The 56,538-nt window shown below is 69.0% G+C and carries 54 protein-coding genes, 1 tRNA gene and 2 riboswitches (2 of these 57 only partly in view); of the genes, 38 read left to right on the forward strand and 17 right to left on the reverse strand.

Features of this window, described 5'->3' with window-relative positions; translation table 11 throughout:
* The 10 genes from ACRSBM_RS06140 to ACRSBM_RS06185 form a co-directional block, all read left to right on the forward strand.
* Window positions 1-441, forward strand: the 3' portion of a protein-coding gene (locus ACRSBM_RS06140; protein WP_434440543.1) for a helix-turn-helix domain-containing protein. It extends 408 nt beyond the left edge of the window; 441 of the gene's 849 nt are visible here — the last part of the coding sequence; its start codon lies off the left edge, out of view; the stop codon is at window positions 439-441.
* A 21-nt stretch (window positions 442-462) separates the two neighbouring features.
* Window positions 463-654, forward strand: a complete 192-nt coding sequence (locus ACRSBM_RS06145) for a DUF397 domain-containing protein (protein WP_434440544.1) — start codon at window positions 463-465, stop codon at window positions 652-654.
* Window positions 655-978: 324 nt separating this feature from the next.
* On the forward strand, window positions 979-3,813 hold the full coding sequence (locus ACRSBM_RS06150; protein WP_434440546.1) for an AfsR/SARP family transcriptional regulator: 2,835 nt from the start codon (window positions 979-981) through the stop codon (window positions 3,811-3,813).
* A gap of 282 nt (window positions 3,814-4,095) precedes the next feature.
* Entirely contained in the window at window positions 4,096-7,080 is a 2,985-nt protein-coding gene (locus ACRSBM_RS06155; RefSeq protein ID WP_434440547.1) for a helix-turn-helix transcriptional regulator, read from the forward strand.
* A 119-nt stretch (window positions 7,081-7,199) separates the two neighbouring features.
* Window positions 7,200-7,952, forward strand: a complete 753-nt coding sequence (locus tag ACRSBM_RS06160) for an ABC transporter ATP-binding protein (protein WP_434440549.1) — start codon at window positions 7,200-7,202, stop codon at window positions 7,950-7,952.
* 5 nt (window positions 7,953-7,957) lie between these two features.
* Entirely contained in the window at window positions 7,958-10,477 is a 2,520-nt protein-coding gene (locus ACRSBM_RS06165) for an ABC transporter permease (RefSeq protein WP_434440550.1), read from the forward strand.
* Window positions 10,478-10,938: 461 nt separating this feature from the next.
* Window positions 10,939-12,201, forward strand: coding sequence for an ABC transporter substrate-binding protein (locus ACRSBM_RS06170; protein WP_434440551.1), 1,263 nt, complete (start codon window positions 10,939-10,941; stop codon window positions 12,199-12,201).
* A 74-nt stretch (window positions 12,202-12,275) separates the two neighbouring features.
* Complete coding sequence (locus ACRSBM_RS06175; RefSeq protein WP_434452986.1) at window positions 12,276-13,175, forward strand: carbohydrate ABC transporter permease; 900 nt, start codon at window positions 12,276-12,278, stop codon at window positions 13,173-13,175.
* A 2-nt stretch (window positions 13,176-13,177) separates the two neighbouring features.
* Window positions 13,178-14,002 carry a carbohydrate ABC transporter permease gene (locus ACRSBM_RS06180; protein WP_434440553.1) on the forward strand — a complete coding sequence of 275 codons (825 nt, stop codon included), beginning with the start codon at window positions 13,178-13,180 and terminating at the stop codon, window positions 14,000-14,002.
* Between the two features lie 36 nt (window positions 14,003-14,038).
* Window positions 14,039-15,460 carry a GH1 family beta-glucosidase gene (locus tag ACRSBM_RS06185; RefSeq protein WP_434440554.1) on the forward strand — a complete coding sequence of 474 codons (1,422 nt, stop codon included), beginning with the start codon at window positions 14,039-14,041 and terminating at the stop codon, window positions 15,458-15,460.
* 78 nt (window positions 15,461-15,538) lie between these two features.
* On the opposite strand, the gene ACRSBM_RS06190 is transcribed toward ACRSBM_RS06185, so the two are convergent.
* Window positions 15,539-16,738, reverse strand: coding sequence for an esterase-like activity of phytase family protein (locus ACRSBM_RS06190; RefSeq protein ID WP_434440556.1), 1,200 nt, complete (start codon window positions 16,736-16,738; stop codon window positions 15,539-15,541).
* Window positions 16,739-16,809: 71 nt separating this feature from the next.
* Here ACRSBM_RS06190 and ACRSBM_RS06195 point away from each other — a divergent pair, with 71 nt between their 5' ends.
* Both ACRSBM_RS06195 and ACRSBM_RS06200 read left to right on the forward strand, forming a co-directional pair.
* Window positions 16,810-17,832 carry a GNAT family N-acetyltransferase gene (locus ACRSBM_RS06195; RefSeq protein ID WP_434440557.1) on the forward strand — a complete coding sequence of 341 codons (1,023 nt, stop codon included), beginning with the start codon at window positions 16,810-16,812 and terminating at the stop codon, window positions 17,830-17,832.
* Window positions 17,833-17,907: 75 nt separating this feature from the next.
* A complete protein-coding gene (locus ACRSBM_RS06200) occupies window positions 17,908-18,936 on the forward strand; it encodes a LacI family DNA-binding transcriptional regulator (RefSeq protein WP_434440558.1) in 1,029 nt (342 codons plus the stop codon).
* On the opposite strand, the gene ACRSBM_RS06205 is transcribed toward ACRSBM_RS06200, so the two are convergent.
* A complete protein-coding gene (locus ACRSBM_RS06205) occupies window positions 18,881-19,750 on the reverse strand; it encodes a helix-turn-helix domain-containing protein (protein WP_434440560.1) in 870 nt (289 codons plus the stop codon). The genes ACRSBM_RS06200 and ACRSBM_RS06205 overlap by 56 nt on opposite strands.
* Before the next feature lie 134 nt (window positions 19,751-19,884).
* Here ACRSBM_RS06205 and ACRSBM_RS06210 point away from each other — a divergent pair, with 134 nt between their 5' ends.
* Together ACRSBM_RS06210 and ACRSBM_RS06215 are read left to right on the forward strand one after the other, a co-directional pair.
* Window positions 19,885-20,913 (forward strand): NADP-dependent oxidoreductase, encoded by a 1,029-nt coding sequence (locus tag ACRSBM_RS06210; RefSeq protein ID WP_434440561.1) that lies wholly within the window; start codon window positions 19,885-19,887, stop codon window positions 20,911-20,913.
* Window positions 20,914-20,937: 24 nt separating this feature from the next.
* Entirely contained in the window at window positions 20,938-21,129 is a 192-nt protein-coding gene (locus ACRSBM_RS06215) for a hypothetical protein (protein ID WP_434440563.1), read from the forward strand.
* Window positions 21,130-21,444: 315 nt separating this feature from the next.
* Here the strand turns inward: ACRSBM_RS06215 and ACRSBM_RS06220 are convergent, their stop codons facing one another.
* Window positions 21,445-21,795 carry a hypothetical protein gene (locus ACRSBM_RS06220; protein ID WP_434440565.1) on the reverse strand — a complete coding sequence of 117 codons (351 nt, stop codon included), beginning with the start codon at window positions 21,793-21,795 and terminating at the stop codon, window positions 21,445-21,447.
* A gap of 60 nt (window positions 21,796-21,855) precedes the next feature.
* Between ACRSBM_RS06220 and ACRSBM_RS06225 the strand changes: the two genes are divergently transcribed.
* Complete coding sequence (locus tag ACRSBM_RS06225; protein WP_434440566.1) at window positions 21,856-22,389, forward strand: DM13 domain-containing protein; 534 nt, start codon at window positions 21,856-21,858, stop codon at window positions 22,387-22,389.
* A gap of 216 nt (window positions 22,390-22,605) precedes the next feature.
* Complete coding sequence (locus ACRSBM_RS06230) at window positions 22,606-23,556, forward strand: AraC family transcriptional regulator (RefSeq protein ID WP_434440568.1); 951 nt, start codon at window positions 22,606-22,608, stop codon at window positions 23,554-23,556.
* On the opposite strand, the gene ACRSBM_RS06235 is transcribed toward ACRSBM_RS06230, so the two are convergent.
* From ACRSBM_RS06235 to ACRSBM_RS06250, 4 genes are read right to left on the reverse strand one after another with little or no spacing between them, the layout of a single operon-like run.
* Window positions 23,553-25,580 (reverse strand): 3-hydroxyacyl-CoA dehydrogenase NAD-binding domain-containing protein, encoded by a 2,028-nt coding sequence (locus tag ACRSBM_RS06235; RefSeq protein WP_434440569.1) that lies wholly within the window; start codon window positions 25,578-25,580, stop codon window positions 23,553-23,555. The two genes, ACRSBM_RS06230 and ACRSBM_RS06235, sit on opposite strands and share 4 nt — an antisense overlap.
* Window positions 25,581-25,583: 3 nt before the next feature.
* Window positions 25,584-26,786 (reverse strand): acetyl-CoA C-acetyltransferase, encoded by a 1,203-nt coding sequence (locus tag ACRSBM_RS06240; RefSeq protein WP_382434615.1) that lies wholly within the window; start codon window positions 26,784-26,786, stop codon window positions 25,584-25,586.
* A gap of 55 nt (window positions 26,787-26,841) precedes the next feature.
* A complete protein-coding gene (locus ACRSBM_RS06245; protein WP_434452988.1) occupies window positions 26,842-27,123 on the reverse strand; it encodes a GNAT family N-acetyltransferase in 282 nt (93 codons plus the stop codon).
* A 12-nt stretch (window positions 27,124-27,135) separates the two neighbouring features.
* The gene (locus tag ACRSBM_RS06250) at window positions 27,136-27,276 is read right to left on the reverse strand and encodes a hypothetical protein (RefSeq protein ID WP_434440571.1); all 141 of its coding nucleotides are present in this window, start codon (window positions 27,274-27,276) and stop codon (window positions 27,136-27,138) included.
* Window positions 27,277-27,383: 107 nt separating this feature from the next.
* Between ACRSBM_RS06250 and ACRSBM_RS06255 the strand changes: the two genes are divergently transcribed.
* The 8 genes from ACRSBM_RS06255 to glyA all read left to right on the forward strand — a co-directional run bounded on the left by ACRSBM_RS06255 (window position 27,384) and on the right by glyA (window position 34,401).
* Window positions 27,384-28,520, forward strand: a complete 1,137-nt coding sequence (locus ACRSBM_RS06255) for an acyl-CoA dehydrogenase family protein (RefSeq protein WP_434440572.1) — start codon at window positions 27,384-27,386, stop codon at window positions 28,518-28,520.
* Entirely contained in the window at window positions 28,517-29,656 is a 1,140-nt protein-coding gene (locus tag ACRSBM_RS06260; protein WP_434440574.1) for a CaiB/BaiF CoA transferase family protein, read from the forward strand. Before ACRSBM_RS06255 ends, ACRSBM_RS06260 begins: the two co-directional genes overlap by 4 nt.
* 337 nt (window positions 29,657-29,993) lie before the next feature.
* Window positions 29,994-30,173: a hypothetical protein gene (locus ACRSBM_RS06265; protein WP_434440576.1), complete on the forward strand. Its 180-nt coding sequence runs from the start codon at window positions 29,994-29,996 to the stop codon at window positions 30,171-30,173.
* A 164-nt stretch (window positions 30,174-30,337) separates the two neighbouring features.
* Complete coding sequence (locus tag ACRSBM_RS06270) at window positions 30,338-30,832, forward strand: helix-turn-helix transcriptional regulator (RefSeq protein ID WP_434440577.1); 495 nt, start codon at window positions 30,338-30,340, stop codon at window positions 30,830-30,832.
* Between the two features lie 173 nt (window positions 30,833-31,005).
* Window positions 31,006-31,386 (forward strand): hypothetical protein, encoded by a 381-nt coding sequence (locus ACRSBM_RS06275; protein ID WP_434440578.1) that lies wholly within the window; start codon window positions 31,006-31,008, stop codon window positions 31,384-31,386.
* Window positions 31,387-31,400: 14 nt separating this feature from the next.
* Entirely contained in the window at window positions 31,401-31,703 is a 303-nt protein-coding gene (locus ACRSBM_RS06280; protein ID WP_382434604.1) for a DUF3817 domain-containing protein, read from the forward strand.
* Window positions 31,704-31,748: 45 nt separating this feature from the next.
* Window positions 31,749-31,839, forward strand: a riboswitch (glycine riboswitch).
* 1 nt (window position 31,840) lies between these two features.
* A riboswitch (glycine riboswitch) is annotated at window positions 31,841-31,928 on the forward strand.
* A 99-nt stretch (window positions 31,929-32,027) separates the two neighbouring features.
* Window positions 32,028-33,122 carry a glycine cleavage system aminomethyltransferase GcvT gene (gene gcvT, locus ACRSBM_RS06285; RefSeq protein ID WP_434440580.1) on the forward strand — a complete coding sequence of 365 codons (1,095 nt, stop codon included), beginning with the start codon at window positions 32,028-32,030 and terminating at the stop codon, window positions 33,120-33,122.
* Between the two features lie 13 nt (window positions 33,123-33,135).
* Window positions 33,136-34,401 carry a serine hydroxymethyltransferase gene (gene glyA / locus ACRSBM_RS06290; protein ID WP_434440581.1) on the forward strand — a complete coding sequence of 422 codons (1,266 nt, stop codon included), beginning with the start codon at window positions 33,136-33,138 and terminating at the stop codon, window positions 34,399-34,401.
* 317 nt (window positions 34,402-34,718) lie between these two features.
* Here glyA and ACRSBM_RS06295 read toward each other — a convergent pair whose 3' ends face one another.
* Entirely contained in the window at window positions 34,719-35,396 is a 678-nt protein-coding gene (locus ACRSBM_RS06295; protein ID WP_434440583.1) for a COG4315 family predicted lipoprotein, read from the reverse strand.
* 154 nt (window positions 35,397-35,550) lie between these two features.
* On the opposite strand from ACRSBM_RS06295, the gene ACRSBM_RS06300 reads away from it, so the two are divergent.
* The 5 genes from ACRSBM_RS06300 to ACRSBM_RS06320 all read left to right on the forward strand — a co-directional run bounded on the left by ACRSBM_RS06300 (window position 35,551) and on the right by ACRSBM_RS06320 (window position 40,642).
* Window positions 35,551-36,777, forward strand: coding sequence for a class I SAM-dependent methyltransferase (locus ACRSBM_RS06300; protein ID WP_434452990.1), 1,227 nt, complete (start codon window positions 35,551-35,553; stop codon window positions 36,775-36,777).
* Window positions 36,774-37,544, forward strand: coding sequence for a DUF1295 domain-containing protein (locus tag ACRSBM_RS06305; RefSeq protein ID WP_434440585.1), 771 nt, complete (start codon window positions 36,774-36,776; stop codon window positions 37,542-37,544). Before ACRSBM_RS06300 ends, ACRSBM_RS06305 begins: the two co-directional genes overlap by 4 nt.
* 387 nt (window positions 37,545-37,931) lie before the next feature.
* Entirely contained in the window at window positions 37,932-39,983 is a 2,052-nt protein-coding gene (locus ACRSBM_RS06310) for a prolyl oligopeptidase family serine peptidase (protein ID WP_434440586.1), read from the forward strand.
* Between the two features lie 153 nt (window positions 39,984-40,136).
* A complete protein-coding gene (locus tag ACRSBM_RS06315) occupies window positions 40,137-40,382 on the forward strand; it encodes a hypothetical protein (protein ID WP_434440587.1) in 246 nt (81 codons plus the stop codon).
* Window positions 40,379-40,642: a hypothetical protein gene (locus ACRSBM_RS06320; protein WP_434440588.1), complete on the forward strand. Its 264-nt coding sequence runs from the start codon at window positions 40,379-40,381 to the stop codon at window positions 40,640-40,642. Before ACRSBM_RS06315 ends, ACRSBM_RS06320 begins: the two co-directional genes overlap by 4 nt.
* Window positions 40,643-40,742: 100 nt before the next feature.
* Here the strand turns inward: ACRSBM_RS06320 and ACRSBM_RS06325 are convergent, their stop codons facing one another.
* From ACRSBM_RS06325 to ACRSBM_RS06340, 4 genes are all read right to left on the reverse strand, one after another.
* The gene (locus ACRSBM_RS06325; protein WP_434452992.1) at window positions 40,743-41,558 is read right to left on the reverse strand and encodes a spermidine synthase; all 816 of its coding nucleotides are present in this window, start codon (window positions 41,556-41,558) and stop codon (window positions 40,743-40,745) included.
* A gap of 29 nt (window positions 41,559-41,587) precedes the next feature.
* Window positions 41,588-41,983: an adenosylmethionine decarboxylase gene (gene speD / locus ACRSBM_RS06330; RefSeq protein WP_030466682.1), complete on the reverse strand. Its 396-nt coding sequence runs from the start codon at window positions 41,981-41,983 to the stop codon at window positions 41,588-41,590.
* 33 nt (window positions 41,984-42,016) lie between these two features.
* On the reverse strand, window positions 42,017-43,183 hold the full coding sequence (locus ACRSBM_RS06335) for a type III PLP-dependent enzyme (RefSeq protein WP_434440589.1): 1,167 nt from the start codon (window positions 43,181-43,183) through the stop codon (window positions 42,017-42,019).
* 108 nt (window positions 43,184-43,291) lie between these two features.
* Complete coding sequence (locus tag ACRSBM_RS06340) at window positions 43,292-44,476, reverse strand: metallophosphoesterase (protein WP_434440591.1); 1,185 nt, start codon at window positions 44,474-44,476, stop codon at window positions 43,292-43,294.
* Between the two features lie 231 nt (window positions 44,477-44,707).
* Between ACRSBM_RS06340 and pabB the strand changes: the two genes are divergently transcribed.
* Complete coding sequence (pabB, locus tag ACRSBM_RS06345) at window positions 44,708-46,693, forward strand: aminodeoxychorismate synthase component I (protein ID WP_434440593.1); 1,986 nt, start codon at window positions 44,708-44,710, stop codon at window positions 46,691-46,693.
* A 110-nt stretch (window positions 46,694-46,803) separates the two neighbouring features.
* On the opposite strand, the gene ACRSBM_RS06350 is transcribed toward pabB, so the two are convergent.
* The gene (locus ACRSBM_RS06350) at window positions 46,804-47,145 is read right to left on the reverse strand and encodes a histone-like nucleoid-structuring protein Lsr2 (RefSeq protein ID WP_434440595.1); all 342 of its coding nucleotides are present in this window, start codon (window positions 47,143-47,145) and stop codon (window positions 46,804-46,806) included.
* Window positions 47,146-47,469: 324 nt separating this feature from the next.
* Here ACRSBM_RS06350 and ACRSBM_RS06355 point away from each other — a divergent pair, with 324 nt between their 5' ends.
* The 5 genes from ACRSBM_RS06355 (at window position 47,470) to ACRSBM_RS06375 (ending at window position 50,390) form a co-directional block, all read left to right on the forward strand.
* The gene (locus ACRSBM_RS06355; RefSeq protein WP_030466675.1) at window positions 47,470-47,751 is read left to right on the forward strand and encodes a metal-sensitive transcriptional regulator; all 282 of its coding nucleotides are present in this window, start codon (window positions 47,470-47,472) and stop codon (window positions 47,749-47,751) included.
* Between the two features lie 52 nt (window positions 47,752-47,803).
* Window positions 47,804-47,877: transfer RNA gene (locus ACRSBM_RS06360), tRNA-Leu, on the forward strand.
* Window positions 47,878-48,240: 363 nt separating this feature from the next.
* A complete protein-coding gene (locus ACRSBM_RS06365) occupies window positions 48,241-49,071 on the forward strand; it encodes a cellulose binding domain-containing protein (protein WP_434440597.1) in 831 nt (276 codons plus the stop codon).
* 117 nt (window positions 49,072-49,188) lie between these two features.
* Window positions 49,189-49,803: a ClpP family protease gene (locus ACRSBM_RS06370; protein WP_434440599.1), complete on the forward strand. Its 615-nt coding sequence runs from the start codon at window positions 49,189-49,191 to the stop codon at window positions 49,801-49,803.
* Window positions 49,800-50,390, forward strand: coding sequence for a ClpP family protease (locus tag ACRSBM_RS06375; protein ID WP_434440600.1), 591 nt, complete (start codon window positions 49,800-49,802; stop codon window positions 50,388-50,390). The genes ACRSBM_RS06370 and ACRSBM_RS06375 overlap by 4 nt, the downstream gene beginning before the upstream one ends.
* On the opposite strand, the gene ACRSBM_RS06380 is transcribed toward ACRSBM_RS06375, so the two are convergent.
* The 4 genes from ACRSBM_RS06380 to ACRSBM_RS06395 all read right to left on the reverse strand — a co-directional run bounded on the left by ACRSBM_RS06380 (window position 50,387) and on the right by ACRSBM_RS06395 (window position 53,792).
* The gene (locus ACRSBM_RS06380; RefSeq protein WP_434440602.1) at window positions 50,387-50,755 is read right to left on the reverse strand and encodes a helix-turn-helix domain-containing protein; all 369 of its coding nucleotides are present in this window, start codon (window positions 50,753-50,755) and stop codon (window positions 50,387-50,389) included. The two genes, ACRSBM_RS06375 and ACRSBM_RS06380, sit on opposite strands and share 4 nt — an antisense overlap.
* 85 nt (window positions 50,756-50,840) lie before the next feature.
* On the reverse strand, window positions 50,841-52,337 hold the full coding sequence (locus ACRSBM_RS06385; protein WP_434440603.1) for a tripartite tricarboxylate transporter permease: 1,497 nt from the start codon (window positions 52,335-52,337) through the stop codon (window positions 50,841-50,843).
* Window positions 52,330-52,821: a tripartite tricarboxylate transporter TctB family protein gene (locus tag ACRSBM_RS06390; protein WP_434440605.1), complete on the reverse strand. Its 492-nt coding sequence runs from the start codon at window positions 52,819-52,821 to the stop codon at window positions 52,330-52,332. Before ACRSBM_RS06390 ends, ACRSBM_RS06385 begins: the two co-directional genes overlap by 8 nt.
* Window positions 52,818-53,792, reverse strand: a complete 975-nt coding sequence (locus ACRSBM_RS06395) for a Bug family tripartite tricarboxylate transporter substrate binding protein (RefSeq protein WP_434440607.1) — start codon at window positions 53,790-53,792, stop codon at window positions 52,818-52,820. Before ACRSBM_RS06395 ends, ACRSBM_RS06390 begins: the two co-directional genes overlap by 4 nt.
* Before the next feature lie 173 nt (window positions 53,793-53,965).
* Between ACRSBM_RS06395 and ACRSBM_RS06400 the strand changes: the two genes are divergently transcribed.
* The 3 genes from ACRSBM_RS06400 to ACRSBM_RS06410 all read left to right on the forward strand — a co-directional run.
* On the forward strand, window positions 53,966-55,507 hold the full coding sequence (locus ACRSBM_RS06400; protein ID WP_434440609.1) for an ATP-binding protein: 1,542 nt from the start codon (window positions 53,966-53,968) through the stop codon (window positions 55,505-55,507).
* Window positions 55,504-56,175, forward strand: coding sequence for a response regulator (locus ACRSBM_RS06405; protein WP_434440611.1), 672 nt, complete (start codon window positions 55,504-55,506; stop codon window positions 56,173-56,175). Before ACRSBM_RS06400 ends, ACRSBM_RS06405 begins: the two co-directional genes overlap by 4 nt.
* 123 nt (window positions 56,176-56,298) lie before the next feature.
* Window positions 56,299-56,538: the 5' end (the start) of a LysE family translocator gene (locus ACRSBM_RS06410; RefSeq protein ID WP_434440613.1), read on the forward strand. The gene runs 369 nt beyond the window's last position; the window shows 240 of its 609 coding nt (coding positions 1-240); its start codon is at window positions 56,299-56,301; its stop codon lies off the right edge, out of view.

Below are 56,538 nucleotides of genomic sequence, written 5' to 3' on the forward strand. Positions count from 1 at the left end.
GACGCGAGCACCGCCGAGATCGACCGGCGCGTCCGGTTGCGCAAGGCCAGGCAGGCCTTGTTGACCGAAGACGACCCGTTGCGACTGCACGTCGTGATCGACGAGGCCGCCCTGCGCCGGCTCGTCGGCGGCGCCGGGGTGATGCGCGTGCAGATGGCGCGTCTTCTCGAAGTCGGTGCATTGCCGAACGTCACGATGCAGGTCGTGCCGTTCAGCGCCGGTGGTCATGCTGCGATGGACGGCCCGTTCGTCATCCTGAGCTTTCCTGAGCAGCTCGACTCCGACGTGGTCTATATCGAAAGCACCAGAAGCGGCGTCTACCTGGAACAGCAGTCAGACGTCAATTCCTACGCCGAGATGTTCGAGCGTCTCGTGAAGTCCGCTCTGAGTCAGCGGGAATCAGCAACCCTGATCACCGGGATCGCTCGCACTCTCGCGTGACGCGACCGGGAGTGAAGAGAAGTGGAAAGCTTGCGTTGGCGCAAGAGCAGCCGATCGTCGGCCGGTGGGCCCGAGTGCGTGGAGATCGCGCTCGTCACATCCGGCGCCGCTGTCCGTGACAGCAAGAACGCGGACGGAGCGCGGCTGAAGTTCGGCGACGCGGGATGGGTCACCTTCCTCACCGCCGCGAAGACCGGCTCCTTCGTCAACTGATCGGAAGGCAATGCGGAAGGCCTCGGCTGGATGATCCAGCCGAGGCCTTCTGTCGTCGTAAGGGGGACGTGGGCCGGCCGGCGTTCCGCCGCCGCGGGCTGGATGCCCCTTGCACGCCGGCCGACCCACGTCGATCATGGGGAGCAGCGGGTGTTCCGCTGTCCGGCCCAACCTGTTCCGACTCCGCGATTTCCGGTTTCCGTTGATCTCGCGGTCTGTGGTTGGTTGGACACGCTAAGCGTAAGAATGCCTTCTACAGCACGACTGGAGCCCGACTGAAGTGATCTTCAAGCTCCAGGTGGCCACCAGGCGAAGGACACATCGGTGACGCACGGCGAGGAACCCCTTCGGTTCGAGGTTCTCGGCCTTCTCCGAGTCGTTCGCGCAGGTCAAGAGGTTGATCTCGGTGCGGCCAAGCAACGTGCCGTCCTCGCGGTCCTGCTGCTGGCGCGCAACACCCCGGTCAGCCGCGGGCAGATCATCGAGGCCGTCTGGGGCGACAACGTGCCGTCGAGCGCGGTGAACCTGGTGCAGACCTACGTCGCCGGACTGCGCCGGGCGCTGGAGCCGGCTCGTGCGCGCAGGGCTCCCGCCGAGCTGCTGACGTCGGTCGGCGACGGCTACCTGATGCGCGTCGAGCCCGGTGCGCTCGACCTCGACGTGTTCGAACGTCAGGTCCTGCTCGCGAACCGCCTGCGCGCCGCCGGTGACCTCGCCGGAGCCGCGGTCGAGCTGGACGACGCACTGGCGTTGTTCCGCGCCGAGCCGCTGGGCGGTGTTTCCGGCCTGCACGCCGACGTCGAACGCGGTCGTCTGGTGGAACGCCGGCTGGCGGTGCTGGAGGAACGCGCTGAGCTCGGACTGGGAATCGGGCAGGGACCGGAGCTGGTCTCGCAGCTGAGCACGATGGTCGTCGAGCACCCGTTGCGCGAACGCGGCCACGGGCTGCTCATGCGGGCGCTGGTCCAGGCAGGACGTCAGGCCGAGGCGCTGGCCGCGTACCGGGAAGCTCGCCGCGTACTGATCGACGAGCTCGGCGTCGAGCCGGGTCCGGAACTGCGCCGCGTGCACCAGGCCGTGCTGGCGGGGGACAGCCCCGAGCCGGAACGCGCGCCGGTCCGCGTGCCGCCGCAGCAGGCCGCCGCGGAACCGGCGCCGGTGACGGTTCCCGCGCAGCTCCCGCGCGCGCCGGTCGCGTTGATCGGCAGGGACGCCGAGCTCGGTCGGATGGACGCGCTGCTGCGCGGCCACGACGGCCCGGTGGTGCTGGTGACCGGTCCGGCGGGCGTGGGCAAGACCGCGCTGGCCCTGCACTGGGCGCACCGGGTTCGCGACGAGTTCCCGGACGGCCAGCTCTACGTCGACGTGCACGGCTACGACCCGAACCGGGAACCGCTGGAGATCGGCGAGGTGCTCAACCGGTTCCTGCGCGCACTGGGCGTCCCGGCCGGCGACACCCCTGTCTCGGTCGACGAACGCTCGGCGCTGCTGCGGACGCGGCTGGCCGACCGCCGCATGCTCGTGATGCTCGACAACGTCCGTGGCTCGGCCGACCTGCTGCCGCTGCTGCCGGGCGCGCCCTCGTGCGTCGTGGTGACCTCGCGCCGCCGGCTCGTCGGGCTGGTCGCCCAGGTCGAGGCGAAGCTGATCGAGCTGGACATGCTCGACGCGGACGCCGCCGTCGACGTGCTGGGCCGCATCGCCGGCCGGTCGGACGCCGAGGCGGACGCCCTGCGCCAGCTCGCGGAGCTGTGCGACGGTCTGCCACTGGCGTTGCGCATCGCCGCCGCCCGTCTCGCCGTGTCGCCCAGGCTGCGGGTCGCCGAACTGGTCGAGGAACTGCAGGACGAGCAGGGCCGGCTGGCCGCGCTGGGACTCGAGGACGGTGAGGGCACCGTGAGAGCCGCCCTGGACGCCTCACGCCGTGCGCTGCCATCGTTGCCGTCGCGGTTGCTGGCGATCATCGGCCTGCACCCCGGCGCGGACCTGACCCCGCACGCGGTCGCCGCGATGGGCGACGTCGGGCTGGTGGAGGCCCAACGCGCGCTGGACGCGTTGACCACCGCGAACCTGCTCTCGGTCAGCGAACCCGGCCGGCACGTCGCCCACGACATCGTCCGCGTCTACACCAAGACGCTGGCCGGTGAGCTGTCCGAGCCGGAACGCCGTGCCGCCACCGGCCGGATGCTCGACTACTACCTGCACTGCGCGGACCTGGCCGACGGGCTGCTCCCGATCAACCGCGGCAGCGTCCTGGTGGCGCCGGAGCACCGTCCCACCCACGTCCCGGCGATCTCCGGCGCAGCTGACGCGATGGCCTGGTTCGACGCCGAACGCGCGAACCTGATCGCCGCCGCCGAGCTCGCCTCCGGTTCCGGCTGGCACGTCCACGCCTGGCAGCTGCCGTACACCCTGTCGCGGTACCTGTGGCTGCGGACCGAGCGCGAGACTTCCCTGCGCATCACCGAAGCCGCGTTGCAGGCCGCCATCGCCCTCAACGACGACGACGCGCGGTTCGTGATGCAGTTCAACCTGGGCGTGGCCCTGCTACAGGTCGAGCGCTACGACGAGGCCCTGCACGCCCAGCGCGGCGCCTTGGACGTGGCCCGGCGCAAGTCCGACGTGCACCAGCAGGCCCGCGCCCTCACCACGATCGCCGGCACGCTGCAGGACATGGGCCGCGCCGCCGAGGCCGAGGCGCACTACCGCGAGGCTATGGAGATCTCCCGCATCGCGGGGTCGAAGTGGGCCGAGGCCAACGCCCACCACCACCTGGGACTGCTCTACCTGAGCACCCAGCGCTTCGCCGACGCGATGCCGTGGCTGCGCGTGGCGCTGCGGATGTACCACGAGGTCGGCGAGCAGTGCGGTGAAGCGGCCTGCCACACCGACATCTCCACGGCCCTGCTGGAAACCGGCGACACGGAAGGCGCGCTGACGTCGGCCCGAACGGCGCTGGCAGTGGCGTGCGACGCCGTCTCGCCGTACCACCAGGCACTGGCCCACGACAAGCTGGCGGCGGTCTTCGACCGGCTGGGCGCGGCGGGCGCGGCGGCGCACTGGCAGCGCGCCCTGGCGTTGTTCACGGAGCTGGGCGCGGCCGAGGCGGACGGGATCCGGGCGCGGCTGGCCCGCGCCCGCGCGGTGACCGTGGGGTAAGGGCTTCGGCGCGCAGGACTGCGCGATCGCCCGATACCTGAGGCGAGGCCTCAGGACCAACCTGAGGGCCATGACCGAATGGGACTGTGTTTATTTACGAGTAACCAGAACAGCGCGGGCTTGCACCAGGTGCGCCGGGGCGCCGACTGGGGGATCACGTCTGCTGCTACGTCCACCGGGGCGCGCGGGACAGCCGACCTGATGAACACAGTCGGCGCCCCGGCGCACCTGGTTCAGCCTCGCGATGATCTGGTTACTCGTGAACAAACACAGTGTGCCAACATGCCCCTTGTGGCGCGCCTTGGTTCCGGAATTCCGTTGGTCGCGCGTGACCGAGAGCTGGACCGGTTGCGCGCCGCATTGGCGCAGGCAGGCGAAGGCACCGCGGGCGCGGTGCTCCTGGCCGGAGACGCCGGCGTGGGCAAGACGCGGCTGATCGGTGAGCTGGCGGCCAGCGCCGACGACACGCTCGTCCTGCTGGGACGGTGCCTCGACGTCGGCGAGACCGGGCTGCCGTACCTGCCGTTCGCGGAGGCGCTCGGTGCGTTGAAGGGTGACGTGGCGAACCGGCCCGCGCTCGCGATGTTGCTGCCGCAGCTGGCTCTGCCCGCCGCACGTGAACCCGGCACCGAGGGCATGATCGCGCCGAGTCTCATCCCCGGGCGCAGGCCGGAGCAGGACGTCGGGCAGCTCCAGCTCTTCGACGCCGTGCTCGGGCTGCTCAGTGATCTCTCCGAACGGCAGCGTGTGCTGCTGGTCGTCGAGGATCTGCACTGGGCGGACGCGTCCACGCGCTACCTGCTGTCGTTCCTGTTGGCGCGCCTGCGTTCCCAGCGTCTGCTGGTCGTCGGCACGTACCGGGCGGACGACCTGCATCGCAGCCATCCGTTGCGTCCCTTGCTGTCCGAGCTGGTCCGGCTGCCGGCCGTCGACCGCCTGGACCTCACGCCGTTCAACGCGGCGGACGCCCGACGGTTCGTCGAGGCGCTGTCCGACGACCTGCCGGAGGACGTCGTCCGGCAGGTCGCGGAACGGTCCGAGGGCAACGCCTTCTTCGCCGAGGAACTGATCGCGGTGGCCACGTGTGACGACGCCAGGTCGTTGCCGTCCGCGCTCGCCGACGTTCTGCTCAGCCGGGTCGAGAGCCTCAGCCCTGAAGCGCAGCACGTCGTCCGTGTCGCGTCGGTGCGGGGGCGCCGGGTGCGGCACAACCGGCTGCGGGAGGTCGCTGCCATGACGGACATCGAGTTCGACACGGCCTTGCGCGAACTGGTCCAGCACCACCTGCTCGTCGTCGAGGACGACGAGGTCTACGCGTTCCGCCACGCGCTCGTCCGGGAAGCCGTCTACGGCGACCTGCTGCCGGGTGAGCGGGTGCGGTTGCACGCCGGCTACGCCCGTCATCTGGCCCAGCACCTCGACGAGCGCGGTGCGTCGGCCGCACTGGCCCACCACGCCTTCGAGAGTCACGACCTGGCGCAGGCGCTCACCGCCTCGATCGCGGCGGCCAGGGAGTCCGAACGGGCCGGTGCGCCCGCGGAGGCGTTGCGCTACCTGGAAAAGGCGCTCAACCTCTGGAACGCTGTCCCTGCGGCGGATCGTCCGTCCGATGTGGACGAGTCGGTGCTGCTGCGGCGGGCGTCCTGGGTCGCGGGCACGGCCGGGCAGCCGGAACGGGCCGTGGCTTTCGCCCGCAGTGCCACCCAGTCCGTCAGCGCCGAGCAGACGCCGGAGGAGGCCGCCGAGATCTGGCTGCGGCTCTCGCAGGCGCTCTCGATCCTCGACGGCAACGAGGAGGAGCACTTCCAGGCCATGGGCAAGGCGCTCGACCTCGTGCGCGACCGCGAGCCCAGCCCCACGCGCGCCCGTGTGTTCGCGGGCAAGGCGTCCTCGCTGCGTCAGCAGCGCAAGGACGCCGCCGCAAGGGAAGCCGCCGAGCTCGCGATCGCGGACGGCCGGACGGCGAACGCGCCCGGTGCCGTCGCGGACGGGCTGGGCACCCTCGCGATCCTCGACGACCACGCGAACCGGCTGGAGGACGCGAAGGTCAGCTTCGAGCGTGCGATCGAATGCGCGCGCGAGGTCGGCGCGTTCAACAACGAGCTGAGGGCTTGGTACTACTACGGCCTGATGCACTACGACCACGGTGATCTGGCCGAGGCCGCGCGCGTCTTCAACCTGGCGGGCGAGCGGGCCAAGGAGACCGGCCTGACGTGGAGCATGTTCGGGCTGGAGATCCGCATCCTGCAGGTGCTCGTGCACTACTACATCGGCGACTGGGACTACGCGGCTTGGGCCAGCGAGCCGCCCGGCATGTCGGTGTCGTCGACGGTGCTGGCGCGGCTGGCGTCGGCGAGCACGCACCTCACGGTCTCGCGCGGTGACCTGGCCGAGTCCGAGCGGATGATCACCAAGCTGCGCAGCGACTGGCACCGCGACATCCAGATCGCGCTGATCAACGGCGGTACGGGCGCGGAGCTCGCGTTGTGGCGCGGCCGTCCGGAGCTGGCGGTCGAGCGCGTGACGGACGCGTTGGCGTGGGCGCGCAAGCTCGGTGGCCCGTGGATGCTCGCGGGCATCAGGATCGGCGCGGTCGGCATCGCGGCGTACGCGGAGATCGCCGCGAAGGCACGCCGCAAACGGGACACCGAGGCTGAGCGGCACGCGGTCGAGGAAGGACACAAGCTCGCCGAGCACGTGCGGCTGACCGCGCGGAACGGCAAGCCGCGGGCGGGGGTCCTCGGCCCGGAAGGCCGTGCCTGGCTGGCCCGCGCGCTCGCCGAGGAGTCGAGGCTCGACGGCCCGGGCGACCTCGGTCTCTGGCGTGCCGCGGTCGACGAGTTCGGCTACGGGGTCGTGTTCGAGCAGGCGCTGTGCCGGTGGCGGCTCGCGGAGGCGTTGCTCGGCGCGGACCCCAAGGAGAACCACCGTGACGAGGCCGCCGCGCAGCTGCGCCTGGCGGACGAGGTGGCGACGCGGCTCAAGGCCGTTCCGCTCGCGGAGGCCGTGGCGTCGTGCGCCAAGCGGGCCCGCATCAGCCTCAGGGCTGACGAGCCGGTGCGCGAGCAGATCGACCTCTTCACCCCGCGGGAACGTGACGTGCTCGGCCTGGTGGCCGCGGGACGGACGAACCGCGAGGTCGGCGAGGAGCTCTACATCAGCGAGAAGACCGTTTCCGTGCACCTTTCCCGGATCATGGCCAAGCTGGGCGCGTCACGGCGCGCGGAGGCCGTGGCCATCGCGTACGACCGAGGTCTGCTGGAGTAGCCCCGGTTGTCATACCTCAGGCTGATGCGTGACGCGTCGCGGAGTTGATGACCGCGCACTCAGGGAACTCATAGCTTCTTCCTCATCAAGGAACGTCCCCTGTGAGGAAGGCAAGCGACATGTCTGCACTGGTGTCCGAGGTCGGCACCCGGACCGCCGCGGCGGCCCACAACCTGGTGAAGGTCTACGGCAAGGGTGACACCGCGGTGCGGGCGCTCGACGGCATCAACGTCGCGTTCGAGGCCGGCCGCTTCACCGCGATCATGGGCCCGTCCGGCTCCGGCAAGTCCACGCTGATGCACTGCCTCGCGGGACTGGACACGGTGGACAGCGGCTCGATCCACATCGGACAGACCGACATCACGAAGCTCAACGACAAGGACCTGACCAAGCTGCGCCGCGACCGCGTCGGCTTCGTGTTCCAGGCCTTCAACCTGCTGCCGACGCTGACCGCCGAGCAGAACATCCTGCTGGGCCTCGAGCTCGCCGGCCGCAAGCCCGACAAGCAGTGGTTCGACACGATCGTCGACGTGCTGGGCCTGCGTGACCGCCTCACCCACCGCCCGACCGAGCTGTCCGGTGGCCAGCAGCAGCGCGTGGCGTGTGCCCGTGCGCTCGTGGCCCGTCCCGAGGTCATCTTCGCCGACGAGCCGACCGGCAACCTGGACTCCCGCAGCGGTGCCGAGGTCCTCGACTTCCTGCGCATGTCGGTCCGCAAGATGAGCCAGACCGTGATCATGGTGACGCACGACCCGGTGGCCGCGAGCTACGCGGACCGCGTGGTGCTGCTCGCCGACGGCCGGCTCGCCGGTGAGATCCACCAGCCCACCACCGAGTCCGTCGTCAACGCCCTCACGCACCTGGGGGCGTGAGGTAGATGCTGAAGACGATCCTTGCGGGCCTTCGTGCCCGCACGGCGCGGCTGGTGCTGTCCAGCATCGCCATCGCGCTCGGCGTCGCGTTCGTGACGGGAACCCTGGTTCTCGGTGACGCCGTCGAGGCTCAGAGCAGGGACAACTTCGCCCGCAGTGCGCGCAACGTCGACGCCGCGGTGCACATGACCGAAAACACCCCGGACCGCGAGAACGGCATTCCCGCGGACCTCGTGCAGAAGATCCGCGCGACGCGGGGCGTGGCCGGCGCGGACGCACGCGAGTACGGCAGCGCGGCACTGCTCGGCAGTGACAACAAGGCGCGCAACGCGTTGGTGCAGCCGTTGCCCACCACGGAGAAGCTGCGCGACTTCAACCTCAAGGACGGCAAGTTCCCGGCCAGGGCCGACGAGGCCGCGATCGACGTGAAGACCGCGCAGATCGCGAAGCTCAAGGTCGGTGACAAGCTCAAGCTGCTCGACGAGGAGAACGCGGAGCACTCGTTCACGATCGTCGGCACCTACCAGCAGGGCGCGAGCAGCATGTCGATGTCCGGCAGCGACCACGTCGTGTTGTCGCCGGAAGGCCTGCGCACGGTCATCCCGAAGCAGCGCGTCTACGAGATCGTGGCCGTCGCCAAGGACGGCGTGACCCAGCAGCAGCTCGTGGACGACATCAAGGCCACCATCGGTGCGAACTACGACGTGCAGACCGGTGAGCAGCTGACCAAGGCCACGCTGGAGCAGGTCGGTGACGCCGCCGGTGAGATCAGGACGGTCCTGCTCGGCTTCGCCGCGATCTCGCTCGTCGTCGCGGGCATGGTCATCTACAACACCTTCACCATCCTCGTCGCCCAGCGCACGAAGGAACTGGCGTTGCTGCGCTGCGTCGGTGCGGAACGCGGGCAGGTGTTCCGCAGCGTGCTGGCCGAAGCGCTCTTCATGGGCCTCGTGGCGTCGATCCTGGGCATCCTCGGAGGACTCGGCGTGTCGGCCGGCCTGCAGGCCGTCATCGGCTCGTTCGGCGGCCTCACCGGCGAGGACGCCCCGATCCGCCTGCCGATCTCGTGGGTGACGATCGCCGCGGGCTTCGGCGTCGGTGTGGTCGTGACGGTGCTGTCGGCCGTGCTGCCGGCCCGCCGCGCCACGAAGGTCGCCCCGGTGGCCGCCCTGCGCTCGCAGCCGGACAGCCACGACGACGTCGCCCGCACCGGCAAGGTCCGGATCATCGTCGCCACGCTGATCATCCTGATCGGCGGCGCGGCCGGCTACTTCGGACTGCAGCAGGAGAAGGAAGAGCCCGCGATGTTCATCACGGGCGGCGCCACGATGGTGTTGCTGCTCGCGGTGCTCCTCCTCGGCCCTCTCTACGTGCCGCTGGTGAACCGCCTGTTCGGCAAGGCGCTGCGCGGTGTCCCGGCCAAGCTGGCCTCGGCCAACGCGGGCCGCAACCCCAAGCGCACGGCCGCCACCACGGCGGCGTTGATGATCGGCGTGACCATCGTCGCCATGGTGACCGTCGTGGCCGGCAGCGGCCGCGAGACGATGAACCAGAAGGTCGACGAGCGGTTCCCCGCCGACTACGAGATCAGCTCGAACGTCTACAGCCAGCCGCTCTCGCAGAAGTTCACCGACGAGATCGCGAAGGTGCGCAACGTAGCGCAGGTCGCGCCGGAACTCGCCGCGTCCCTCGAGTCGCCACAGGTCCGGTACGGCGCCTACGTGTCGGGTTACCCGGCCGACGCGATCGGCTCGGTGGTCCGCGCGGAGACGACCAACGGTCCGCTGAGGCCGTTGAAGGACGACGAGATCGCGATGCGGGAGAAGGAGGCCAAGGAGGCGGGTCTCTCGGTCGGCTCCTCGCTCAAGCTCGGCGACAAGGACTTCAAGGTCGTCGCGCTGATCAAGGACAACACCTACGGCACCGGCATCGTGACGCTGCCGGCCCTCCAGGGCCTTCTGGAGGAAGCTCCCAAGGGTTACGGGAAGCTGCTGGTCAAGCTGGCGCCGGGCACCGACATCACCGTCGCCCGCGCCGACCTGGAACGCGTCATCGCCACGTCGCCGGTCGCGGTGCTGAACTCCGCGGCGGAGACCAAGGCGGAGCTGAACTCGCAGATCGACCAGATCCTGATGTTCATCTGGGCCCTCGTCGGGCTCGCGCTGATCATCGCCCTGTTCGGCATCGCGAACACGCTGACGCTCTCGGTGCTGGAACGGACCCGCGAGTCGGCCCTGCTGCGGGCGCTCGGCCTCACCAGGGGCCAGCTGAGGCAGATGCTGGTGGTCGAGTCGATCCTGATGGCGCTGATCGGCGCGGTCGTGGGCGTCGTGCTCGGAGCCGGGTTCGGGTGGCTGCTGGTCGAGGCGATCTCCAACTCGGAGTTCCAGATCAGCTACTCCATCCCGTTCGGTCAGATCGGCATCATGCTCGGCCTGGCCGTGGTGGCCGCCGTGATCGCCGCCGCTCTACCCGCGCGGCGGGCCGCTCGGAACTCCGTGGTCGCCGGGATGGCGGAGGCGTAGGACACCCCGCCTGACCTCCCGGTAGTCGTCGGGGGCGCTGGGGGCCAGGCGGGTTCGGGCGTGCGGAAACAGGGGCCGCACGGCCGGGGGATCGGTGGAGGTCCGGTGCTGTCGGGGCGCCGGGCCTCCACTGCATTTCCGCATCGCGGAAGTCCTCGCGCGGCTCCGCGTCAGGGGCGCGAGAAAAGTTTGAGGGCGCGCGTCACTTTTGCCTCAGAAAGCCCTCTACCTGGGGTGAGGGACGACCGGAGCGAGGGCCCGGTCGTCCCTCTTCGTCGTCCGCGGCAGGCCGCTGGGCGGGTCCATCCGGGACACTCGGCGTTTCGGCCCAGCTTTTTGTTGCTCGTCTCCACAAAGTTACGGAACGATGTCGACCGCTTGACACCCGCGCCTCGCCAGTTGAGTGTGAGAGCGCTCTCATCACAGTTAAGCGCCGCTCACGGCGTCGTCGAGGAGGACGGATGAGCAGAAGGCTGGTCGGCAGCGTCGCTGCGACCCTCGTGATGGTTCTGGCCGCTGGATGCGGCGGGAGTTCCGAGGCCGACGGCAAGATCGAGCTGTCACTGGGCCTCTTCTCCGACTTCGGGTACGACAAGCTCATCGAGGAGTACATGGCCTCGCACCCGAACATCAAGATCGAGCAGCGCAAGGTCAAGATGGAGCAGCACAACACGCAGCTCGCGACTCAGCTCGCGGGTGGCCGGGGTGCCGCCGACATCGTCGCCCTCGAGGAGGGCGTGATCAGTCAGTTCCGCGCCTCCAAGGACAAGTTCGTGAACCTCGCGGAGTACGGGGCGAAGGACCTCAAGGACCAGTGGGCCGGGTGGAAGTGGAACCAGGGCACCGCTGACAACGGCGAGTTCGTGCTGGGCCTCGGCACGGACATGGGCAGCCTCGGGCTGTGCTACCGCAGCGACCTGTTCGCGGCGGCGGGCCTGCCGACGGACCGGACCGAGGTCGCGAAGCTGTGGCCGACGTGGGCCGACTACGCGAAGGTCGCCGACCAGTTCACGGCCAAGACGCCGAACGTGAAGTTCGTCGACACCGGCCGCAACGTCTACAAGGCGATCCTCGACCAGACCGAGGAGGGCTACTTCGCGAAGGACGACTCGTACATCGCGGAGTCCAACGACAAGGTCAAGGCCGCGTTCGACATGGCGGCGTCGCTCGGCACCAAGCAGCAGACCGGTGCCCTCGAGCCGTTCAGCCAGGACTGGAACGTCGCCCTGAAGCAGGGTTCGTTCGCCACCACCACGTGCCCGGCCTGGGCGCTCGCGCTCATCAAGGCGGGTGCCGGTGACGCGGCGGCCGGGAAGTGGGACGTGACGACGGCGCCCGGTGGCGGCGGCAACTGGGGTGGCTCGTTCCTCGCGATCCCGAAGCAGGGCAAGCACCCCAAGGAGGCCTACGAGCTGGCCAAGTGGCTGACGGCGCCCGAGCAGCAGAAGCGGATCTTCAAGGAGACCGGTAACCTGCCCAGCCAGCCGAAGGTCTACCAGGACGCCGAGGTGCAGGCCACGGTCAACGACTACTTCAGCAAGGCTCCGGTGGGTCAGATCTTCGCCTCGTCGGCCGAGTCGCTGAAGCCCACCTACCGCGGCACGAAGGACTCGAAGGTCGGACCGGTGTTCGGCACGGCGCTGACCCGCGTCGAGCAGGGCAAGCAGTCCGCAGCCGAGGCCTGGACCCAGGCGCTCAAGGAAGCGACGGACGCCGCCAAGTGACGGTGACGCGTCAGGAGACCGAGGTGGCCACGGCCACCTCGGTTCCGTCTTCTCCGGAACCGAAGCGCTTCAGGCTGAGCAGCTGGGACGCCAAGTACACGCCGTACCTGATCATCGCGCCGTTCTTCCTGGTGTTCGGGATCTTCGGGCTCTACCCGCTGGTGTACACGGCGTGGGTGTCGCTGCACGACTGGCAGCTGATCGACGGCAACCTGGGTTTCGTCGGTCTCGACAACTACACCGAGCTGTTCGGTGACGCCAACTTCTGGAACGCGCTGTTCAACACGCTGAGCCTGTTCGTGCTCTCGACGGTGCCCCAGCTGCTGTTCGCGCTGGGGCTCGCGGCGCTGCTGGACCGTGGTCTGCGCGGGAGCGCGTTCTGGCGGGCGGGTGTGCTGCTGCCCAACGTCATCTCGGTCGCCGCGGTGGCACTGGTGTTCGCGCAGTTCTTCGGCCGCGACTTCGGCATCGTGAACTTCCTGCTCGGCTTCGTCGGCATCGACCCGATCGACTGGCGCGCCGAGACGTGGGCCTCGCACCTCGCGGTGTCCACAATGGTCATGTGGCGCTGGACCGGCTACAACGCGCTGCTTTACCTGGCGGCCATGCAGTCGGTGCCCAAGGACATGTACGAGTCGGCCACTCTGGACGGTGCGTCGCGCTGGCGGATGTTCTGGTCGATCACCGTGCCGTCGATCCGCCCGACGATCCTGTTCACCGTCGTCACCTCGACGATCGGCGGTCTGCAGCTGTTCGCCGAACCCGCGCTGTTCGACCCCGGGTTCGCCGCCAACAACTCGACCGGTGGCTCCGACCGGCAGTTCCAGACGCTGGTGCTGTACATGTACGAGAAGGGCTTCCGGTTGTTCGACGCCGGGTACGCGGCCACTGTCGCGTGGATGCTGTTCGTGGTCGTCCTGCTGGTCGCGATCGTCAACTTCACGCTGACGCGCCGCATCGCGGGCAAGGAGTGATCATGAAGAACGCGAAGGCAGGACCACTGCTGTACGGGTTCCTGGTCGCCGTGCTCGCGGCGTCGGTGTTCCCGCTGTACTACTCGTTCATCGTGGCGTCGAAGGACAACTCGGTCCTCGGCGAGAAGGTCCCGCCGCTGATCCCCGGTGGCAACCTGGTCGAGAACATCACGCGGGTCTTCGACACCGTCGACTTCTGGCTCGCCATGCAGAACTCGTTCATCGTGGCGGCGACCGTGGCGATCTCGAACGTCGTGCTGGGCACGCTCGCCGGGTTCGCGTTCTCGCGACTGCGGTTCAAAGGCCGTGACTCGCTGTTCCTGGTCGTGCTCGGCACCGCGATGGTCCCGACGCAGCTCGGCGTGATCCCGCTGTACATGCTGATGTCCGACCTCGACTGGTACGGCACGCTGCAGGCGGTCATCGTGCCGGTGCTGATCGGGTCGTTCGCGGTGTTCTGGATGCGCCAGGCGTGCGAGGAGACCGTTCCGCACGAACTGATCGAGGCGGCCCGCGTCGACGGCTGCTCGGTGCTGCGGACGTTCTGGCACGTCGGCTTCCCGGCGGTGCGGCCCCAGGCGGCGGTGCTGGGCATGTTCACGTTCATGACGGCGTGGAACGACTTCTTCTGGCCGTTGATCGTGCTGGACCCCAACGACAGCCCGACGGTGCAGGTCGCGCTGTCGACGCTGGCCAGCGGCTACTACACCGACTACTCGTTGATGCTCGCCGGAGCCTCCATCGCGGTGCTGCCGGTGATCGCGATCTTCATCCTGCTGTCGCGCCACATCGTGGGCGGCATCATGCAGGGCGCCCTAAAGGGATGAAACTCCGCAGGGATCAAGTCACAAGGATGTGAGTGAATGACGACCGACTCGGACGTCGAGGTCGGGCGGGAGGTGCTGACCTTCCCGCCGGACTTCCTGTGGGGAGCAGCGACCGCGGCGTTCCAGATCGAGGGTTCGACCACAGTGGATGGTCGTGGTGCCTCGATCTGGGACACGTTCGCGGCGACGCCCGGCAAGGTACTGGCCGGTGACACGGGTGACCCGGCCTGCGATCACTACAACCGCTACCGATCCGACGTGGACCTGATGGCCTCGCTGGGGCTGGCCTCGTACCGGTTCTCCGTGGCGTGGCCCCGGATCCAGCCCACCGGTAGCGGCCCGGTGGAGGAGCGCGGTCTCGCGTTCTACGACCGGCTGGTGGACTCGTTGCTGGAGAAGGACATCCAGCCGCTGGTAACCCTGTACCACTGGGACCTGCCACAGGTGCTGGAGGACTTCGGGGGCTGGCGCAACCGCGACACCGCCTACCGCTTCGCCGAGTACGCCGCGATCGTGCACGAACGGCTCGGTGACCGGGTGCAGGCCTGGACCACGCTGAACGAGCCGTGGGTCTCGGCCTTCCTGGGCTACGGCAACGGGATCCACGCGCCGGGCGTCACCGACGCCGTGGCGTCCCTGGAGGCGGCGCACCACCTGCTGCTGGCACACGGCCTGGCCACCCAGGCGTTGCGCGCGCAGGCACCCGACTCGCACCGGCTGTCGATCGTGCTGAACTTCAGCACGATCCTGGGTGACAGCGACTCGGAGGCGTCGCGGGAGGCCGTGCGCAAGCTCGACGGCCTGCAGAACCGGATCCTGCTCGACCCGGTCTGCGGCCGCGGCTACCCGCTCGACGTCCTGCAGGACACGACGTGGCTGGGCGACTGGACGAACGTGGTGCGCGACGGTGACATGGAGACCATCGCGACCCCGATCGACTGGATCGGCGTGAACTACTACAACCCGACCCGGGTCGCGCCCGCTGATCCCGACTTCGTGCCGGCCGGACCGCACGCGGGACTGCGCGGTGCCGCCATCCAGCCGCCGCAGGGCGAGGTCACCGGGTTCGGGTGGGAGCAGAACGCCGACGCGTTCACCGAACTGCTGGTGCGCCTGTCCCGTGACACCGGCGGGATTCCGCTGGTGGTGACGGAGAACGGGTCCGCGTTCCCGGACGTCGTGGACCCGGTGGGTCGCGTCGCGGACGTCCAGCGGACGAAGTACCTGGTGGATCACGTCCGCGCGGTGCACAGGGCGATCTCCGAGGGCGCCGACATCCGCGGCTACCTGGCGTGGTCGCTGCTCGACAACTTCGAGTGGGCGGCCGGGTACTCGCAGCGGTTCGGCATCGTGCACGTCGACTTCGAGACGCAGCAGCGCACGATCAAGGAAAGCGCGGTCGCGTTGTCCCGGATCATCGGGCAGAACGGGCTTCCCGCGCACGGCTACACCGTTTAGCCCGGAAAGCGGGCCGAGGGGCCTCAGCGCTCTCACCTGCGGACACGTCCGTGCCGCAGGTGAGAGCGCTCTCTTGTTTCAGCGCCTGCGCAGCACCCGTGGATCGGCGTGCAGCCTGTCCGCGAGCCTGACGGTGATGAACTCGTTGTCGTCCGGCCTGCCGGGGTTGCGGCCCGACGACGACGGGAAGTTGTTGTCGTTGAGCACCGCGATCGTGCGGTCGTCGAGGATCGTGACGTCCTCGATCGTGACGAACGGGAACCTGAACGGGTCCGCCTGCCCGCCGACGTGCCTGGGGTTCGCGAGGTTCAGCAGGTCGGCGACCATCGTCTTGTCGAGCTTGCCGTCACGGTCGCGGTCGCGCTTGTCGGCGAGGTACACGCGCTTGACGATCGCGTCGGCGCCCTGAGCGCTGTCGCGTTCGACGACCAGCAGCCGATGGGCGTCGACCGCGATGGCGTCACCGATCGCGAAGTTCGGGTCCTCCAGCTGGTAGCGCCAGGTGGTGCCGGTGAACGAGTTGCTCGCGATGTCGAACTCGTTGAGCCGCAACGTCTCTGGCGTGTCGCCGGCGACGGTGCCCTCGAGCAGCGCGTTGATCCTCCTGCCGTCCGGCGAGAGCGTGATGCCCTCGAACCCCTTGCTGCCACCCAGGTTCGGGTTGCCGGCGGGGTTCTCCGGTCCGCGCACGCCCGGCAGCGGGACCGGTGGTGCCAGCAGCCGGCCGGCGCGGTCGAAGTGCAGCAGGTACGGGCCGAACTCGTCGCCCATCCAGTAGGTGCCGTCGGCGCCCCTGGTCACCGACTCGACGTCGATGTCCGCGCCGGTGATCACCCGGTCCGGCCTGGTCAGCGGGAACGGGATGTGTCCGTTCGGGTCGGTCAGCGTGATGCCGCCGAGCACGTCGACCTTGCCGCTGCCGAAGTCCGGCGCGATGCGGTGGATGCGCAGCAGGAAGTCCGCGCTGTTGGCCTTGGTCCCGTAGCCGTTGTCGGAGATGGCGTCGAACGTGCCGTCGCTGTTGCGGACGAGGCCGCTGAACCCCTGGATCGGCTGGTCGGCGAACGGTGGCGTGACGCCGTTGATCGGGGTCGTCCCCAGTGCCGCACCGCTCGGTTCGCTGCCGGGGACGAAGCTCACGGCCGGGAGGAAGGCGAAGTTCGTCAGCGTCGCCTGCTTCGGCGCCTTCTGACCGGCCGGGCCCGGTGCGGCGGTCGTGGGCGTCGCCAGTGCCGTGACGGTGAGCAAAGTGAGGCCGACGGCCAGTGTTCTCCTCATGCCGCGACCCTATGAGAATCGTTTTACCCGCGGTTCCCATCGCGGCAACAACTTCGGTGAACTCTTGACGCATGACCACGACCTGGCGCCTGCGCTTCGAACTCAGCGACAGCCCCGGCGCGCTCGCCCGCGTCACCGTCCGGCTGGCCGCGGCCGACTGCAACGTCCTCGCGCTGCACGTGATCCCCGTTCCCGGCGGGGTGCTCGACGAGATCGTCGTGCGGGCGGGCGAGGGTGTGCTGCCCGCGGACCTCGTCGACGCCGTGCGCGGCGAGGGCGGCAAGTGCGTCGGCATCACCGGCGCGGACATGCGGGATCTCGTGGACGAACCGACGGCGGTGCTGCGCGCGGCCAGGAAGGCGCTGACCGATCCGGACCGGACCGCGGAAGCGCTCCGCCAGGTGCTGGCGGCGGACTCGGTGACCTACGGCGCGGCGACCGACGGCCAGGTCCAGGTGGGAGGGATGGCGGCCCGGCGCGGCTGGGCGAGGTTCACCCAGGTCGAGCTCACCCGTGCCCAGGCGTTGCTCGACCTCCTGGACGCACCGGCGCCCGAGGTGCGCGGGATGCTCAGCGACGACGGCGTGGCACTGGTCCTGCGTCCCGGCACCGGCTCCGACGAGGACGCCGTCGCGGGCCTGCACACCCGCTGTTCGATGAGGACGTTGTTCAACCGCTACCACTCGGGCGTGCGCACGGTGCCCCGCCGCTGGCTGCACCGGCTGCTCAACCCGCCGCGCGGCACCACGACCGTCGCCCAGTGCGCCGACCAGGTGGTGGCGCTCGGCCAGCTCATCCACACCGGCACCCCGGACTGCGCCGAGGTCTCGCTGCTGGTGGAGGACGCCTGGCAGCGCCGGGGCGTGGGCGCGGCCCTGCTCGGCGCGCTCGCGTCCGACGCCCGCGCCGCCGGGTACTCCGAGCTCGTCGCGTGGTGCCTGCCGGCGGAGACCGCTGTGGTCAGGACCGCCGCCCGCGCGGGTCTCGCGACCACGACACGCCGGGAGGACGGACTGCTGAGGGTCTCCATCGCGCCACGCGGACGCGTCCTGAAGACGCCGGTCACGGAGGTCGCCCCGGAAAAAACGCGATGAACAGCGCGGAAACCCTCCTCGGAGATCGCTTGCGGCTAAGCTGCTTGGCAGATCAAAGGTTGTCATCGAGGAGTGGTGGTGCTCGTGTCCATCCACGCGCGTCCGACGTTGGAGGACGTGGCCGCGAGAGCCGGCGTCTCCCGCGCCACGGCGTCACGAGTGCTGAACGCGTCGCCGCGCGTCAGCCCTGAGGCGCTGGAAGCGGTCAACGCCGCCGTCTCGGCGCTGGGCTACCAGCCGAACCGCGCCGCGCGGGCGTTGGTCACCCGCCGGACCGGTGCCGTGGCCGTGGTGTTCTCCGAGCCGGAGCCCAAGATCTTCGACGACCCGCACTTCGCCCGGCTGATCCGCGCCGGCGCGCGTGCGCTGGCGGACGTCGACGTGCAGATGGTGCTGATGCTGGTGCACTCGCCGGACGACCAGGCGCGCGCGCACCGCTTCCTGGCCGGTGGTCACGTCGACGGTGCCCTGGTGTTCGCGCCGCACCGCAACGACGAGCTCGTGTCGATCGTGAAGAAGCTCCCGCTGCCGGTGGTGTACGCCGGTAAGCCGTGGGGGTCGCTGCGAGGGATGCACCTCGTGGACAACGACAACGAGGGCGGCGCCGTGCTCGCCACCGAGCACCTGAAGTCGCTCGGGCGCAAGAAGATCGTGCACGTTTCCGGACCGTCGGACGAGCTGTCCGCGATCGATCGGTTGAACGGCTTCAAGTCGGCGCTGTCGCTCGACGACAAGGGCGCCGCGAAGCTCACCGAGGACGGTGGCTTCACGCGGGAGGGCGGCCGGAAGGCCATGTCCGTCCTGCTGTCCAGGTTTCCGAACCTCGACGCCGTGTTCGTGGCGTCCGACCTCATGGCCGCCGGTGCGCTGGAGACGTTGCAGGAGGCCGGCAAGCGCGTGCCCGAGGACGTCGCCGTGGTGGGCTTCGACGACCACGTCGCGATCGCCGAGCACACCACGCCGCCGCTGACCTCGGTGCGGCAGGACTCGGACGAGCAGGTCAAGCACATGGTCGAACACCTGGTGAAGCTGCTGCGGGACGAGACGGTCAAGACCAAGAAGCAGATGCTGCCGACGGTGCTGGTGCGCCGCGAGTCGGCCTGACCGCCGCCGAGCCCAGCAGCGCGAGCTTCTCGGCGTCCGCCGAGCCCGGCTCGGGGTGGTACACGACGAGGTGGATGCCGTCGGTGCCGCTGACGTCGAGCCGGTCGCGCCGCAGTCGCAGGGCGCCCACCTCGGGGTGGTCGAACCGCAGCGACGATCCCCGTTGCGTGCTCACGTCGTGGCGGCTCCACAGGACGCGGAAGCGGGGGCTCGCCAGCGCGAGCTCCCCGACCAGTTCCACGAACCGGGGGTTCTCGGTGTCGGAGCCGATGGACCGCCGCAGGCTCGAGACGTAGCACGCGGTGGTCTCGTCCCAGTCCGGGTACAGGGCGATCTCCGCCGGATCGAGGAACACGTCGAGCAGCTGGTTGCGGCCTGCCGCCAGGCGGGGTGACAGGGCGACGGCCAGTGCGTTGGACGCGAGGACGTCGAAGTAGCGGCCCTGCACGAACGCGGGGCCGGAGAACGTCGAGAGCAGCTTCACGACGCTGTCCGGCACCGTCTCGGGACGCGGCCGGCGCCGAGTCCGCCGCGGCTTGACCGCGACGAGGTCCAGCAGATGCGCCGTGCCCTCGTCGCCGAGCTGGAGCACCCTGGCGATCGACTCGAGCACCTGGGCGGACGGGTTGCGGTCGCGCCCGCGTTCGAGGCGCAGGTAGTAGTCGGCGCTGATGCCCGCCAGCAGCGCGACCTCCTCGCGCCGCAGACCCGTGACGCGTCGCCCGCCGCCGGCGGGGATCCCGGCCTGCTCGGGCGTGACGAGGGCACGGCGGGCGCGGAGGTAGTCGCCCAGGTGGTTCGGCTCGCCGCTCATGCGACCAACTATGCCCGTCTCGGGGCGAGCGAAAGGGGTCCCGTCACTACCAGGGACACGAGGGCACTGGTTCGGCACGGCGCGCTGCGATTTCTTCGTCGGTGTCAGTTGTGCAGAGCCGCAGGAGGAACCTCATGGGCAAGCCGGTGAACCGTCAGATCATCTTGGCGGCGCGGCCGCACGGCCACCCGAAGCCGAGCGACTTCGAGATCGTCGAACGGCCCGTGCCGGTCCCGGGCGAGGGGCAGGTGCTGCTCCGCAACCTGCTGCTCTCCCTGGACCCCTACAACCGGATCATCATGGGCGACGCGGGCGGGGAACGGCCGCCCATCGACCCCATCGCCCTCGGTGACCCGATGTTCGGCTTCGCGGTCGCCGTCGTCGAGGAGAGCAACAACCCCGCGTTCGCGCCGGGCGACCACGTCGCCGCCACGTCCGGGTGGCAGGACTACGCGGTGTCCGACGGCTCGGACCTCCGGCTGGTCGATCCGGAGGCGGCGCCGCTGTCGGCGAGCCTCGGCGTGCTGGGGATGACGGGCCTGACGGCCTGGGTGGGGCTGACCAGGGTCCTCGATCCGGTGCCGGGCGGAACGCTCGTCGTCACCGCCGCGGCGGGCGCCGTCGGCTCCGTCGCGGCCCAGATCGGCAGGCTGCGCGGGCACCGGGTGGTAGGGGTCGCCGGTGGCGCCGAGAAGACGCGTCACCTCGTGGAGGACCTCCGCCTCGACGCCGCCGTCGACTACCAGGCACCCGGCTTCGCCGACGCGCTCGCCCGCGCGGTACCGGACGGCGTCGACACGGTATTCGAGAGCGTCGGCTCCCCCATGGTCGAGGCGCTGCTCCCGCACCTGAACCCCAAGGCGCAGCTCGTGGTGTGCGGCGTGATGTCACAGATCAACCGGACGGAGCCCCACGACGGGCCGAACCGGCTTCCCGAGCTGCTGAAAGCCGTGCTGTACAAGGATCTGACGCTCCGCGGGTTCTCGGTGCCCGACTACTTCGACCTCTACCCGGAGTTCCTCGCCGAGGCGGCGCCCTGGGTGGCGGAGGGCGAACTGCGGTACGCCGAACACGTCGTCGAAGGACTCGAGTCCGTTCCCGCCGAGTTCCCGAAGATGTTCTGCGGAGCGACGACGGGTAAGACGATCGCGCGGATCGCCTAGCGGCCGTCGTCCTGGTTCTTGCAGGTGGGCGGGGGCAACGGGTTGAGCGGGCTGCACGGCCACCCCGACGACGGTGGTGGCGTCGTGGTCGCCGACGACTGCGGCGGTTCCGGGTTCGTCACGGCCGGAGGTGGCGGTGGCGTGGTCTTCCTCGGCGCCTGCTGGGTACTCGGGGCCGAACTGCTCGAGCTCGGCGGCGCGCTGCTGCTGTCCTGAGTGGAGCTCACGGTGGAGCTCGGCGGGGTGCTGGAGGTGGAGGTGATCCAGCTCGACTCGGGTGTCCCGGTCAGCGGATCGTCGGCGGCGGCGCCGTGGAACGCCATGCCCACCAGCACTCCCAGCAGAGCGGATCCGAACACGGCGGAACCACCTGCGGCCCACAGTGCGCGCACAGCAGTCCTCCTCTTGGATGCTCACGGTGTGAAGTCAGGCGGTCACGCTCGTCGGCAGATTACCGGTGGTCCGGTCGCAGGAGAATGCTCACCTGCATGCCTTATCGGCTCCTCGATGACCCCGGTTGAGCGATCACCGTCATTGTTCTGTGATCCGGGCGAGCACCAGACTGGCCCCGGAAAGGCCTGCCACCAGCACGGTTCCGGTCATATGCCACGTCGGAGCGTCACCCGTGCAGGTGAACACCTCGGTGAACCGTTCCGAGGAACACGTGACGAACGGAACCGACGAGAGGGCGATGGAGGCCGCCGCCACGCCGCCGAGCAAGGCGGAGCCGAACGTGCGCATGAGCGGGAACGCGGCGTTGGCCGTGCCGACCGCCGCGATGGCGAAGAGGAGCGGGACGGGTCTCGGGAACAGGCCCGTCAGCGCGCAGCCGACCATCAGGACGCCGAGCACGGCCTGGCCGATCCTCGCCTGTGTCGCCACGGCTGGGACCCTAACAACTCCGTAAGCTCTTTCCGGTCCGGTTTGGGCCAGTATTTCGGTATGCCGCATCGCCGATTCCTGATTCCCGTCTCAGTTCTCGTGGTCGTCGCCTTCGGGGTCGGGCTGTACCTGTTCCAGCCCTGGCGGCTGCTCACGGTGCGCGAAACGCACGAAGCGCTGCTCGTGCCCACGTCCACGAGTCAATTGACGGCTCAGTCAACGTCGGCCGCTCCGGCGCCCGTCGCGGAAACGCCGAAGGAGGTGGCGGCGGGGCAGTGGCGGTCGCTCGAACACGCCACCACGGGTAAGGCGAGCCTTGTCAGCCTGCCCGGCGGCGGGCATTCCGTCCAGTTCGCCGGGTTGAACACCAGTGATGGCCCTGACCTGTACGTTTACCTGTCGCCGCACCCGTCGAGCTCGCCCGAGAAGACCTTCGGCCAGGGATTCACGAGCCTGGGCAAGCTGAAGGGAAACCGCGGCGACCAGGTATACGAAATTCCTTCGGGTGTGGATGTCTCCACCATTCGGAGCGTGGTGATCTGGTGCCAGCGGTTCTCCGCCGGTTTCGCCGTAGCACCGTTGGAACAAGCCTGAAACATCAGCGCGCGGACTACTCTGTTCACGCTATTGACATTCCTGGTCTAGACCACATAGCGTTATCTGCACGAACACGACATCGTCCCTTGCCAATGGGCGTGCGGAAGCCCCGTTGGCAAGGAGTACGGCTCACTGGGTGGGCCCACGGCGGCGGTGACGCGACTCCTACTCTCCCCGGAGCCGCGTCGCCGCCGGTGGCGTTTACTGTGGTTCGTGCACACCAGGACCGTGGCGATCCACTACGTGCGCGCGGCGCTCCGCGCGTGCCCGGAGCCGTCCGCCGTCCTGGCCGGTGCGGGCATCCCGGCGAGCCTCCTCGCCGACGACCGGGCGCGCGTCACGCCCGCGCAGTACACGAAGTTCATCCAGACCCTCTGGGAAGTCCTCGACGACGAGTTCATGGGCTTCGGGCCGCGGCCGTCGAAGCGCGGCACGTTCGCGATGATGTGCCTGCTCGCCGTGCACTGCCCGGACCTCGAGTCGGCGTTGCGGCGTGGCCTCGCCTTCTACGCGCTCTTCGACGAGCCGCTGGACCTGTCGCTCGACGGCGGCCGCTTCACGCTGCACATCCCCGGCGACCCCGACCACTTCCTCACCGAGTCGCTCCTCGTGCTGTGGCACCGCTTCTCGTCGTGGCTCATCGGCCGCCGAATCCCGTTGCGGGGCGCGGAGTTCGGCTATCCGGAACCCGCGCACGCCGCCGAGTACCACCTGATCTTCGGCTGCCCGCTGCGGTTCGGCGCGCCCGCCACCGCGATCACGTTCGACCCGAAGTTCCTGCGCATGCCGGTCGTGCAGGACGAGGCGGGGCTCAGGCGCTTCCTGCGGCACTCGCCGGCGGAGTTGTTGTCGCGCAGGGACCACGGCGCGGACACGGCGGGCCACGTGCGGCGGCTGCTCGGGCGCGGGGTGACCGGGCTGGAGGCCGTGGCGGCCGCGCTGGGCGTGTCGGCGCCGACGTTGCGCCGGCGGCTGGCCGCGGAGGGGACGTCGTTCCGCGAGGTGCGGGAGCAACTGCTGCGCGACCAGGCGGTGGCCTCGCTGGTGCGGGGCGGGGAGTCGGTGGAGGAGTTGGCGCTGCGCCTCGGGTTCTCCGAGGCGAGCGCCTTCCACCGGGCCTTCAAGCGGTGGACCGGGTCGTCGCCCGGCTCCTACCGCGCCTAGAACTTGTCGCGCTCCCGCAGCGATGCCGGCGGGCGGAACCGTTCGCCGTACGTGTCGGCGAGGTAGTCCGCCCGCTCGACGAACGCCTGCACGCCGTAGGAGTTGATGAACTGCAGCGTGCCACCGCTCCACGGCGCGAAGCCGAACCCGAAGATCGAGCCGATGTTCGCGTCCGCCACCGAGGTCAGCACACCCTCGTCCAGGCACCGCACGGTCTCCAGCGACTGCACGAACAGCAGCCGGTCGCGAACGTCCTGTTCGGACACTCCGGCGTCGGCCTTCGCGTACCGGGTGGTCAGCTCCGGCCAGAGGAACTTCCTGCCGCCCTCGGGGTACTCGTAGAAGCCGGCGCCACCGGACTTTCCGGTGCGTCCCAGCGACACCATCTCACGGATGAGGTCGTAGGCGGCGCTGTCCGACACCAGCGACGGGTCGTCGGCGAGCGTCTGGTCGTGGATCTTCAGCTGCAACGACAGCGTCACCTCGTCCGACACCGCCAGCGGTCCGACGGCCATGCCGGACTTCTTCGCCACGTTCTCGATGAGTGCCGGCGCGACGCCCTCGGCCAGCATCGAGATCGCCTCGATGACGTACGTGCCGAACGTCCGTGAGGTGTAGAAGCCACGCGAGTCGTTCACCACGATCGGCGTCTTCCCGATCTGCCGCACGTAGTCCAGCGCGCGCTGGAGCGTCTCCTCCGACGTCTTCTCGCCGCGGATGATCTCCACGAGCCGCATCTTCGGCACGGGCGAGAAGAAGTGCAGGCCGATGAACCGCTCCGGCGCCGTCACCGCCGACGCCAGGCCGGTGATCGGCAGCGTCGAGGTGTTGGACGCGATCACCGCGTCCGGCAACGCCTTCTCCTCCGCCGCGGGCAGCACCTTGTTCTTCAGCTCGCGGTTCTCGAAGACGGCCTCGATGACCAGGTCGCAGCCCGCGAGGTCGTCGTCGGAGTCGGTCGGCGTGATGCCGTCCAGGCCCTGAGCGCCCTTCTGGGCACCTTCGAGGCTCACGTCCTTCAGGACCACCTCGATGCCCGCCTTCGCGGACACCTCGGCGATTCCGGCGCCCATCATGCCCGCGCCCAGCACGCCGAGCCTGGTCACGCGCCGCCCTGTCGCGGACGCGCGGCCGTTGACCTCGTTGAGGTTGAACCAGAACGCCGTGATCATGTTCTTGGAGACCTGACCGGAGGCCAGTTCCACGAAGTAGCGGCCCTCGATCTTCAGCGCCGTGTCGAAGTCGACGTAGGCGCCCTCGACGGCCGTCGCCATGATCTTCTCCGGCGCCGGGTACACGCCGTGCGACTTCTTGCTCAGCACGGCGGGTGCGGCGGCGAGGAGGCCGTAGCTGTTGGGGTCACCGAACTTCAGGTCCGGCACGCCCGCGCCCTGCACGTCCCACGGCTGCGTCGGTGCCGGGTTCTCCTTGATCCACGCACGGGCCTCGGAGATCAGCTCTTCGCGCGTCTCCACGACCTGGTGCACGATCCCGGCCTGCAACGCGCGTTCCGGCCGCAGCTGCTTGCCCTCCATGAGCAACGGCAACGCCTTCTGCACGCCCAGCAACCGCACCATGCGCGTGACGCCACCGCCGCCGGGCAGCAGGCCCAGCGTGGCCTCGGGCAGGCCGACGCGGATGCTGTTGTCGTTCAGCACGATCCGGCGGTGCGAGGCGAGCGCGATCTCGAACCCGCCGCCGAGCGCGGTGCCGTTGATCGCCGCCACGACCGGCTTGCCGAGCTTCTCCAGGCGCCGCAGCTGCGACTTGAGCTCCTCGACGCCTTCCAGCGCCTGCGAGGCGTTCTCCGGCGTGATCGCGATCAGCACGTTGAGGTCGCCGCCCGCGAAGAACGTCTTCTTGGCGGACGTGATGATCACACCGGTGATCTCGTCACCTTCGAGCTTCGCGACCGCGTCGCCCATCAGCTCGCGGTACTCGTCGTTCATGACGTTGGCGGAGCCGGACATGTCCATCGTCAGGGTGACGATGCCGTCCGCGTCCTTGTCGTAGTGGAAAGGCATCCCTTAGACCCTCTCGATGATCGTCGCGATACCCATGCCGCCGCCCACGCACAGCGTGGCGAGGCCGCGGCGCAGGTCCCGGCGCTCCAGCTCGTCCAGCAGCGTGCCCAGGATCATGCAGCCGGTGGCGCCCAGCGGGTGGCCCAGCGCGATCGCGCCGCCGTTGACGTTGACCTTGTCCTCGGGGATGTCCATGTCCCGCAGGAACTTCAGCACGACCGACGAGAACGCCTCGTTGACCTCGAACAGGTCGATGTCCTCGACCGAGAGGCCGGCCTTGTCCAGCGCCTTGCGCGCGGACGGCGCCGGTCCGGTCAGCATGATCGTCGGCTCGGTGCCCACCACGGCGACGGAGACGATCCGGGCGCGCGCGGTCAGGCCGAGAGCCTTGCCCGCCGCGGCGGAACCGATCAGCATCGCGGCGGAGCCGTCGACGATCTGCGACGAGTTGCCCGGCGTGTGCACGTGGCTGATGCGCTCGACGGTGGGGTAGCGGTCGATCGCGACGGTGTCGTAGCCGAGGTCGCCGTGGAACTGGAAGCTGGGCTTGAGCCTGCCCAGCGACTCCACAGTGGACTCGGGACGGATCGTCTCGTCCTCCTTGAGCACCACCGTGCCGTTCTGGTCGACGACCGGCACGACGGACCGCTCGAACCAGCCGTTCTTCTGCGCCTCGAACGCGCGGGCGTGCGACCGGGCGGCCCACGCGTCGACGTCCGTGCGGGAGAAGCCCTCCAGCGTCGCGATCAGGTCGGCCGAGACACCCTGCGGCACGAAGGAGAGGTCGAAGTTCGTCTGCGGGTCGATCGCCCACGCGCCACCGTCGGACCCCATCGGCACGCGCGACATCGACTCGACGCCGCCCGCGACCACCAGGTCCTCGAACCCGGACGCGACCTTGGCCGCGGCGAGGTTCACCGACTCGAGGCCGGACGCGCAGAACCGGTTGAGCTGCACACCGGCGGGACGCTGGTCCCACCCGGCGGCCAGCACGGCCGTGCGGGCGATGTCGCCGCCCTGCTCGCCGAGCGGCGACACCACGCCGAACACGACGTCGTCCACCGCGGAGGTGTCGAGGGAGTTGCGTTCGGACAGCGCGCGCAGCACACCGGCGGCCAGATCCACGGGCTTGACGCTGTGCAGCGACCCGCGCTTCCCCTTGCCGCGCGGCGTGCGCACCGCGTCGAAGATCAAGGCTTCGCTCATGACACCACGCTAAGCCCGCTCGTTGGAGCTGGCCATGACCGTGAGGGGTGACCGATTAGCTCATGACGAACTCCATGTGCTCGGGCTCCTCCGTCTCGACGAACCCCAGTCGCCGATAGAGCTTGCGTGCGGGCAGGTTGTCCTCCCAGACGCGGAGCCGGACGACCCGCCAGCCTTCCTCGGCCGCCCACGCCAGCACGGCCTTGACCAGGGCTTCTCCCACGCCGCGGCCGCGCTGGGAGCTCCGCACCCACATCGAGTAGAGATGGAGCCCGCTGGGTTTCGAGGTGGCCGCGACCAGGCCGACCGGTTCGGGATCGAGCGCGACGAGCTTCAGCCCGCCGTCAACCTACTCGCGCCACTCGTCGTCGCCATACGCCTGCTCGCGTGCCAGCGTCGACCCGAACTCCGAGGGGTCACTGGCCAGCGCCTCCAGACGGATGTCCCGCCACACCCGCCACTCGTCCGGCGTCACCCGATGGATCTGCATACCGGCCAGTCTGGAGGAGTGGGGTGGGAATTTCGCTCAGTTTTTCGGGCGACGGCCTGGCGCGCCGGTCATGGCGTGGACCACCGTCCGGTGGTTTCGTGGACCGCATGGCAGAGCGTCGATCGCGGTGGATGGACAGCGACCTGGACCAGTTGCGCCAGCTCGCACGCACTTTCTTCGAGAAGGAGGTCACGCCGAACGTCGAGCGCTTCGCCGAGCAGAAGCAGGTCGACCGCGAACTGTGGCGCAAGGCCGGTGAGCTCGGACTGCTGTGCCTGAGCATCCCCGAGGAGTACGGCGGCGGTGGCGGCACGTTCGCCCACGAGGCCGTGTTGCTCGAAGAACAGGCACGCGCCGGCGACAGCTCGTGGGGCAACAGCGTCCACAGCGGCATCGTCGCCCACTACCTCAACTCCTACGGCACCGAGGAGCAGAAGCAGCGGTGGCTGCCCAAGCTCGCGTCCGGTGAGTACGTCGGCGCGATCGCCATGACGGAACCCGGTGCCGGCTCGGACCTGCAGGGCATCCGCACGAAGGCGGTCAGGGACGGCGACGAGTACGTCATCACCGGCTCGAAGACGTTCATCACGAACGGCGTCCACGCCGACCTGGTGATCGTCGTGGCCAAGACCGACCCAGGGCAGGGCGCCCAGGGCATCTCGCTGCTCGTCGTGGAGAACGACATCCGGCGCGGCCGCGTGCTCGACAAGGTCGGCATGAAGGGCCAGGACACCGCCGAGCTGTTCTTCGACGACGTGCGGGTGCCGGCCGCGAACCTGCTGGGAGGGCAGGAGGGGCTCGGGTTCGTCCAGCTCATGCAGCAGCTGCCGCAGGAGCGGCTGATCATTGGCGTCTGCTGCGTCGCGGGCATCGAGGCGGCCGTCGACCTGACGCTGAAGTACGTGAAGGAGCGCACGGCGTTCGGCAAGGAGCTGATCAAGTTCCAGAACACCCGCTTCAAGCTCGCCGAGTGCGCCACCGAGGCGTCCGTGACCAGGGCGTTCATCGACGAGTGCATCGAGAAGCACCTGCGCGGCGAACTGGACGTGCCGACCGCCGCGATGGCGAAGTGGTGGGCCAGCGACCGGTTGAGCAACGTCGTCGACGAGTGCGTGCAGCTGTTCGGCGGCTACGGCTACATGAACGAGTACCCGATCGCACGTGCCTGGTCCGACGCCCGCGTGCAGCGGATCTACGGCGGCACGAACGAGATCATGAAGGAAATCATCGCGAGGTCCCTGTGACCACATCTCACCGGACGGGGCCGCTGGCCGGACTTCGCGTCGTCGAGCTAGCGGGCCTCGCACCCGCGCCGTTCGGCTGCATGGTGCTCGCAGACCTCGGCGCGGACGTGATCCAGGTGCACAAGCCGGGGAGCCGCTCGACGGTCCCCGGCGACTTCCTCGGCCGCAACCGGCGCTCGATCGCGATCGACACCCGCAGGCCGGAGGGCGCCGAGCTGGTGCTCCGTCTCGTCGAGCAGTCGGACGTGCTGGTCGAGGGCTTCCGGCCGGGCGTCACCGAGCGGCTGGGCATCGGCCCGGCGCAGTGCCTGGCCCGCAACCCGCGCCTTGTATATGGACGCATGACCGGCTGGGGCCAGGACGGGCCGCTGGCTCAGCGGGCCGGTCACGACATCAACTACATCGCCATCGCGGGCGCGCTGGAGCCGCTCGGACGGGCCGGCGGGCCGCCGTCGTTCCCGATCAACCTCCTCGGCGACTTCGGCGGGGGAGGGTTGCTGCTGGCCCTGGGCGTGCTCGCCGCGCTGTACGAACGGGAGCGCTCCGGACGTGGCCAGGTCGTCGACGCGGCGATGGTCGACGGAACGGCGCTGCTGACGACGTTCCTGCACGGGATGCGGTCCGCGGGCATGTGGCCGGGCGGGCGCGGCGAGAACATGCTCGACGGCGGCGTGCCGTTCTACGACGTCTACGAGGCCGCGGACGGCCGGTACGTGGCCGTGGGCGCGCTGGAGGAGAAGTTCTACGCCGACCTGGTGCGCGTGCTGGGGCTGGAGGACGCACCCTCGCGCAACGACCCGGCGAACTGGCCTGAGCTGCGCGAACGCATCGCGGCGGCGGTGAAGACCAGGCCGCGGGACGAGTGGGCGGACCTCGCGCGCGACACGGACGCGTGCCTGGCGCCGGTGCTGACCCCTGCCGAGGCGACGCGGCATCCGTACAACGCGGCGCGCTCCACTTTCGTGGACGTCTCCGGCTCGCTGCATCCCGCGCCGGCACCCCGCTTCGACCGCACGCCGACGGCCGTTCCGACGCCCCCGGTATCCACCGGCGTGAACACCGGAGAAGTGCTTGCGGACATGGGTGTATCGGACGAAGAGATTATGGAACTGCGGCGGGCAGGAGTAATTGGATGAATGCTCGGGCGCGCATTAATTGCGCCACGACGGCGTGACGGAGCGTGATGCCGACGCTTCGGCATCCGGGTGAGGCCCGGTGCAACAGTGTCTGGTCCAAGCTGTGGGATGCGAGGGAGTCCGTGTTCACCTCGTGCCCAGGACATCGGCGCTGTTGACGCCCCTCTTTAGCCGCCATTCGGGTGACATTGCCCGCCGTGCAGGCGTGCGTCGCTGGTGGATCCTGGGACGAGTTGGGCGTGGTCGTTGTTCATCGCAAGGGTGAATGAGGGACCATGACGGGTGACACGGGCGGTCCGCCGCCTGACCGGTGAGCGACATGGACGGAGAGGTACCTGTGAACCTCAAGAAGGTGCTAGTGCTGGCGGGCGTCGCGCTGGTGCTGTTCCTCCTGATCACCCAGCCCGAGGAGTCCGCTTCGGCGGTCCAGCAGGTCCTCGGCTGGCTGCGTCAGGGCGCTGAGTCGATCATCACCTTCGTCAGGAGCCTCTTCGGTACGGCAGCCCCTGTCGCCTAGTGACGCACCGTGATCCTCGGCCGTTCGCGTTGAGCCGGACGGGTGGAATGAGGCCAATCACGCACTGGTAACGGGTGTTCTGGTGATTCAGGGTCTGGCGATTGTCAGACCTACCGAATACCTTCCGCTGCAATGGCCGATCCCCGACCGACGAGGAGGCATGGATGGTCGAGGACTCCGGGGTCCACGAGCTCTTGAAGCAGTGGGCGGCTGAACGGTCTGATGACGCAGAGATGCAGGAGGTGAACCGGATCAAGAACGCGTGGCTCGCTGAGGCTCCCCCCTCGGCGCCCGGCATCCCCGTGCAGCGGGGTGCCACCAAGGGCGGGTCGCGTGGCTTGGTCAAGGTCGACTCGGCGGATCCGGCCTACGTGGCCGCGATGCGCAAGCGGGCGCCGGAGGCACCCGAGGCGTTGCTCGCCGCCGCGGCGAGCTACTGGCAGCTGGTGGGCGACGTCGCCGAGGCCGAGCAGTGGTGGGACGCGGGCATCAGCCCGTTGGACCAGCGCGCGCTCGACTACCGCGCGGCGGGCCTGACGCCTGCCGACCTCGGGAGGCGCCTGGGACCGATGACGGTTCTCCAGCACCTTCGCCGTGGCTCCGCCGCGGCCTGGTGCGTCGCACGTCTGCAGAGGCAGCGCCGGGACGGCGTGGCGTAGAACGGCGTAACGAACGGGCGAGGTGTGCTCGCGGGGAGCGCTCGCCGAAGTTCGTTCCGCGTGTTTTGTGGGGGCCGAGCCCCCACACCCCAGCCGGGGGCAAGCCCCCGGACCCCCAACCGGGTCGGCCTCCTGCGCGGAGGCCTCACCCTGTGGCAAGTAGTGTGGAGGTCGTGCGCGGCCTCCTTACTCCCCAGCGTGTGCTGATCGCGTTCGCCTGTCTGGCGGCGTTGATCGTCTGTTGCGGGCTCGCGTACTGGCAGTGGCAGCGCTTCGAGTCCGCCAGCGGCACGTTCCAGAACCTCGGCTACGTGCTCCAGTGGCCGCTCTTCGGCCTCTTCCCCCTCTTCATGGTGTGGCGTTTCCGCCGGCTGACCCGCCAGCGCCGTGACGAGGCTCTCGCACCGGAGCCGGTTGCGCCCGCCCCTGCGCCGGTAGCTACCGTGGACGCCGTCAAACCCGCGCCTGTCGAGCACTTCGACGATGACGAAGACGCGGAGCTCGCGGCCTACAACCGCATGCTCGCGGACCTCAACGCGCGGGACGGTCGTTGAGCGAAGGCGGGCAGATGAAGGGTGCGTTGACCCGGTTCAGGGTCATGGCTTACGTGGTCGGAGTCTTCCTGCTGCTCCTGGTCGTGGCCATGGTGCTCAAGTACGCCGCAGACATGGACGGGGCGATGAAGGTCGTGGGGCCGGTCCACGGCTTCCTCTACGCGATCTACCTGGTGATTTCCGTCGACCTGGCGCTGAAGCTGCGGTGGTCCATCAAGGGCACCGCGCTCGTGCTGCTCGCCGGCACCGTGCCGTTCCTGTCGTTCTGGGCGGAGCGCAAGGTGGTGGAGAAGACCGCGCAGGGCGTGCCGCTGTGACGTTTGGCCTGCTAGCGTCTGGGGCTACCAACTGAACACGGCCGTCGATGTCGCGCGGGAGAGCTCCCTTCGGTGGGAGCGCCGAAGGAGCAACTCCTCCCCGGAATCTCTCAGGTACAGGTACCGCGCGACGAAGGCAACTCTGAAAAGCAGGCTCATCAGCAGCCTCGCCCACGGTGCAAGCCACTTCGGTGGTGAAGCTCTCAGGCTCATGACAGAGGGGGAGGCTCGCTCTAGTGAGGAGTCTCCGATGGACCGTGTCATTCTTCTGTTGCCTCAGCCGGCCTGGTCCGGCTCTTCGGCGCACCCTGGAGGAGCGTTCTGATGTCCCGCCTCACGCCTCTGAACGCCGAGCACGAACAGCTCGGCGCGATGTTCACCGACTTCGCGGGCTGGCGGATGCCGCTGCGCTACTCGTCCGAACTCGCGGAGCACCACGCCGTGCGCACCACCGCGGGCCTGTTCGACCTCACGCACATGGGTGAGATCGTCCTGACCGGTCCGCAGGCGGGCGAAGCGCTCGACTACGCGCTGGTCGGCCACATCTCCGCGCTGGCCGTCGGCAAGGCGCGCTACACGATGATCACCCAGGCCGACGGCGGCGTGCTCGACGACCTGATCGTGTACCGCCTGGGCGACGAGGAGTACATGGTCGTCGCGAACGCCTCCAACGCCGCTGTGGTGGCGGACGCGCTGGTCGAGCGCGCCGCCGGGTTCGACACCGTCGTCACGGACGCCTCGACGGACTACGCGTTGATCGCGATCCAGGGTCCGAAGTCGGTCGAGATCCTCTCCGGTCTCACCGACACGGACCTGTCCACGGTCAAGTACTACGCCTCCTACCCGTCGAAGGTGGCCGGCGTCGACGCGCTCCTCGCGCGCACCGGATACACGGGTGAGGAGGGCTTCGAGCTCTTCGTCGCACCGGCCGACGCCTCCGCCGTCTGGGCCGCGCTGCTGGCCGCGGGTGAGGCGCACGAGCTCAAGCCGTGCGGCCTCGGCTGCCGCGACACGTTGCGCCTCGAAGCCGGAATGCCGCTGTACGGCAACGAGCTCACGACGTCGCTCACGCCGTTCAACGCGAACCTCGGCCGCGTCGTGAAGCTCGACAAGCCGGGCGACTTCGTGGGCCGTGAGGCGCTGGCGAAGGTGGCGGAGTCCGGTGTGGACTCGGTCCTGGTCGGGCTGAAGACCCCCGAGCGCCGCGCCCCGCGCCACGGTTACGCGGTCCTGAACGGCGACGAGGTCGTGGGCGAGGTGACGTCGGGCGCGCTGTCCCCGACCCTCGGCTACTCGGTCGCCATGGCCTACGTGTCCCGGGGCAGTGCCGAGCCGGGCACCCAACTGCTGGTGGACGTCCGCGGCAAGAAGCAGCCGGTCGAGGTCGTCGCACTTCCGTTCTACAAGCGCGCCAAGTAGGGAGATCTTCCAGATGTCCGACCAGTTCAACGCCTCCCTCGCGGAGTACGACCCCGAGGTCGCCGAGGCCGTCGCGGCCGAGCTGGCGCGCCAGCAGGGCACCCTCGAGATGATCGCCTCGGAGAACTTCACCCCGGTCTCCGTGCTGCAGGCCCAGGGCTCGGTGCTGACCAACAAGTACGCCGAGGGCTACCCCGGCCGCCGCTACTACGGCGGCTGCGAGCACGTGGACGTCGTCGAGCGCCTCGCCATCGAGCGCATCAAGTCGCTCTTCGGCGCGGGCTTCGCGAACGTCCAGCCGCACTCGGGCGCGCAGGCCAACGCGGCCGCGATGTTCGCCCTGCTCCAGCCCGGCGACACGATCCTGGGCCTGGACCTCGCGCACGGCGGCCACCTGACGCACGGCATGCGCATCAACTTCTCCGGCAAGCTCTACAACGTCGTGCCGTACCACGTCTCCGACGGCGACGGCCGCGTCGACATGGCCGAGGTCGAGCGCCTGGCCCAGGAGCACCGCCCGAAGCTGATCATCGCCGGCTGGTCCGCGTACCCGCGCCAGCTGGACTTCGCCGAGTTCCGCCGCATCGCGGACTCGATCGAGGCCTACCTGATGGTCGACATGGCGCACTTCGCCGGCCTCGTAGCGGCCGACCTGCACCCGTCGCCCGTGCCGCACGCGCACGTCACGACGACCACGACCCACAAGACCCTCGGCGGTCCGCGTGGTGGCGTGATCCTGTCCAACGACGCCGACATCGCCAAGAAGATCAACTCGGCGGTGTTCCCCGGCCAGCAGGGCGGTCCACTGGAGCACGTGATCGCCGCCAAGGCCGTGGCGTTCAAGCACGCCGCCTCACCGGAGTTCGCCGACCGCCAGCGCCGCACGCTGGAGGGCTCGCGGATCCTGGCCGAGCGCCTGTCGCAGGCGGACGTCGCCGCGGCCGGCGTGAAGGTGCTGACCGGGGGCACCGACGTGCACTTGGTACTGGTCGACCTCGTGAACTCCGAGCTCGACGGCAAGCAGGCCGAGGACGTGCTGCACCGGATCGGCATCACGGTCAACCGCAACGCCGTCCCGAACGACCCGCGCCCGCCGATGGTGACGTCGGGTCTGCGCATCGGCACGCCGGCGCTCGCCACCCGCGGGTTCGGCGAGGTGGACTTCACCGAGGTCGCCGACGTGATCGCGGAGGCGCTGAAGCCGGGCGCGGCGATCGACGAGCTGCGTGCGCGCGTCGAGGTGCTGGCGGCCAAGCACCCGCTGTACTCGACGCTCTGAGGATGCTCCGAGGTTCTCGTTCTTCTCGGCTCATTCCCCGAGCTTTCTGATCTTGTCGGACCCCCTGAGTAGCGTTTGGGCTCAGGGGGTCTTCCCTTCGGGGGACGCCTGCGTCAGCGTGCTGCGGCGGGTGCGTACCGGCGAGCGTTACCCGGCTAGCTGAACGACGAAGGGCGCCACCTGAGTGCGGTGGCGCCCTTCGCGTGATCCAGAGCGAAACGACGGGAACCCCGGCCCCTTCCCCAGGGCCGGGGTCACACGAGTGTCAGGGTGCCGAGTGTCTCAGTTGGACCGTCCTAACGGGATGATTGGGGGAATCAGGCAGCGGGGGCCGTGACGCCAGGGGGCAGGCATTCCACGTTGCGCTTGCCGTCGGGCTGGATGACGAACCAGGTGCCGCCGACACCCTGGCCCTTCCAAGCGCCCGGCTTCGGGTCCTGCGAGTAGGCGTACAGCGCCCAGCCGTCGATCGCGACCTGCTTCTTGCCGTCGGCGCGGGTGATCAGCGAGACCAGCTTGGAGTCGATGCCCTCGACCTGCGGAACCGTGTCCGACAGCAGGGGCGGCCACGTCACCGCGCACTGGTTGTTGCAGTTCGACTTGCCTTCCGGCTTCGGGGTGTCCTTGTCGAAGCGGTACATGGTGCGGCCGTCGCCGTCCTGGACCACGAGGCCCATCTTGTCGACCGGCTTGCCGACCAGCTTCAGGGAACTGACCGGAGCCGCCGCCGGCGGTTGCGCGGCGGGAGGCTGCGCGGCCGGAGTTTCCGGCGCCTGCTGCTGGACAGGGGTCTCGGGGGCCTGGGCGGGTTCCTGGAGTACCGGGGGCTGACCCACGTCGCCGTAGTCACCGAGGACGCCCAGGTCGGTTTCGGTTTGTGCCACCGGCTTGGAGTTCGTGCCACTGCCCGTGGCGCTCCAGACACCCAGACCCAGCACAACTGCCAGTCCCGCGGCGAGCCCGATGGCAATGCGGTTACGTCGGATCACACTCATGTCCTCCTTGTCCATCCGTTCGCTCTATCCAGGCCATACGGGCGGGGTTGCGTCTCGGTTCAGAAACGAACCGAACCTCGTCCTGTCTCGAACGTCTGGCAGAGCCGGGTCATGCAGGAGGTGCAGGGTGGTCATCGCTGGTCAGCTGGCGGGAATGGCCGAACGGGTGCTGGGTGCGCCGTTGCCGATCGGAATTCGGGCGTGGGACGGCAGCGTGGCCGGGCCGCAGGACGGCACGGTGCTCGTGATCCGCTCGCGTGACGCGTTGCGGCGCCTCGTCTGGAGTCCGAACGAACTGGGTCTCGCGCGCGCGTACGTGAGCGGCGAGCTCGACGTCGAGGGTGATCTCGCGACCGGTCTGTCGCAGATCTGGGGGCTCGTGCGGCGTGGTGTCACGAGGCGGCCCCGGATCTCGGAGGTCGCGAAACTCGCCCTGCGGCTGAAAGTGCTGGGCCACAACCCGGACGCGCCGAAGGAGGAAGCGCGGCTGCGTGGCGCGCTGCACACCAAGAGCCGCGACCGGGACGCCATTTCGCACCACTACGACCTGAGCAACGACTTCTACCGGCTCGTGCTCGACCCGAGCATGGCCTACTCGTGCGCGTACTTCACGTCCGCCGAGGAGTCGCTCCCGCAGGCGCAGCACAACAAGCTGGACCTCGTGTGCCGCAAGCTCGACCTGCAACCGGGCATGCGCCTGCTCGACGTCGGCTGCGGCTGGGGATCGATGATCATGCACGCCGCGAAGCACTACGGCGTGCACGCGACCGGCGTCACGATCTCCGCCGAGCAACGCGCGCACATCCTCGGCCGCATCGAGGCCGAGGGCCTGCAGGGCCGCGTCGAGGTGCGGTTGCAGGACTATCGCGAGGTGCGCGACGAACCGTTCGACGCCATCTCCACCATCGAGATGGGCGAGCACGTCGGCGAACGGAACTACCCCGAGTACGCCTCGACCCTGCACCGGCTGCTCAAGCCCGAGGGACGCCTGCTGCTCCAGCAGATGTCGCGCGGGCGCAACGCACCCGGCGGCGGCGCGTTCATCGAGTCGTACGTCGCACCGGACATGCACATGCGCCCGGTGAGCCAGACGACGGGCTTCCTCGAAGGCGCCGGCTTGGAGATCCGCGACGTGCACGCGTTGCGCGAGCACTACGTGTGGACCGTACGGGCATGGGCGCAGACACTCGAAGACCGGTGGGACGAGGTCGTCGCACTGGTCGGTGAGGGCCAGGCGAGGGTCTGGCGGCTGTACCTCGCGGGCGGCGCGCTGACGTTCGAGGAAGGGCGGATGGGCGTGGACCAGATCCTCGCGGTGCGCAGGAGCGAGAACGGGCGCAGCGGCATGCCGAGGGTGCGTCGCGAGCTGATCGCCCGATGAGCTTCCTGATCAGCTTTCTCGCGGTCTTCCTCCTGCTCAGCGGCCTGTTCCTGTACGCGGACTCGCGCCGGCGCTACGACCTGATCGACTCCGCGTGGGGCCCTGGCTTCGCCGTGATCGCCGTCATCACGTTGCTGTTCGCGGAGGGCGAACCAACTCGGGAGTGGCTGGTCACCGCGCTCACCGTCGTGTGGGGGCTACGCCTGGGCGCGCACATCCACGCACGGAACAGGGGCAGGGACGAGGACCCGCGATACCAGGACATTCTGAGGCGTGCCAAGGGAAATCCGCGCCTGAAGATGTACCGCATCTACCTCCTCCAGGCCGCGATGATGTGGATCGTGTCGCTCCCGATCCAGGCCGCACAGCACCTTTCGGCTCCGTTCGGAGTGCTAGATTGGGTGGGCACTGGCGTGTGGATGGTCGGCTTCGTCTTCGAGGCCGTGGGTGACTGGCAGCTCTCCCGGTTCCGTGCGGACCCGGCGAACAAGGGCGCCGTGATGGACCGCGGATTGTGGCGCTACACAAGGCATCCGAACTACTTCGGCGACTCTGTCGTGTGGTGGGGCCTGTTCCTGTTCGCGCTGCACTCGTGGCTCGGCGCGCTCACGATCGCCGGTCCGCTGGTCATGACATGGCTGCTCGCCAAGGGCAGCGGGAAACCGTTGCTGGAGAAGGACATCGTGTCTCGCCGTCCTGGTTATGCCGAGTACGTGCGGCGTACCAGCGGCTTCGTTCCGTTGCCTCCTAAGAGCAAGGTGGGCTAGGGACGTCGTCGGGGCTGTGGGCGCACGTGCGCTGCGGCCTGCTTCGGGCGCGATGTGTGGTGGGCGGCTTCATGGTGACGACTCGGGCGGCGCGTCCCCAACTCGTGGCGGGCGTGCTCGTGATGGGGCTGCTACCCGGTCGGCCCTCGTGGCGAAGTCTCAGGCGAGGCACGTCGCGGCGGCGCGTCCCCAGCCTGCGCCGAGTGCGCGCCGCGCCGGGCGCCCCACCGCGGGGCAGGTGAGCTGCCCGGCCGGGGACGAGTACCGCGACCCAGGCGGGTGCACGGCACAGGCGGCGCGTCCGCAACCCTTCACACGGCCTGGATCGCGACAGCCGCGCACCTCACAGCGCCCGTGCCGCAAGCGTGCGCGGGTTAGTGTGGGCGCGTGGGCAACGACATCTCCTTCCCGCGCCAACAGGCGCGCACCCAGCGGTTCACCGTCGGCGCACCGAGGACCTTCGCGGTGTCGGCGGACGGCGCACGTGTCTTCTTCCTGCGCCCGGCCACGGCCACGAGCCGTGCGAACGGGCTCTGGGAGCTGAACACGTCCACCGGCGTCGAACGGCTGCTCGCCGACCCGGCGACGCTGCTGTCCGACCCGGAGGACCTGCCGGCGGAGGAGAAGGCGCGCCGCGAGCGCACGCGTGAGTCCGGCGCGGGCATCGTCGGCTACGCCCTCTCGCGGGACGCCTCGGTGGCCTCGTTCGCGCTGTCCGGCCGGCTGTTCGTGGCCGACCTGACGAACGGTGCCGTCCGTGAGCTGCCCACGCAGGGTGGCGTCATCGACCCGCGCGTCGACCCGACGGGTGAGCGCGTGGCGTACGTCACGCGTGGCACGTTGCGGGTGGTTGAGCTGGCGTCGGGCGAGGACTACGCCGTCGCCGTGCCGGACGGTGAGGACGTGACGTTCGGGCTGGCCGAGTTCATCGCGGCCGAGGAGATGTCGCGCTACCGCGGCTACTGGTGGGAGCCGGGCGGCAAGCGCCTCATCGCCGCGCGCGTGAACAACGCCCCGGTGCAGCGCTGGTACATCGCCGACCCGGCGAACCCCGGCACGGCGGCCACCGAGATCGCCTACCCGGCGGCGGGCACGACCAACGCCACGGTGTCGCTGCACGTGGTGTCGCTGGACGGCACCTTCGTGCCGGTGGTGGTCGAGTTCGACTACCTCAACGACGTGCACTGGTCGTCCGGTGGCGCTCCGCTGATCACCACGCAGACCCGCGACCAGCGCACCCGCCGCATCTACGCGCTGGCTCCCGAGACCGGCGCCGTCACCGAGCTCGCGGTCGAGACCGACCCGACGTGGCTCGAGGTCACCGACGGTGCTCCGGCGTGGACTCCGGACGGCCGTCTCGTGCGGATCGTGGGGGAGGACGACGAGTACGCGCTGCGCGTCGGCGACGACGTCCTGACCTTCGGCTTGCAGGTGCGCCGGGTGCTCGACATCGCCGACGACTCGATCCTGGTCGCCGCGTCCGCCGGCGACCCGACGCAGGTGCACGTCTACTCGGTCGGTAGCAGCAACGTCGAGAAGCTGTCCACTGAGGACGGTATGCACTCCGCGATTCGGGGCGGCGGCACGGTTGTCCTCGTATCGGCCACTTTGGACAGGTTCGGGGCACGGGTGCGGGCCGGCGACCACGAGATCGAGTCGTGGGCGGACACCCCGGTGATCAAGGCGTCGCCGCGCATGCTGCTGCTGGGTGAGCGCGAGATTCGCGCGGCACTGCTGCTGCCGTCCGGTCACGTGCCGGGCACGAAGCTCCCCGTGCTGATGGACCCGTACGGCGGCCCGCACGCGCAGCGGGTCGTGTCGTCCCAGAACGCCTTCCTGGCCTCGCAGTGGCTCGCCGACCAGGGTTTCGCGGTCATCGTCGCCGACGGCCGGGGCACCCCGGGCCGCGGCCTCGCCTGGGAGCGCGCGATCGCGTTCGACTTCGCCGGCGCCACCCTGGAGGACCAGGTCGACGCCCTGCAGGCGGCCGCGGCGGTCGAACCCGACCTCGACCTCACGCGAGTGGCGATCCGCGGCTGGTCCTACGGCGGCTACCTGAGCGCACTGGCGGTCCTGCGCCGCCCGGACGTCTTCCACGCGGGCATCGCGGGCGCCCCGGTCACCGACTGGCGCCTCTACGACACCCACTACACCGAGCGCTACCTCGGCCACCCCGACGAGAAGCCCGAGGTCTACGACTCGAACTCCCTCATCGCCGACGCGGACAAGCTCTCCCGCCCGCTGATGATCATCCACGGCCTGGCCGACGACAACGTGGTGGCCGCGCACACCCTGCGCCTGTCCAGCGCGCTGCTCGCCGCCGGCCGCCCTCACACCGTGCTGCCGCTCTCGGGCGTCACGCACATGACCCCGCAGGAGCAGGTCGCCGAGAACCTGCTCCTGCTGCAGGTCGACTTCCTGAAGCAGTCGCTCGCCTGACGCGGCGGCACGGCCGGCCCTGCACGGGGCCGGCCACGGGGGTGGTATCGGCGAGTCCTGGTTGTCCCGCCGCGCGGATCATGCCGGAAAGCATGAACGCAAGGACCCCGCCGGCTTCCGCCGCCGCCGGCGCGCAGGCCGGACACCGGCGCCGTGTACTTCCTGCACTCCTCCGGGCGGGGCGGGCTGACCGGGATCTGGCAGGTTCACCGCTCGGGTGAGCCGCGGCTCGTCGTGCCGCTGCCCGCCGACACGTTCCCGAACGCACTGGTCGCCGACCGCGAGCGCGCCCGGGTCCTGGTCACCGGCGGGCGCATGTGGCAGGCCCCGCTGCGGGCGGCCGGGCTTCCGTGTGGGCGAGCAACTCCGACCGCGGCACCATCGTCCGCGTCCCGGTGACCAGGGGCGGCGGCGCCAGTGCCGCCGAGGTCCGGGTGACGGGGCTGGAGGGCGGCGACGACTTCGACTTCACCGGCCGGGGCACCGAGCTCCTCGCCGCGGTCGACCAGGCCAGCGAGCTCGTGCGGGCGGGTGCGGACGGCTCGCGAGAGACCCTGGACGCTGACGACGGCCTGCAGGGAACCACGGCCGTGGTCGTTCGAGGAAACCGGGCCTACGTGACCAACGGCGCCAACCTGACCGGACCGACTCGAACCTGATGCTGGCGGAACTGCGGAGGTAGCCTAAGTCCACTGTGGACACCGGAACACGGCGAGAGGGACGCCTCCCGAAGGAAGCGCCCCTCCCGTCAAGCCTGACTCAGGCCAGCGACTGCCGCACCCGGTAGGGCGGAATGCTGTTGCCCACCAGCGCCAGGTCGTCGATCGACTCCGGCTGGTACCCGGCTGTCTTGAGCCGCTCGACCATCAGCGCGGTCGGGTCCTCGACCTCGTCCGCGCGGCCGAACAGGTACGCCCACTCGTGCTCGTCCGAGCCGTAGTAGGCGACGGTGTCGAACACCTCGTTGAACCGCTCCCAGGAGCGGATCAGCGTGGTGTTGCGCCACATCGTCTGGCAACCGGACTGGTTGACGACGACGCCGCCGGGGCGCAGCAGTGCCTTGCACATGCGCAGGAAGTCGGCGCCGTACAAGCGGTTGTGCTGAGCCTCCTCCTCGCGCTCGTCCGGCAGGTCCACCAGCACGATGTCGTACTTCTCCGACGTCGTGCGGATGTACTCGAACCCGTCGATGTACTGCACGCGGATCGGGCCGTCGCCCTTCTCGGCGGCGGCCAGCTCCTCGAGCGTGTAGCCGTAGGGCAGGTGCTCGGCGCAGAGCTTCACGGCCTGTTCGTCGATGTCGATGTGGTCGACGACGGACGCACCGTGCTGAACGGCCATCTGGCACACGACGCCCTCGGAGGAGCCGATGACCAGCACCCGCTCCACCTGGTCGGCCAGCAGCAGCGCCGGCACCATCAGGGCTTCGTGGTAGGTCAGCTGGCTGAACTCCGTCGACTGGCGGTCGTCGTCGCAGAACAGCGACAACCCCTGGGCCGTACGGGCGATCACCAGGTGCTGGAAGTCGGTTTTGGTGTCGACCAGCACCTCGTCCACGCGCCAGTGGCGGGTCATGCCCTCGGCGAGCGGCTCGTTGATGACGTTCACGCGGCGTGCTCCTTGATGCCACGAGTGACGAGGTCCGTGCTCACGTGAGCGGCGCCCAGGGCGTCAGCGAGGAGCTGGACGGCGAGTGCGGGTTTTGCACGAGTACCGCAGGTGAACACGTCGACGAACACCGAACCCACTTCGGGATAGGTATGGATCGACGCATGGGATTCCGACAGCAGAGCCAGCACGGTGACTCCTTGGGGATCGAACTTCTTGGAGATCACCTCCAGCACAGTTGCGTCGGCCTGCGTGAGAACCTCACCAAGGGCGTGCCGCAGGAACTGCTCGTCATCGAGCAGATCGGCGCTCACACCCGAAAGCTCTGCAAGTACGTGCTGTCCCGCGAACAAACCGACGGTCTCCTCGGTCTGACAGGGCGCTTCGGACATCAATCACTCCAAACTATGTGAATTGCAACGGACTCAGATGCAGTACGTGGCCAACGGCGGAAAGCCGTTGAAGCACACGGACGAATAGGAGGAGGTGTAGGCGCCCGCGTGGAGGATGTCCACGTGGTCGCCCGCCCGCAGGTCGAGCGGCAGGTCGTAGCGGGTGTGCTGGTAGATCACGTCATCCGCGTCGCACGTCGGGCCGGCCAGCACGATCGGGCCGGTCTCGCCGCCGTCACGCGACGTCCGCAGCCGGTAGGCGATCGCCTCGCCCTCGGTCTCGGCGAGGCCCTGGTAGCGGCCGATGTCGAGGTACACCCAGCGGCGTTCGTCCGAATAGGACTTCCGCGACACCAGCACGACGGACGAACGGATCATCCCGGCCTCGGCGGAGATCGCACGGCCGGGTTCGATCATCACCCGAGGACGCACAGCACCGAAGTGTCGTGCGAGCGAAGCCTCGATGGCAGAGGCGAAAGCCTCGAGCGACGGCGTGGAATCCTGGTACACGGCGGGAAGGCCGCCGCCCAGGTTCACCGTCGAGGTCTCGATGCCTTCGGCGCGCAGCTTGGCCGCGATCAGCGCGGCGTCGGCGATGCCGGAGTCCCAGCCGTCCACGGAGAGCTGTTGCGACCCCGCGTGGAAAGCGACACCGAGAGGAACGAGTCCCAACTCGTGCGCCAGCCGCAAGAGATCCGTCGCCATCTCCGGATCGCAACCGAACTTGTTGCCGAACGGGTACGTGGAACCCTTGCTGTGTACAAGAATCCGCACCAGCACGGACGAGCCCGGCGCGTGGGAGGCGACGAACCGGACGTCCTGCTCGCTGTCCGACACGAACAGTCGCACGCCACGTGAGTAGGCGTACGCGATGTCAGCGGCCTTCTTGATCGGGTTGCTGTAGGAGATCGACGACGGTGCGGCGCCGCGCGCCAGGCACAGGTCGATCTCCGCGGGCGACGCCACGTCGAAGTGCGCACCCTCCGCGACCAGCGTGCCGACCACGTCGGACTCCGGGTTGGACTTGACCGCGTAGAAGATGTCGACGGACGGCAGCGCGGTGTGAATCGCCTGGTAGCGAGCACGAATCGTCTTGAGGTCGATCACCAGACACGGTGTCGACGGGTTCTCCTGGTCCAGGAAACGCCGAATACGAGCCTCTGCCTCGTTGCGCCGATCGACGGCGAAGCTCTCGGTCATTTCCCCAGGGGTCCCCCTTCATCCGCCTCGCGTTCCGCACGCGGGCACGGCCGTCCACTCTACGGCCTCGACACCGCGATCGCGCAATCCCGTAGGGCAGAGTGTGATTTAGCCAGCAGAACGCAGCTCGATCATCGTGATGTCCGGAGGGGCTCCGACTCGCACCGGGGGACCCCAGAAACCCGCACCACGACTTACGTACAGCCACGTGTCGTCCACCTTCGACAGCCCCGCGACGCCGGGTTGCTGCAGCGGCACGACGAAGTTGAACGGCACCATCTGTCCGCCGTGTGTATGACCGGACAACTGGAGGTCGACGCCGTGTGAAGAGGCGTCGCTGATCTGCACGGGCTGGTGCGCCAGCAGGACAACGGGGTTCTCGCGGTTCCGTCCGGTGAAGGCGCGGCCGAAGTCCGGTCCGTCGTCGTACGCCTCGCCGGTCACGTCGTTCACGCCGACGAGCTCGATGCCGCCCGCGACCGTCAACCCCTCGTTGCGCAACGGGTTCACGCCGAGCCGGTCCAGCTCCGAGATCCACTGTTCGTGCCCGGAGAAGTACTCGTGGTTACCCGTCACGAAGAAGCTGCCGTGCTTGGACACCAGGTCCTGCAACGGTGCCGCGGCCTCGCCCAGCTCGGCGACGGTGCCGTCCACCAGGTCGCCGACGATCGCGACGAGGTCGGCCTCCTGCTCGTTGATCATCCGCACGATCCGCTCGGTGTGCGAGCGCCCGAGCAGCGGCCCGAGGTGGATGTCGCTCACCACCGCGATCCGGAAGCCCGACAACGACGACTGGAGCTTGTCCAGCGTCACCGGCACGTTCAGCAGCTTCGGGTCGCCCAGCGCCTGCGTCATGCCGTAGCCGACCACGCTGCCCGCCGCGATGCCGGAGCCGATCGCCACCGACCGCGAGATGAACAGCCGCCGCGACGGGTCCGGCACGACCTCGACGGGTTCGACGGGCTCGGGACCGGCGCCGACGGCCACCGGCGCCGCGCTCACGCGCTTGAGCAGGATCCGGCGCGGGATCTCCGCGACGCCGAGCGCGATCGCGAGGTAGAACAGCACGGCCAGCCAGATGAACCCCGGCCAGGCGAAGAACTTCCCGTACTCCGGCGGCACCCTGCGGGTCACGACCAGCGCGCTCATCAGCATCACGAACGCGCCGATGATGGCCATCGTGCCGATGCGGCGCCCGAGTGAGCGCGGGAGCGTCGTGTCCACGACCAGCCGGCGCCACAGGTACAGGTGACCGAGCGCGACCGGAACTCCGAGGAGCAACAGGAAAATCACGTCATAAGTATGCTTTTCGCCTCCACAGGCGCGATCGTCGGTGGGTCCCACGAGGGTGCGCGCTCACGGTCGGCACATGAACCGTCACAGCGAGTCGCGACGTGTTCCGCTGCCCGTGAAAAGACTTCGGCGGCTGCGCGCCGGCGCCGAGTGCAGCGCGGCGGCCGCGTTTGTGGCCGCCCTAACTCGCCGCTCATTTCGGGTGTTTTGCCAGGTAGAGTGCCGTCCGCAATGCGGACTCTGCTCATCGACAACTACGACTCCTTCACGTTCAACCTCTTCCAGCACCTGGCCGAGGTGAACGGAGTCGAGCCAGTGGTCGTCCACAACGACGACCCGCGCTTCCGGCTTGCCTCGCTGCGGTCGTTCGACAACGTGGTGATCTCGCCGGGACCGGGCCGGCCAGGCAACCCCGCCGACTTCGGCCTCTGCCGTGCGGTGATCGACCACGCCGAGATCCCTTTGCTGGGCGTGTGTCTCGGCCACCAGGGGCTGTGTTCGTCGTACGGCGCGGTCGTGGGACCTGCGCCCGTGCCACGTCATGGCATCGTCTCGCCGGTCACGCACACAGGTGTCGACGTGTTCGCTGGGTTACCGTCGCCGTTGGACGTTGTGCGGTACCACTCGTTGGCAGTCACCGATCTGCCTTCTTCGCTGGAAGCCATCGCGTGGAGCGACGACTCCGTGCTGATGGGCGTGCGCGCTCTCGACCGGCCCGCGTGGGGTGTGCAGTTCCACCCCGAGTCGATCTGCACCGAGTCCGGACGCGAGATGCTCGCGAACTTCGCCGCGCTGACACCGACCCGAACGGCCGCGGTGCCGGAACCGGTGCTGCTTCGCCAGAAGCCTCACAAGCGTCCTGTACATGTCCGGAAGCTCGACGTGTCCGTGCACGCGGAAGAGGCCTTCGAGGCGCTCTACGGGGCGTCTGAGGCCGCGTTCTGGCTGGACAGCGGGTCCGGTGGACGGTTCTCGTACCTGGGGGACGCCTCTGGGCCTCTCGCGCGCGTCGCGCAGTACTCCGTGCAGGACCGGGTGCTCACACTCGACGGCGAACCGACGCCCTGTCCTTCTTTCTTCACGTGGCTGGAAGACGACCTTTTGTCATGGGGCGCCGAACAACCGGACGTGCCGTTCGACTTCGCGCTCGGGTGGGTGGGATACCTCGGCTACGAGCTGAAGGCGGAGTGCGGCGGCGACTTCGCGCACCGCGCGGAACAGCCGGACGCGTCGTTCGTCTTCGCGGACCGCGCCGTGGTCATCGATCACGTTGATGATTGCGTCTATTTGCTCTCACTGACCGATGACGCCTGGTTCGGCCACGTTTCGGGCGTTCTGGCACACCTGGCGCCATTGGGCGAGCCTTCCCGGCCGGTCGTCTCGGACGTGACGTTGCGCCATCCGCGCGCGCACTACCTGAAGCTGATCAGCGCGTGCCAGGAAGCGATCACCGCCGGGGAGACGTACGAGGCGTGCCTGACGAACATGATGTCGTGGCGGGCCTCGCTCGACCCCTGGGACACTTATCGGCTGCTTCGCGCCGCAAATCCGGTTCCGTTCGGGGCGTTGCTGCGTTTCGGTGACCTCTCCGTGCTCAGCACGTCACCCGAACGATTTATCCGGATCGGCCGAGATGGCGTCGTGGAGTCGTCACCGATCAAGGGGACGCGACCTCGAGGTGTTGATGCGCTCGAGGACGAGACGTTGCGCACAACGTTGGCCCGTTCGGTCAAGGACCGCGCCGAGAACCTGATGATCGTGGACCTCGTCCGCAACGATCTCGGCACGTGCGCGGAAGTCGGTTCGGTCGAGGTGACGCGGTTGTTCGACGTCGAGACGTACGCGACCGTACACCAATTGGTGAGCACCGTGAGAGCAAGACTTCGGCCGGACAGTTCTGCCGTCCGATGTGTTCGAGCCGCGTTTCCCGGTGGTTCCATGACCGGTGCGCCGAAGATCCGGACGATGCAGATCCTCGATGGGTTGGAAGCCGGTCCACGTGGGGTGTACTCGGGAGCGCTCGGTTACTTCTCGCTCAACGGAGCCGCCGACTTCAGCATCGTCATCCGAACGCTGGTCGCGAACGGCGACCAGGTGAGTTTCGGAGTCGGAGGAGCGGTGATCTCACTGTCCGACCCCGACGAGGAATTCGAGGAGACAGCGGTCAAGGCCACCGCGGTGTCACGCCTGTTCGGAGCGCACTTTCCAGGGCGCTGATCCCACGTTCCGGGGATAGTGTGAACGAACCGGGATCGGAGTGGATCCACGGGTTAACACGTCGGCCGGCAGACCGGCCGACGTGTGGAAACCTCGCTTGTTCGCGCAGGTCAGGAGGCGTGTGCTTCCTGGAACTGCACGACCAGGTTCTGCGGAATGCGACCGCGGTCCGAGATCTGGTGCCCCTGCGCACGAGCCCAGTCACGAATGCGCTGCGCCTCAGCCTTGTCGGTGGCCTTCACCGTGGACTTGCCGGTGCCCTTGCGCTGCTTGCGGCCACCCGCACGGCGAGCCTTGGCGACGAAGTCCGACAGCGACTCACGAAGCCGCTCCGCATTTCCCTTCGACAGGTCGATGGCGTACTCGACACCGTCAAGTGCGAAGGTCACGGTCTCGTCGGCTTCTCCGCCGTCGAGGTCGTCGATGAGTTGGACGACGGTCTGCTGTGCCACTGTTCCTCCGTTGGGTACTCACATAGCACGCGGATCCTCGACGTAACCACGTGCTTCGACAACACCATAGTCCACACGAGGAAAAACGGCGAACCTTTCGCCGCTAAAATGTGACCGCAACCGCCCGGTCGGGGCATTTACCCGGTAAACCGGAGGGGTGTTATGGGTCCAAAATGTGCAGCTAGTCGGCTCACTTCGGCCCGTTGCTGGGCTTGCTGGACGCTTCCCCATTCCAGCTGACGGAGCAGCGTCGGACATAACGCACCCCCATCCGGTACGGGTATCCTCGACATACCCGCCAGGGGTAGGGAAGGTCAGGAGCCGATGCACGGGTACACCGCGGACAAGGACGCATACCTCAAGCGACTGCGCCGCATCGAGGGACAGATCCGCGGCCTCCAGCGCATGGTCGAGAACGACGAATACTGCATCGACGTCCTCACCCAGATCTCCGCCGCCACGAAGGCCCTGCAGGCGGTGTCGCTGGGGTTGCTCGACGAACACCTGAAGCATTGTGTCGCCCAGGCGGCCGCCGAAGGCGGCCCGGTGGCCGAGGAGAAGCTGGCCGAGGCGTCGGCGGCCATCGGCCGACTCGTCAAGTCCTAGGGTCCCCGGCAAGAAACCGGTTGGGGTGATCCGCTACAGTTCACCCTGCTAAGCCCCCCTAGCCCAATCGGCAGAGGCAGCGGACTCAAAATCCGTCCAGTGTGCGTTCGAGTCGCACGGGGGGCACGATCTTCGGGCGAGGTATGTCTGCGGAATGCGCGGACCGGGCCTCGCTCGTGGTGTTTTCTGGGGGCCGAGCCCCCAGACCCCCAGTCGGCGGGCTGCGCCCCCGGACCCCCGCTTGGGCCATCGCTTCGCTCGGCCCTCCCCGATCGGGTCTTCGCTTCGCTCGACCATTCCAATGTGGAATCGGGGGAGTCGCTATTTGGTGATCAAGGCCGAACGGCGGATGTGACTGGGGCGTGTGGAGGCTACGGTCGTGCAGGATTGAACGATCGGGTGCGGGAGTCTTCGGTGTTCCGGAAGTCTTTGAGCCTTCTGCTGGTTCTTCTGGCGTGCGCGTGCACAGTGGAGGATCAGTCGCGTCCGATGGCGGCTCCCGTGCAGGTGCAGCAGCCGACGCTGGTCGGCGAATCGCGCGCAGACGTGCCGGTCGTCGTTCGCGCGGTGATCGACGGGCGCACGATCGAGCTCGACAGCGGCGAGCGCGTGCGGATCTCGTCGCTGGCCTCGCCCGCGGAGTGCTGGGCCGCCGCCGCGCGCACGTTCGCCGGAAAAGTCCTGCTGTCGAAGTCCGTTCGGGTCAGCACCGTCACGCCCGGTGAGGTGAACGTTGTGCTGGAGGACGGCACCGACTACGCACTGCGCGCCGTGCGGGAAGGTGCGCTGAAGGCGCAGGACGCGGCGGGGCCGCTCGCCGAGGCCGAACGCGCTGCCGAGCGGGAGGACCGTGGCTTGTGGGGCGTTCCGTGCAACGGCAAGGACGTCGCCCCGACAACGACGACGACCACGCCCCCGTCACAGAGCGCCGAACCGTCGAAGTCCGAGACGGCCACCGCGGCCGCGCCTCCCGCCGTGACCACCACCGCGCCGCCCGCGCCGTCCTGTGCGGTCGCGTACCGGCTCGAAGGGCAGTGGCACAGCGGGTTCCAGGCAAGGGTCACGATCAGGAACAACAGCGGTGCGGCGATCAACGGCTGGACCCTGCGGTGGTCGTTCGCCGACGGGCAGACCGTGCGGGAGATGTGGGGAGCGTCCGGGACACAGCGGGGCGCGACCGTGAGCGCGACGGGCGTCGACCAGACGAGGACGATCGCGGCTCGCGGTGAGGTGACGATCGGGTTCATCGGGACCGCGCGCGAACGGAACACCGCGCCGACGTCGTTCACGCTCAACGGAACGGCCTGCGCGACGAGCTGAGTGGCCGGACGCACCGATCGTCCTCTATGGACAGTCGCGTGCGGGGCTGCTGTGGGCTGATCTGCCCACAGCAGAGAAAGAGGCGAACGGGTCGCGCCGACCGGCATCGTCGGTGCCATGACCAACAGCGAGAAGCTCTTCAGCCCAGGGCTGCGGGAACGGTTCTTCGGTCAGCGGGTGCTGATTCTCGACGGCCCGCTCGACGACGACAACGGCACGGTGCTGGCGACCCAGATGCTGTCGCTCGCGAGTGAGGATCCGCGGCAGGACATCGCGTTGTGGATCAACTCGCCCGGTGGCTCGGTGCCTTCGATGCTGGCGATCCGCGACGTGATGCGGCTGGTGCCGTGCGACGTGGCGACGCTGGCGCTGGGACTGGCCTGCAGCGCCGGGCAGTTCCTGCTGTCGGCGGGGACGCGGGGCAAGCGGTTCGCGTTGCCGCACGCGCGGATCCTGATGCACCAGGGAAGTGCGGGCATCGGTGGTTCCGCGGTCGAGGTGGAGGTGCAGGCGGACGACCTGCGGTACACCAGGGACACCGTGCTCGGGCTGATCGCGGAGGACACCGGGCAGCCGTTCGACCAGATCTTCACCGACTCGCTGCACGACCGGTGGTTCACCACGGCTCAGGCGAGCGAGTACGGGTTCATCGACCACATCGTCAGCGACCTCGGGCAGGTCGTTCCCGTCCGCATGCACAAGCTGGGACTGCACTCGGGAGCCATCGCATGAGCAGCTACACCATTCCCAACGTCATCACGCGGGACGCGCGTGGCGAGCGGGTCATGGACGTCTACTCGCACCTGCTGTCCGAGCGGATCGTCTACCTCGGCACCGGGATCGACTCCGGGGTCGCCAACGCGCTGATCGCGCAGCTGTTCCACCTGGAGGCCGACAACCCGGACCTCGAGATCAACCTCTACATCAACTGCGAGGGCGGCGACCCGTCGGCGATGCTCGCGCTGTACGACACCATGCGCTACATCAAGGCCCCGGTGGCGACGACGTGCGTCGGGCAGGCGGTCGCGGCGGGAGCGGTGCTGCTGGCGGCGGGCGCGGAGGGACGCCGGTCCGTCCTGCCGCACTCCAGGGTCGTGCTGCACCAGCCGGCGGCGCAGGGGCGGGGCACGATCCCGGACCTCATCCTCGCGGCGGACGAAGTGGTGCGGGTGCGCACGCAGCTGGAGAACATCCTGGCCCGGCACACCGGCCGGAGCGTGACGGAACTGCGCCACGACACCGACCGGGACCGCGTGTTCGACGCGCTGGGCGCCGTCGAGTACGGGCTCGTCGACCGCGTACTGGACCAGCGCGCCTAGGCGGCCATCAACACGGGGCCGGAAGGGCGGCCCGTGGGACGTGAGGTGTGGAAGTGGCTTCCAGCGCGGTACTGGTGCGCGGTGCGGAGGTTGCGGACCTGGCCGGCGATGCCGATCAGCAGGTCGGCCAGGTCGATGCCCAGCGCGCCCGTGACCGCGGCGATCATCTCGCTCGACGGCTCCTTGCGGCCGCGTTCGATCTCGGACAGGTACTGCACCGAGATGCCAGCCCGCTCGGCCACGTCGACCAGGCGGTCGCCGCGCTCCTCCCTGGTCTCGCGCAGCTTGCGGCCCAGGGCCTCGCGCCACAGGGGTTCGACCGGCTGGGGCTCGGGCGTGCGCTTGAAGTCCAGGATCTCCGCCATGTCGTCATGGTGACAGCACCCCGGCCACCGCGCCGGGCCGTTCCGCTGCGAGCAGAACGACCCTTCGCGGTGACCGGCTGTGGGGTCAGACCGTCGCGTTCGCCTTCTTGCGGCGCAACCGGAGCGTGAACGCCACCGCCAGCAGCACGACCAGCACGGTGTAGGCGATCGCCGCGAACGGGCTGGTGACCAACGCGCTGAACGAGCCCTCGCTGATCTGCAGCGTGCGCCGGACCTGTTCCTCCGCCATCGGCCCGAGGATCAACCCGACGACCAGCGGCGCGACCGGATAGCCGTGCCGCCGCATGAAGAAGCCGATCACACCGATCACCAGCAGCACGATCAGGTCGTCCACGACGAAGTTCACCGCGTAGGTGCCCAGCGCCGCGAACAGCAGGATGCCCGCGTACAGGTACGGCCGCGGGATCTGCAGCACCTTCACCCAGATCTTCACCAACGGCAGGTTCAGCACGAGCAGCATCACGTTGCCGATGTACAGCGACGCGATCAACGCCCACACCATCGCCGAGTTGTTGGTGAACAGCAACGGCCCCGGCTGGATGCCGTAGCTCTGGAACGCCGCCACGATCACGGCGGCCGTCGCCGTCGTCGGAAGCCCGAGCGTCAGCAACGGCACCAGAACGCCCGCCGCGGCGGCGTTGTTGGCCGCTTCCGGCCCGGCGACGCCCTCGATCGCGCCCTTGCCGAACTCCTCCGGCCGTTTCGAGAGCTTCTTCTCCGCCGCATACGACAGGAACGTCGAGACGTCCGCGCCACCGGCCGGCACGGTGCCGATCGGGAAGCCGATGAACGTGCCGCGCAGCCACGGTTTCCACGAGCGTGACCAGAAGTCGCGCGTGAACCACTTGCCGCCCACGGGAATGACCTCGATCGGACCGTGCCGCAGACGTGACGCCACGTACAGCGCCTCGCCGACCGCGAACACGCCGACCGCCACGACGACCACCTCGATGCCGTCGGCCATCGTCGCCACCCCGAGGGTGAAGCGCTGCTGCCCGGTCAGCGTGTCGGTGCCGACGAGCCCGATGAACAGGCCGAGTCCCAGCGACGCCAGCCCGCGCAGGGGCGAGGACCCGAGCAGTGCCGCCACGGTCGTGAACGCCACCACCATCAGTGCCACGTAGTCGGCCGGACCGAGCTGCACGGCGAAGTCCGCGATGGTCGGTGCCAGCAGGGTGAGCAACACCGTGGCGATCGTGCCCGCCACGAACGACCCGATCGCCGCCGTGGCGAGCGCCGCCGCGCCACGTCCGGCTTTAGCCATCTTGTTGCCCTCTAAGGCGGTGACGATGGACGCCGACTCACCAGGGGTGTTGAGCAGGATCGAGGTCGTCGATCCGCCGTACATGCCGCCGTAGTAGATGCCCGCGAAGATGATCAGCGCGGCGGTCGGCTCCAGCGAGTAGGTCAACGGCAGCAGCAACGCCACCGTCATCGCCGGTCCGATGCCCGGGAGCACGCCGACGGCCGTGCCGAGCGTGACGCCCAGCAACGCGTAGAGCAGGTACTCGGGCTGCGCGGCGGTGGCGAAGCCCTCCAGCAGGGCGGTGATGCTATCCATCGAGGAACGGCACCCCTTCGAAGATCCCGGCGGGCAGCGACAGCCCCAGTCCGGACGCGAACACCACCTGCACGACCAGCGCCAGCACCACCGCGATCGGCAGTGCGCGCCACCAGGTCGCGCCCATCGTCCAGGCCGCTCCGAAGAACAACAGCGCCGCCGCGACCGGCCAGCCGACCAGGTCGATCAGCACGAGATGCGCGATCAGCACGGCCACCAGCTTGCCCACGGTGACCCAGTCGGTGCGGACGCTCTCGTCGACGTCCTCAGCCTCCTCGGCCTGGCCGAGCTTGCCGCGGGCGGTCGCGACGATGGCCGCGATGCCCGTCACCACGAGCAGAATGCCCACGGCGTAAGGAAACGCGCGTGGTCCCACGGGGTTGTCGTCGCGCACGACGATCGTGGTCGCGTCGACCAGGGTGAAGACCCCGATCGCCGCGACCAGACCGCCGAACGCGTACTCCTCGACTTTTGCAGCGATCACTTGACGAGCCCGATGTTCTGCAGTGCGGGCTTCACCCGGCCGATCTCCTTCGCCATGAACGTGGAGAACTCGGAGCCGGTGAGGAACGTGTCGGTCCAGCCCTTCTTGGCCAGCTCGTCCTTCCACTGCTGGCTCGCGTGCATGTCGGTGACGAGCTTGGTCAGCCGCTGCTTGGCCTCCGCGGAGATCGACGCGGGCGCCACGACGCCACGCCAGTTGATCAGCTCGACGCCCAGTTCGGAGAACGTGGGGACGTTCAGGTCGGGCACCGGGTTCGGGCCGGACGTGCCCAGCGCGCGCAGCTTGCCCGCCTTGATCTGCTCCTTGTACTCGCCGACGCCGGAGATGCCCGCGTCGACCTTGTTGCCCAGCAGCGCCGCCAGCGACTCACCGCCGCCGGAGTACGGCACGTAGTTCAGCTTGCTGGAGTCGATGTTCTTCGCCTTGAGCAGCATCCCGGCGAGGATGTGGTCGGTGCCGCCGGCCGAGCCGCCGGTGATCGAGACAGCCTTGCCCCGCTCGTTGACCGCGTTGAGCAGGTCGTCGATCGTCTTGTGCGGCGAGTCGGCGGGGACGACGACGACCTCGTCCTCGGCGGTCAGCCGGGCGATCGGCGTGGTCTCCTCCAGCCGGGCCGACGACGCGTTGGTCTCCACCGCGCCGACCATGACCAGGCCGGTGATCATCAGGAACGACTCGGACCGCTCGTTGAGCAGCTTCTGCAGCCCGACCGTGCCGCCCGCGCCGCCGACGTTGGTGACCTGCACCGAGTTGGCGAGCTTGGCCCCGCTCACCGCCGACTGCATCGACCGCGCCGTCTGGTCCCAGCCGCCACCGGGATCGGCCGGAGCCATGATCTCCAGCTTCGCGATGGAGTCACCGCCGCTCGCGCTCTTCGCCCCCTGACCGCACCCCGCGAGCACCAGTCCCGCGGCGGCCACCGCCACGGCTCGTCTCCAGCCCGTACCCATCGAGTACTCCTCGCTTCGTTGCGAACGTTGGGCGCGGACGCTAGGTAACGGGAGGGGTACCTCGTAAGGGTTAGGTCGTAAGTTCGCGTATTGGTCGTTTAGGTCGTGAGCTGATTCACAGATGATGCGTCAGAATTCCATCCATGTTTCGTCGATCTGTTTCGTTTGGGGCCTTGCTCCTGGCATTGCAGGTAGTCATCGTGCTGATGACGACCTGTGCCGCCGGTCTGCTCGCGGCCAAACTGCAGAGCGACCGGATCCGGGACTCCTACCGGGACAGGATGTTGTCCGTCGCGGAGAGCGTCGCGCGGCTACCCACCGTAATCGAGGCGTTCGGTTCGGGTGACCCATCAGGGACCATCCAGCCGTTGGCCGAAGTGATCCGCAAGGCGTCCAACGTGACCTACGTGGTCGTCACCGACCACAACGGCGTCCGCTACGCCCATCCCGACCCGAAACGCATCGGCGAACACGTCTCCACCGACCCGAGCACCGCGCTGTCCGGCGAGGTCTTCGTCGGCACGGAGACGGGCACGCTCGGCACTTCGCTGCGCGCCAAGGTGCCGGTGCGGGCGCCTGACGGGCGGATCATCGGCATGGCCTCGGTCGGCATCCTGGAGAGCCAGCTCTCCGCCGACCTCGCCGAGGACCTGCCGGAACTGATCGGCTGGCTCGCCGCGGCCGCGCTGGTCGGCGTCCTCGGCGCGGCGCTGATCACCCAGCACGTCCGCCGGCGGACGTTCCGGCTCGAACCCGCGGAGATCGCGCAGCTGCTGGAGACCAGGGACGCGATGCTGCACGGCATCCGCGAAGGCGTGGTCGCCGTGGACGACCAGGAACGGCTGGCGCTGCTCAACGACGAGGCGATGCGCCTGCTGGGGCTGAGCGAGGACCCGAGCGGACGACCGGCGGCGGAGGTCCTCGACGACGGTCTGCTGGACCTGGCACGCGACGACGACGACGTGGCCGACCGGCTCGTCCTCGCGGGAGAACGGGTCCTGGTCGCGAACCGGATGACGGCCAAGACGCACGACCGCGCCGTCGGCGTCGTGCTGACGTTGCGTGATCGGACGGAGTTGCACGACGCGTTGCGGGAGCTCGACGGCCAGCGCACCGTCACCGAGGTGCTGCGCGCGCAGGCCCACGAGTTCTCCAACCACCTGCACGTCATCGGCGGTCTGCTGGACCTGGACCGCGGCTCCGATGCCGTCGCCTACATCGAACGGGTCGGCGGCGCGGGGTCGGTCACCGCCGACATCATCGACGGCGCGAACGCCGACCCGGCGCTCGCGGCGCTGTTGCTGGCAAAATCGTCCACCGCGCACGAACGCGGTGTGGAGCTGCGGCTCGATCCCGACAGCTCCGTCGACATCCGTGCGGGCGACGACGCGTTGACCGTGCTGGGAAACCTGGTCGACAACGCGGTGGACGCCGTGGAGACCGGAGGAACCGTGCGGGTGCTGGTGCGTTCGTCGATCAACGGGGTGAGGGTGGTCGTGGACGACGACGGGCCAGGAGTGGCCGAGTCGCAACGGGGCCGGATCTTCGACCTCGGCGTGAGCTCGAAGGACGTCCAGGGCGCGCACGGCAGGGGAATAGGACTCGCATTGGTGTCGAGGGTCGTGACCAGGCGCAGCGGCCGGGTGGCGATCACCGACTCGGAACTCGGCGGCGCGTCGTTCGACGTGTGGCTGCCGGAAACGGGGAACCGATGAGCGTGCGAACGCTCGTTGTCGACGACGACTTCGCCGTGGCCGCGATCCACCGCGGTTTCCTGCAGGCGATGCCCGAGTTCGAGGTGGTCGGCGAGGCCCACCGCGGCGGCGAGGCGTTGCGGGCCGTGGACGCCCTGCGGCCGGACCTGGTGCTGCTCGACATCCACCTGCCCGACATGTCCGGCCTCGAGGTGCTGTCACGGCTGCGCGCTCGCGGCGGGCCACCGGTCGACGTCATCGCGGTCACGGCCGCGCGCGAACGGGAGACCGTGCGCCAGGCCATGTCCCGTGGCGTGGACAACTACCTCGTGAAGCCGTTCACGCGCACGGCGTTCCTCGACCGGATGCGGGAGTACCTGGCGCAACGCATCGAGGTGCAGCGGCTCGGGCAGGTGCTGGACCAGGCCGACGTCGACTCGCTGATGCACCACCGGCCGCGCACCTTGGCGATGCCCAAGGGACTGTCCGCCGTGACGCTGCGGCTGGTGACCGATGCGTTGCGGGACAGCAAGAACGACCTCTCGGCGCAGGAGGTCGGCGACCGCGCGGGGCTCTCGCGCGTCAGTGCCCGCCGCTACCTGGAGCACCTGGTGACGATCGGCAAGGCCGAGGTGCAGCCGCGCTACGGCATGGCGAACCGGCCGGCGCACGGGTACCGCCTGACCTGAGTTCGTGGCCGGGCAACGATCGCGACGGAGGACCCGTTGTGGTGCAGCGGGCGGTTCGAGTGTGATCGTGTCCGGCGTGTTAATTCTTCCGGCGCCGATGCTTTTCCATGTTCTGATGGCGTCATGTCGACCGCCGCCCTCCTCAGTTTCACCTTCGTCGCGCTGCTGACCGTCATCACGCCGGGCCTGGAAACCCTGCTGGTGCTGCGGACGGCGCTGCTGGTCGGCCGTCGTGCCGCCATGGGTGTCGTGGTGGGCAGCACGCTCGGCTGCCTCGTGTGGGCGACGGCCGGGCTGGTCGGTCTGACGGCGTTGTTGCAGGCGTCCGAGCTGGCCTACGACATCGTGCGCTGGCTCGGCGCG

The sequence above is a fragment of the Lentzea xerophila genome (genome assembly GCF_051094245.1).
In the GTDB taxonomy this organism is placed as follows: Bacteria; Actinomycetota; Actinomycetes; order Mycobacteriales; family Pseudonocardiaceae; genus Lentzea; species Lentzea xerophila.

Coding starts and splice junctions, on each gene's coding strand:
- ACRSBM_RS06155 (WP_434440547.1), top strand. CDS start 4,096: ATGCCCCTTGTGGCGCGCCTTGGTTCCGGAATTCCGTTGGTCGCGCGT.
- ACRSBM_RS06160 (WP_434440549.1), top strand. CDS start 7,200: ATGTCTGCACTGGTGTCCGAGGTCGGCACCCGGACCGCCGCGGCGGCC.
- ACRSBM_RS06165 (WP_434440550.1), top strand. CDS start 7,958: ATGCTGAAGACGATCCTTGCGGGCCTTCGTGCCCGCACGGCGCGGCTG.
- ACRSBM_RS06170 (WP_434440551.1), top strand. CDS start 10,939: ATGAGCAGAAGGCTGGTCGGCAGCGTCGCTGCGACCCTCGTGATGGTT.
- ACRSBM_RS06180 (WP_434440553.1), top strand. CDS start 13,178: ATGAAGAACGCGAAGGCAGGACCACTGCTGTACGGGTTCCTGGTCGCC.
- ACRSBM_RS06185 (WP_434440554.1), top strand. CDS start 14,039: ATGACGACCGACTCGGACGTCGAGGTCGGGCGGGAGGTGCTGACCTTC.
- ACRSBM_RS06190 (WP_434440556.1), bottom strand. CDS start 16,738: ATGAGGAGAACACTGGCCGTCGGCCTCACTTTGCTCACCGTCACGGCA.
- ACRSBM_RS06195 (WP_434440557.1), top strand. CDS start 16,810: ATGACCACGACCTGGCGCCTGCGCTTCGAACTCAGCGACAGCCCCGGC.
- ACRSBM_RS06205 (WP_434440560.1), bottom strand. CDS start 19,750: ATGAGCGGCGAGCCGAACCACCTGGGCGACTACCTCCGCGCCCGCCGT.
- ACRSBM_RS06210 (WP_434440561.1), top strand. CDS start 19,885: ATGGGCAAGCCGGTGAACCGTCAGATCATCTTGGCGGCGCGGCCGCAC.
- ACRSBM_RS06225 (WP_434440566.1), top strand. CDS start 21,856: ATGCCGCATCGCCGATTCCTGATTCCCGTCTCAGTTCTCGTGGTCGTC.
- ACRSBM_RS06235 (WP_434440569.1), bottom strand. CDS start 25,580: ATGCCTTTCCACTACGACAAGGACGCGGACGGCATCGTCACCCTGACG.
- ACRSBM_RS06240 (WP_382434615.1), bottom strand. CDS start 26,786: ATGAGCGAAGCCTTGATCTTCGACGCGGTGCGCACGCCGCGCGGCAAG.
- ACRSBM_RS06250 (WP_434440571.1), bottom strand. CDS start 27,276: ATGCAGATCCATCGGGTGACGCCGGACGAGTGGCGGGTGTGGCGGGAC.
- ACRSBM_RS06255 (WP_434440572.1), top strand. CDS start 27,384: ATGGCAGAGCGTCGATCGCGGTGGATGGACAGCGACCTGGACCAGTTG.
- ACRSBM_RS06270 (WP_434440577.1), top strand. CDS start 30,338: ATGGTCGAGGACTCCGGGGTCCACGAGCTCTTGAAGCAGTGGGCGGCT.
- ACRSBM_RS06280 (WP_382434604.1), top strand. CDS start 31,401: ATGAAGGGTGCGTTGACCCGGTTCAGGGTCATGGCTTACGTGGTCGGA.
- gcvT (WP_434440580.1), top strand. CDS start 32,028: ATGTCCCGCCTCACGCCTCTGAACGCCGAGCACGAACAGCTCGGCGCG.
- glyA (WP_434440581.1), top strand. CDS start 33,136: ATGTCCGACCAGTTCAACGCCTCCCTCGCGGAGTACGACCCCGAGGTC.
- ACRSBM_RS06295 (WP_434440583.1), bottom strand. CDS start 35,396: ATGAGTGTGATCCGACGTAACCGCATTGCCATCGGGCTCGCCGCGGGA.
- ACRSBM_RS06300 (WP_434452990.1), top strand. CDS start 35,551: ATGGCCGAACGGGTGCTGGGTGCGCCGTTGCCGATCGGAATTCGGGCG.
- ACRSBM_RS06305 (WP_434440585.1), top strand. CDS start 36,774: ATGAGCTTCCTGATCAGCTTTCTCGCGGTCTTCCTCCTGCTCAGCGGC.
- ACRSBM_RS06325 (WP_434452992.1), bottom strand. CDS start 41,558: ATGACCCGCCACTGGCGCGTGGACGAGGTGCTGGTCGACACCAAAACC.
- speD (WP_030466682.1), bottom strand. CDS start 41,983: ATGTCCGAAGCGCCCTGTCAGACCGAGGAGACCGTCGGTTTGTTCGCG.
- ACRSBM_RS06335 (WP_434440589.1), bottom strand. CDS start 43,183: ATGACCGAGAGCTTCGCCGTCGATCGGCGCAACGAGGCAGAGGCTCGT.
- pabB (WP_434440593.1), top strand. CDS start 44,708: ATGCGGACTCTGCTCATCGACAACTACGACTCCTTCACGTTCAACCTC.
- ACRSBM_RS06355 (WP_030466675.1), top strand. CDS start 47,470: ATGCACGGGTACACCGCGGACAAGGACGCATACCTCAAGCGACTGCGC.
- ACRSBM_RS06365 (WP_434440597.1), top strand. CDS start 48,241: ATGGCGGCTCCCGTGCAGGTGCAGCAGCCGACGCTGGTCGGCGAATCG.
- ACRSBM_RS06370 (WP_434440599.1), top strand. CDS start 49,189: ATGACCAACAGCGAGAAGCTCTTCAGCCCAGGGCTGCGGGAACGGTTC.
- ACRSBM_RS06375 (WP_434440600.1), top strand. CDS start 49,800: ATGAGCAGCTACACCATTCCCAACGTCATCACGCGGGACGCGCGTGGC.
- ACRSBM_RS06380 (WP_434440602.1), bottom strand. CDS start 50,755: ATGGCGGAGATCCTGGACTTCAAGCGCACGCCCGAGCCCCAGCCGGTC.
- ACRSBM_RS06385 (WP_434440603.1), bottom strand. CDS start 52,337: ATGGATAGCATCACCGCCCTGCTGGAGGGCTTCGCCACCGCCGCGCAG.
- ACRSBM_RS06395 (WP_434440607.1), bottom strand. CDS start 53,792: ATGGGTACGGGCTGGAGACGAGCCGTGGCGGTGGCCGCCGCGGGACTG.
- ACRSBM_RS06405 (WP_434440611.1), top strand. CDS start 55,504: ATGAGCGTGCGAACGCTCGTTGTCGACGACGACTTCGCCGTGGCCGCG.